The following is a 57,671-nucleotide window of genomic DNA, read 5'->3' on the forward strand; positions in this document are numbered from 1 at the left end:
GGTGCGCACGCTGAACGAAGACACCCGCGACCTTGCCGAAAACCGCATCCGCCAGATCGTCGAAGGCTTGGCAAGCGCCCACGGCGCCGGCTGGTCGATCGACTACGAGCGCAAATGCCCTGTCACCACTAACCACGACAGCGAAACCGACCACGCGATCGGCGTCGCCTCATCGATCGTCGGCACCGCCAATGTGGATGCCAACGTCGAACCGACCATGGCCGGCGAAGACTTCGCCTTCATGCTCAAACGCCGCCCCGGCGCCTTCATCTTCATCGGCAACGGCGATACGGCAGCCCTTCACAACCCCAACTACGACTTCGACGACGAAGCCCTCGCCTACGGCATCTCCTACTGGGTCAAGCTCACGGAGCAGCGCCTGTCACCATAACCCGCAGAAAAACACTTGGCTAAACCCATCACCTTTTGTATGGGTTTTGCCGAGTGGTCCCATAGCTCAGCAGGATAGAGCGCAAGATTCCTAATCTTGAGGCCATTGGTTCGAATCCAATTGGGATCACCATTATTTGCAGGACTTATGGGACGTCCGCGTTCCCGCGTTCCCACAAACTGATCATTCGCTGGCTGATTACGTCCGAGTTCGCTCAGCCGTTACCCGCGACGTGATGCGTTGCTGCACAGTAAAAACAGCTCAGCACCACAACCATCCGCTACCGTCGAAATACGCAAACTCAGAACCGTGGCGAGAACTCGTAGTTGCAAAGGATTTGCTTCGACCCAAGCCATCGTAACTGCTTTGCTGCGGCCATGCTCAACGTCTCAATTTTGGCCAGGCTTGAATTTTCGCATGGCTCTTTCAACACACAATAGAGCGCCTGCAAAATTCATCAAACAGCGGATCAACTAAATCCCGACCTCGACGAAATTTATACTGTTTAGCTCGAATTTATTTAACGTTGCCTCGAGACAAGATTGAAGATCGGTGTCCAAGGCCATTCTGATTGCGCTGATCATCTCTGCCTCGAAAGCATCGATGCTGTCGTAAGCGATCAGGTTGGACGACGAAGCCGCCTTACACAGCACTTCGACAACGCGTATTTCGTTCGTGAGGCCCCTCAATGCTCCGGCGCAGGCGACCACGGCATCATGGTAAGCTGCGTCCCGGGAACCCGGCCACGCTTCGATCAAATACTTCGCCGCCTCCTTCGTGCTTTTGATACGCACAAAGGTCTTGGTTTCCCCCCGCAACTCGATGGTGACGACGTTGTCCCATTCAGCCATGGCTATGCTCGCCCAATCCGCAAGTAGAGCTAATTTAGCGGGAAATACTTGAGCGGGGCTGGTGACTGTCGTGTGGAAAAGAGGACCTGGCGATGTAGTAGATCGGCGCCAATGTACGAGATCGACTTGAGGTCGATACCTATAGAAAGCGGGTAATGGGCCAACGTGTAGCGCCAGCAGGCCAAACTCTTATACCAGTGCACGATGTCTACATACTGCGCCACGCCTTTCACTTCCAGAAGGCCACTCCCGTAGCTGAGAACGCGCGCTTTCGGAAGGATGTCACGTTTCTCCCTACGAATATTCCCTGTTCCCGGGATTACGTTCTCGGAGATTTCGCCGTCCATTCGGGATCACCAATTCCGCACCCTCCTCGTCTATACTTGCGGCGTGGCCTGCTTCCTGCCGCGATTTGTGCGCAATGGGCGGGTCGCCCCCTTGAGCACGAAACCGAGAATGCCGGCGGCGACCCAGCCGGCGAAGAAGCCACCGCCGGCCCAGGTGAGGCCTGCGGCGTCGATCGGCACGGCCGGCACATAGTCGCGCCATGTGTTGGTTAAGGTCATGGGGTCGGCGTTGCGCATCACCACGAACGGCTTGATCGGCAGCGAGGCCTTGATCAGTTCATCCTGCTGCGTCAGCAAGGTCTCGTAACGGTGAAAGATGCCGCGCATCGTGTCGCCTTGGTCGCGCAGGAAGGTCTCCGGCGAGCTCGAATAGACGTTGAGCGCTTCTTGCCGGCCAAGACCGTGGTGGTTGGCCTGGGTGTCGAACTGGGTAATCATCACCTTCAGCTCATCGAGCGCGCCGCCGATGCGCTGGCGGTATTGCTGGGCAAACTCGGGCGCCTGAGAGAAAAACAGCCCGCCCAGTATCGCTGCAGCCATCGTCAGCATTCGTCCGAACATCAGCATCGCATCACCCCGTTCGTGGAACCCTTTCACAACGGGAGATACCTGGAAAGGTTGCGGACAGGAATACTGGTGGCATTTTGAGGCGCCTCAAAGTTGCGCTTTACCCGCTGCGCCGACCTCGTCGATCTGAAAACCCACGGCAAACGGTTCAGGTCTTGCGGACATGCTCCATACGGAAGCCGAGGCCCATCAGTCGTCCCGAGAGATGGGCGAGAAGCGGAAATCGGGCGATGCCGCGGATAAAAGCTGGCGGGCCTTTGCGTTTTTGCGCATCGACCTCATCGCTGCGGCGGCTCGAGCGCATCATCAGCTGCAGTTTCTGCGTGGCGCGCGTCGGAAAGCTGCGGCGCTTTTCCACGGCCGCGAGATCCGCATCCGAGAGCCTGTTTTCGCGCAGCGGCTTTGCCAGAATGTTTGCCGTCGCCACCGCATCCTGGATGGCAAGGTTGACGCCAACGCCGCCGATCGGCGACATCGCATGCGCCGCATCGCCGATGCAGATCAGGCCGCTGCGCCACCATTGTGTCAGCCGGTCGATCCGTACGGTCAAAAGGCTGACGTCGTCGAAGGAGGAGATCTCCGCCATCCGCGCGGCCGGAAGCGGCGAAACGTCCACCACTCGCTGACGAAAAGCCTCGATGCCTTTTTCGCGGATGTCTGCATAGGTCGTGCGACGGACCACATAGCCGCATTGCCAGTAGTCACCCCGGTCGATCAGCACCAGACCCTGGCTTGGACCGGCATGCCCCATCACCTCGTTCGGGTCATCCTTCTGCTTGGAAAGCTTCATCCACAGGACTTCGCTCGGCTCTCCAAAGCTTTCGACAGTGAGGCCGGCCTTTTCCCGGATGATGGAATTGCGGCCATCGGCCCCGACGACGAGTTGCGAGCGGATGGTCAGCGGACCATCCGGCGTTTCGACGCAGAGGCCGGCAATTGCGTCCTTCTCCTCGATGAGCCCGGTTACCTTGGCATCCATGATCAGCTTAAAATTGGGATAGCTTTGCGCCTGCCTTGCCATGAAATTCAAAAAATCCCATTGCGGCATGAAGGCGATGAAACGGTTCTTGACCGGGAGACGGGAGAAATCCGCCATGGTGATCGTCTCGCCGCCCATCTGCGCGGAAAGCTTTGGCGCCCTTGTATGCGGCAGTGCCAGAAAGTCATTGATCAGGCCGAGCTCTGTGATCACTTCCAGCGTCGAGGGATGGATGGTATCGCCACGGAAATCGCGCAGGAAATCCGCGTGCTTTTCGAGCACGACCACATCGACGCCGGCCCGCGCCAGAAGAAAGCCCAGCATCAGGCCCGCCGGCCCTGCCCCGGCGATGACACAATGGGTTTCGATCTTCTGGGTTTCGATCGTCTGGGTCTCGATCGTCTGCATATCCGTCATGACCTACCGGGCTCTTCGAAAGTTCGGAGTTGAGCGCTTACACTTGTGAGCCGCCGCTTTCTCTTTTAGACCAGCGGTCACCGTAAAGACAGGACATACCATGGCCGAAACCAACAAGCGTCGCATCAGCATTCTTGGTTCCACCGGCTCGATCGGCGTCAACACGCTCGATGTCGTGAGCCAGCTTGGCGGGCGCGACGCATTCGATGTCGTGGCAATTACCGGCAACGCCAATGTCACATTGCTGGCCGAGCAGGCGATAGCCTGCGGTGCAGCGCTGGCCGTAACCGCCGATGATGCCCATTACGACGCGCTGAAATCGGCACTGTCAGGCACCGGGATCGAGGTCGCGGCGGGACGCGCGGCGCTGATCGAAGCGGGTGCACGACCGTCCGACCTGGTGATGGCGGCAATCGTCGGGACTGCCGGCCTTGCGCCGACGCTTGCTGCTGCGGAGCGCGGAGCAGACATCGCCCTTGCCAACAAGGAGTGCCTGGTTTCCGCCGGCGAACTCTTCGTTCGGGCGGTGGCCGAGGGCGGCGGTCGGCTGATCCCGGTCGACAGTGAGCACAGCGCGATCTTCCAGTCGCTGGAAGACGACCAGCACCATGCGGTGGAACGCATCGTTCTGACCGCGTCCGGCGGACCGTTCCGGACATGGAGCCGCGAGGAGATGGCCGGCGTCACGGCAGAGGTTGCCCGCGCCCATCCCAACTGGTCCATGGGACTGAAGATCTCGATCGGCAGCGCCTCGATGTTCAACAAGGCGCTTGAAATCATCGAGGCGAAGCACCTGTTCGATATCAGGCCCGACCAGATCGAGGTGATCGTGCATCCGCAATCCATCATTCATTCCATGGTGGGTTACCAGGATGGATCAGTCATTGCACAGCTCGGCAGTCCGGATATGCGCACCGCCATCGGCTATGCGCTGACCTATCCCGAACGGCCGAAGCTGAATGTAGAGAGGCTCGATTTCGCCAAGCTCGCACGGCTGGATTTCGAGGCGCCGGACGAGGTTCGGTTTCCGGCACTCAGGCTCGCCCGCACTGCGCTGGAGCGCGGCGGCGCGCAGGGCGCGATCATGAATGCCGCGGAAGAGATGGCATTTCATGCCTTCTGCGCCGGCAGGATCGGCTTCCTCACCATGGCGGATGTGGTCGAAGACGTGATGGACGCGATGATGGGTCACGCTGCCACAACGATGGATGCCGTGTTTGCAGCAGACGCTGAAGCACGCCGCCGTGCCGACGAAATCATCGACAAACGGGAAATGGCCGCCTAAGCGCCCAAAGCCATCGGCTACGGCGGGACGGCAGCGTGATCAGACAAGTTCATTGCGTGATGTGAAGACGGGGCGACTTGGAGCGCCCGGCATCCCCGTGACACGCACGGGGATGAGGCAGACGTCGTGTCAGGCGACCTGGCGTGCCAATGCGCAGCGGGACCACAGCTGATGCAGCGAGCTGACCAGATGTTCCAGATCCGCATCCGTATGCAGCGGCGTCGGTGTGATGCGCAGGCGCTCGGTCTTTTTCGCAACCGTCGGATAGTTGATCGGCTGGACATAGACGTCGCAGGTGTCGAGCAGGATATCGGAGATCCACTTGCACTTGGCCGCATCGCCGACCATGACAGGCACGATATGGCTTGGGTTGTGCATATGCGGGATGCCCTGCTGATCAAGCATCATCCGCAGCTTCTTGACGCGGTCCTGGTGACGCACGCGCTCAAACGGACTTGCCTTGAGGTGGCGAATGGAGGCGATCGCGCCGGCCGCAAGTGTCGGTGGCAAAGCCGTGGTGAAGATGAAACCGGATGCGAACGAACGGATGAAGTCGCACAGCGCCGTCGATGCCGCGATATAGCCGCCCATGACGCCGAAAGCCTTGCCAAGCGTACCTTCGATGATCGTCAGACGGTCCATGAGGCCTTCGCGTTCGGCAATGCCGCCGCCGCGCGGGCCGTACATGCCGACCGCATGAACTTCGTCGAGATAGGTCATCGCACCGTATTTGTCGGCGAGATCGCAGATCTCCTTGATCGGCGAGATATCGCCGTCCATCGAGTAGACGCTCTCGAACGCAATCATCTTGGGCGCCTTCGGATCGGCTGCCGCAAGCTTTGCTTCCAAATCGTTCAGATCGTTATGCTTCCAGATCACCCGGTCGCATTTGGCATAGCGGATGCCCTCGATCATCGAGGCATGGTTCAACGCGTCGGAAAAAATGATCAGACCAGGGATCTTCTGGCCGAGCGTACCCAGCGTCGCCCAGTTGGAGATATAGCCGGACGTGAACACGAGCGAGGATTCCTTGCCGTGAAGGTCCGCGAGCTCCTGCTCCAGAAGAACATGGTAGTGGGTGGTGCCAGAAATATTCCGGGTGCCTCCCGCACCCGCGCCACAGTGATCAATGGCCTCGTGCATGGCCTCGATCACGGCCGGGTTCTGGCCCATGCCGAGATAATCGTTGGAACACCAGACGGTAACCTCCCTCGGTCCCTCGGGCGTATGACGCGTCGCGCGCGGAAAACTTCCGCGATGCCGCTCGAGATCGGCGAACACGCGGTAGCGGCCTTCCGAATGAAGTCCGTCCAGTTCGCTTTTGAAAAATGCCTCGAAATCCATGTCACACTCCAGAACCTACCCCGGTTTTGGGTCCGGTTTCGCCATGCGTCAAGCCCGAATAGGTCAATTTGCCCCGACCTGCGGCGAAAAGTCCGATTTTTTGGAACAATTCCAATGAAGCGAAACTACCATTGAAATCTGCCAAAATCGTTACGAGTCAGGCGACCCCGAAAAGACGAAAGACTTTCCGAACAATCGGCTCGATCTGGCGTGATGCGACTTCCCCCACCTTCTCATCATTCCCCAAGTCGGCCAGCCGATCAATCCCCATTTCATACCGGCGAAACCTGACTGAAAGCGGATTTTTGCCACAGCCATCGAAGAATGAGATCAGAATGTGTCTTGCTTATATGGACTATTTGAAGAGCCGGCCTATTGTTCATCGGATGCACAAAAGCCCGGCGTGCGCACCTGCAAGGGTTTCGCCGGACACAATCAATCGGCAGGAACTACTCAGGAGGAATTCATGAAAAAGGCTTTGATGCTTCTCGTGCTCGGCGCATCTCTCGCGAGCTGCACCGCGACTGAAAAGGGTGCCGGTATCGGCGCTGCATCCGGCGCCATCATTGGCGGCGCAGTTACCGGTAACGTCCGCGGCGCAGCAGTCGGCGCAGCCATCGGCGGCGTTTCCGGTGCGGTCATCGGCAACGTGTCGGAACAGCCGGGCCAGTGCTATTATCGCGATCGCTACGGCCGTCGCTACATCGACGATTGCCCGCGCCGTTACTAATCGGAGCGGCGCTCGACGAGCACCGCAAGACTGTGGCCCTGGAGCATGCTCCAGGGCTTTTTCATTTATGAAGACATACTTATCGACGAGACGGGGGTACCCCGTTAAACAATTTGCGGCTACACAAGACCAGGAGCTGGTCATGATGGCCGGGGCGGTGATAAGTCGGCAATAAGTTAGCGTATGCAGAACGTAAGCAGCGGGCGGAAGAAGATGAATTACCGGAGGACCGGTTCCGTCGCAGCGATTGCGGCCGCCCTTCTTTGTTCGCCTGCGCTCATCGAGAGCGCCTACGCTTTCAAGCTTTTCGGCATTACGCTGTTTGGCGACGACGAGGACAAGGTCGAGGTGATCGACCCGGTCCGCTACGACGCGACTCTGGAAGCCGGTGATGCGGACAAGAAACTCAAGGATCGCCTGGAAACCGCGGCATCGCTGATCGCCGACAAGGACGAGCCTGTATCCGGTGATCTTGGCATCGTCATCAAGGCCCGCGAAGACCGGGACCGCCTGGTTGCTGTTCTCTACGAAGAAGCCCGGTATGGCGGGGTGGTCCGTATCTCTGTTGCCGGAACGGATATCGACGCGCTGCCACCCAACCCCACCTTCGACCACTCATTACCCGTTCCCGTGACGGTTCAGATCGAACCCGGACCGGTTTTCAAACTTGGCTCGGTGCGGTTCGACAAGGATGCGGCCGGTCGCAACCCCGCGGACTACGATCTGGAGCCTGGCGGCGAAGCTGGTTCGCGCGTGATTCTGAAGGCCGGCGAAAAACTGCTGGTTGACGTCAAGGCAGAAGGTCGTCCGCTTGCCAAGCTGACCGAACGGCAGGTAACCGCCGACCATCGCACCAACACGGTCGATGTCGTGCTTGGCGCCATCTCGGGCCCTATCGCACCGTTTGGCATGGTCACGGTCAAAGGCTCGCGCACGGTCGACCCAGCCTTCATCAAACGCTATTCCCGCCTCGACAAGGGCGGCCGCTATTCACCGGTGCAGCTGAAAAAGGCCAATGACCGGCTGCGCGAGCTCGGCGTGTTTTCTAGCGTCACGATTCAGGAATCCGATGCCCTTGCGCCGGATGGATCGCTGCCGCTGATGATCGAGGTTTCGGACGGCAAGCAGCGGTATTTCGGCTTTGGTGCCGAATACTCTTCGCTCGATGGAGCGGGTCTCTCGGGTTACTGGGGGCATCGCAATCTGTTTGGCCAGGCCGAATCGCTGCGCGTGGAAGGCAAGGTCTCCGGCATCGGCGCAACGACCGACGTCACCACATTCGACTATTCCGCCGGTATCGTCTTTACCAAGCCGGGCTTTCCCGTGCCTGAGGCAACGTTCGAATCGCGCCTGGAAGCCAAAAGCGAAAATCCAGACGATATCTACGACGCGCAGTCGATCGCCTATTCGGCCGGCTTTTCCTACGAACTCAACGACACCGACAAGCTCACCGCCGGCGGTGAAGTCGCGTATATTCTCGCCGACGATGCCTTCGGAAAGAATGAGTACCTGACGTTCAGCGTGCCTGTCGGCTTCGAACGCGACGCGCGTGACAACAAACTGGACCCAACCGAAGGTTACCGCGCAACGCTTTCCGCCAAGCCTAGTTATGAGTTCTTCAATCAAAGCATTTTCTCGTCTTTCGAGGGCTCGATTTCCGGGTATCTCGGATTGGGTGCAGAGGATCGGGTCGTGTTTGCAGGCAAGCTGAGTGCGGGGACGCTGGTCGGCGCCGACGAGCTGCAGGACATCCCAGCCACCAGGCGCTTTTATGCCGGCGGCGGCGGATCGGTGCGCGGCTATTCCTATCGCGAAATTTCGCCTTATAACGGCGATGACGAAGCGCTGGGCGGACGATCCTACACTGTGGCCTCTTTTGAAATGCGCGTAAAAGTGTCAGATAGCATCGGCATCGTACCGTTTCTCGACGTCGGTACGGTTTCGACCGAAATCGTGCCTGATTTTTCTGATATAAGAGCTGGAGCGGGGATCGGGTTGCGTTACGCCACTCCTTTCGGGCCGATCAGGCTGGACGTCGCGCTTCCGTTGCGACGCTATGACGACGGTAGCCAGTATGGAATTTATGCCGGCATTGGCCAGGCATTCTGAAAGGTAAAGTTGCCAGCATGACGCTTTTCGTTCGCCTGCTGAGATGGGTCTTCAAGGCCGCGATTGCCGCGGTCGGGGTCCTTTTCGTCATGGCGCTCGGCGTCGTCCTGTTCGTTGCATTGACGCCGTTCGGCGGAAACATTGCGGCAGAACGGATCTCGGCGCTGGTGTCCACCCCGGACCGCAAGGTCAGTTTCTCTCGACCGGAAGGTCTGCTGTCGGGTGATCTGCGCATCGACAGCCTGACGCTGTCGGACAAGGACGGTGCCTATGCCGAAATCGGCGGCATCGAGGTCGACTGGTCGCCATCGGCGCTGGTCTCCGGCGTCTTCCGCGCAGACCGGGTTTCCGCAACGACCGTGAACTTCATTCGTCCGCCGCAGCCGGATGCGACCATAACGACGCAGAGCACGACAAAGTCGTCCGGCTCGCCGCTGCCGGTCGGCATTCGGGTCGCGCAGATAGATCTGCCGGATATCAACCTGTCGCAGGCCCTCTCCGGACGCGATTTTGCGCTGTCGGTGAAGGGCTCGATCGATGCGACCGGCCCCAACATCTCGCTCAAGCTGGAAGCAACCCGCAAGGACGAGATGGATGCGAAGGCATCCGCAGATATCGTCTACGCACCGTCAGAAAACCGCCTGCAGCTGAAGGCCTCGGTCTCCGAACCGCAGGGCGGACTGCTCGCCCGACTGTTGCGCCTTCCCGGCGCTCCTGCCGTCGCATTGGGGCTGGATGGCGAAGGACCTCTCTCGAACTGGGCCGGCCGTCTTGTCGGCAATGTCGATGGCGCACCTGTCATCTCCGTGGACGGCAAACATGTCCTGGTCGACAACGGCGCCCACCGCGTGGAAATCATCGGTGGTGGCCAGCTTGCAACGCTGATGCCGCCAGCCTTCCGGTCGCTGGTCGAAGGTACAACGGACATCAATGTCGCCGCCATCTACGCGCCTTCGGGTCGCGTCGACATCCAGCGCGGCGACCTAACCTCCGGCGCCGTTAAGATTACCGCCAAGGGCGCATGGGACCCGAACGGCGACAACAGCCTGACGGCCGGCGTTTCCGGCACCAAGGGCCCGGTCTCGATCGCGTGGCCGATCAACGGCCAGGAGAGCCGCTTCTCCATTGATACGATCAATTTCACCCTGACCGGCGCCGCAGCCTCTGCTCGTTTCAATGCGACGGCAGCGCTGAATTCCGCAGAGCTTCCGCAAGGCCGGTTCGGCCAGGTGCGGCTACAGGCTGAAAGCGAGGATCTCGACCTCATCCAACGGGCCGGCAGCATCCGCAGCCGCCTCACGATTGGTCAGATGAGCTTCGTCAATCCCGACCTCAACCGTGTGATCCGCGGGCCGCTGACGCTCGACGCACCACTTCGGCTGGCACCACCGGCCATCGGCCTGGATGCAGCGACGCTCGAAAGCGCCGGCATCAGCGGTACGGTCAGCGGCGCATTCGATACGTCGAAGCAGACAGTCACCGGCAATTTCCGCATTTCGACCAATGCCTCGGTCCTGCCGCCGTCGCTGGCACCGAAGTTCGAAGGCGCAATTGCCGCCGAAGGCTATGTCGACGCCTCCTCGGCAAACCGCATCAGCCTGGAAAACGTCACGCTGAAATCGAACGCACTCGAAGCCCGCGGCAACGTGCTCTATGAAAACGGCACGCTGGTCAGCCACCTTGCCGGACGCCTTCCGGACATCAAGCGCTGGCTGCCGGATGCCGAAGGCGCCGCAGGCTTTGACATCACCACCAGCGGCCCCACCACGGCACTGGCCGTCAAGGCCGTCGTCAACTCCGCCGAGGCAAGGCTCGTCGGCCGCAAGCTCGAAGATCTGAGCTTCACGATCAATGGCACCGCCAATCCACAGGCGCCGCAGGGCACGATCGTCGCCAAGGGCACTCTGGACAGCCAGCCGATCCGCATCAATGCCGATGTGCAGTCGGCGAACGGCCAGACGTCTGCCCCCAACATCGTCGCCGAAATCGGCCCGAACCGCCTGAACGGCGCACTGACCTTCTCGCCGGAATTCCTTCCCACCGGGGAAGTCACATTCAACTTCCCCGATGTGGCACTTCTTGCCGCACTCGCAGCCCAGCAGGCGCAAGGCGACCTTCGCGGTTCGGCGACCTTTGCCAATGTCGACGGCAAGGCGAGCGCTGTCGTGAAGGCCGAAGGTTCCTTGCTGAAGCGAGGTGCTATCGAGATCGCCCAACCCAAGGTCGACCTGACGATACCGGACCTAAAGGCGATTGCGGCTGCCGGTTCGATCAGTGCGGCGCGCATCGGCAGCGGCACCAACGTCATCGATAACATGCAGTTGGGTATCACCCACGGTGGTACGACGACGGACTTCAAGCTGTCCGCGACCTACGACAATGCGCCACTCGAGGGTGCCGGCGCGATCCAGACCGCGGACGGGCTTGCTGTCGAGATCAACAGCTTCAATGCGACTCCGCGCAAGATCCCCGTACGCCTCGCTGCCCCAACCCGGATCGTTGTCGAGAACGGCAACGCGCGGTTTACCGACTTTACCATTGCCACCGGCAACGGCCGTCTGTCTCTGAACGGGATCGCCGGCACGGCGCTTGATCTTTCCGCCAAGATCACGTCCCTGCCGGCCAGCCTGATCAACACGTTCGTACCCTCGATCAATGCAGCCGGCGTCATTTCCGGCACGATCAATGCAACGGGCACGACCTCTGCCCCGGCGATCAAATATGATTTGGAATGGAGTGATGCACAGCTTCGCCAGATGCGCGACGCTGGCATCGCACCCTTTCGACTCCAGGCTGCCGGAAGCTTCGCCGACCGTACAGTCACACTAGACCGCACCCGTCTCACGGGATCCGATGGTCTCGAATTGACCGCCGACGGACGCGTGATCCTCAACGCCGACGGCGCGCCGGCGCTCGACATCAATGCCAGGGCCAGATCTGTCCCGGCCAGTCTCGCAAATGCCTTCGTACCGGGCCTCGGCGCAAAAGGCGCGATCTCCGGGACCGTGGTGGCAACCGGAAGTCCCCAGGCGCCGGCCGTTCGTTACGATCTGCGTTGGGCGAACGCCTCCGTCAGCCAGTCGACATCCGCAGGCGTTGCTTCGGTGGATGTGACTGCCAAGGGTACCTATGAGGGTACGCGCGTAACCGTCGACCTCGGTCTCACCGGCGGCGGCGGTATTTCGCTCACCGGTGGCGGCGCTGTCTCGCTCGAAGGCGACAAGGCGCTGAACCTCAAATTCGATGGGCGCTTTCCGTTTTCCATACTCGCGGGCCAACTTGCCGCTCAGGGCTTCGTGCTGACAGGCACCGGCAATGTCGATCTCGGCATTCGCGGAACGGCCAAGGCACCGCTTCTCTCGGGCAGCGTCACCTCCTCAGGGGCGAAGCTCGTCGATGCCAGGCGCAATCTCGCCATCAACAATCTCGCTCTCAACGTTCGGCTCGACGGCACCCGCGCCACGATCGAGCGGCTGGGCGGAACGCTTGCAAGCGGCGGCACCGTCGCCGTGACAGGCTCTGTAGAGACGACCGAGGGCTTTCCGGCCGATCTGCGCATCGTCCTCAACAAGGCGAGCTATGCGGACGGAAACCTGTTTGCGGTCACCGCTGACGGAGATCTCACGATCAACGGCCCGCTGCTGTCGGGCCCGGCGCTGAAGGGCAAGGTGTCGCTGACCAAGGCTGCAATCACCGTGCCGGCCCGGCTTCCGTCATCACTGTCATCGATCGATATCCGCCACCGCAACGCCCCACGCGACGTTGTGCGCCAGATGGAGAAAATCCGGCCGAAAAGCGCAAAGGGTGCCAGCGAGCCGATTGCACTCGACCTGCAGATCCTGGCACCGAACGGTATCTTCGTGCGAGGCCGCGGTATCGACGCCGAGCTCGGCGGCGACCTGACGATCAGGGGCGACGCAGTCACCCCTGTCATTTCCGGTGGCTTCGACATGCGTAGAGGCCGTATTGTCATCCTGTCAAAGCGGCTGGACTTTACCGAAGGCAAGATCACCTTCGGCGGCGGTCTGGTACCGATCCTCGACATGGAAGCAAACACGAGCTCCGGCCAGACGACGATCACGGTGAACATTACCGGCGTTGCCAACGATCCGACGATTTCCTTCTCCTCCGCCCCTGCCCTGCCGCAGGACGAGGTTCTGGCACGACTGATCTTCAACCAGTCGATGTCGCGTCTGTCGCCGCTGCAGATTGCACAGCTGGCCGATGCCGTGACCCAGCTTGCCGGCGGGGGCTCGACGTCGCTGCTCGAAAAGCTGCGCAGCAACCTCGGCGTCGATGACCTCGACATCAGCACAGACGATACGGGCCAGACGACGGTATCGGTGGGGCGCTACATCAACAAGCGCACCTACTTCCAGGTCGAGCAGGGCGGCCAGAACGGCGCTCAGGCCACCATCAATCTGGATGTCGGGCGTGGCGTCAAGCTGAAGGCCGGCGCCGGCAGCGAAGGCGGCACCGCAGGCGTATTCTACGAAAAAGAATACTGACCAGGTGACGTAGAGCCACCCACAGCCCACCAGACGGGAAACATCCGACTGCCCCGAACGTGGCCGGCAACCGGGCGCAGCAAGAGCTGCCCTGCCTGCGGAGACATGCCAGAACATTAGCGAACTGGTGAGCAAGTTTAGAATTGCGAAATACTCTTCGCATACAGTTAGCGAATTGAAACTTGCCATACGGTTTGCAGCACCGTTGCGGAAAGGTCAGCAGCGCCAGCTGAAAGCCTTGAACCGGACCTGCCGCTGTCGCCGTAACGGCCTGCACGAACCGGGAAGAACTTTGATGTCCGCGACGATCAACTCGAAGACTTACAGTGGCGATACGCTTGAGATCATCGCCTTCCGCCTTCACGATCAGGAGTTCTGCGTGAAGACCACCACCATCCGCGAAATTCGCGGTTGGGCCCCGTCGACACCGCTCCCGCATGCACCGGCCGACGTCATCGGCGTCATGAACCTGCGTGGATCCGTCATCCCGATCATCGATCTGGCCTTCAAGCTGGGCATGAAGAGCACTGTCGCCAACGAGCGGAGCGCGATCGTCGTCGCCGAGGTGCATAACATGGTCATCGGCATGCTGGTCGATCGCGTGTCCGACATCCTGACCATTCCCGCAAACACGGTTCAGCCGGTTCCGGAAGTCTCCGCTTCGTTCGACAAGTCATTCTCTGAAGGCATCATCGCCAACGAAAACGGCATGATCTGCTTCCTCAACCTGTCAAAGATGTTCAAGGGCACCGAAGTAGAAGAACTCGCTGCCTAAACCATCCCCGCGATTTGAACAAAGGCCGCATGACTAAGTCATGCGGCCTTTGTCGTTTGCTTCGTAATACTTGCTCACAATCCGTTTTCATCCATCACTTTTTAATATTTATGCTTTCTAATATTATCCCGGGGCGACGACCATCCCGCTGTTGGGAAAAGGCGTCAAAAGTACGCAGCCAAGTGTCCGACGCGGCGCGGCAAGGGGATCATCATGCTGGGATTGGGTAAAGCCGGGGATGTGGCGCGGATCTTCGACGCCATATCGCGTTCGCAGGCCGTTATTGAATTTGATCTGACCGGCACCATCCTGGATGCCAACGAGAATTTCTGCCAGGCGCTGGGGTACACGCTCGCAGAAATAAAAGGCAAGCATCACCGCATGTTCTGCGAGCCCGCTTTCGTTGCGTCCGACGAATACCGCTCTTTCTGGAAAGACCTCGCTGCCGGCAAGTTCGAGGCGCGGGAGTACAAGCGTATCACCAAATCAGGCGGGGAAATCTGGATCCAGGCCTCCTACAACCCGGTCATGCGCAACGGCAAACCATACAAGGTCATCAAGTTCGCGACCGACATCACGGCCACGAAGCTGAAGGCAGCCGACGACGCGAGCAAGCTTTCGGCAATCAGCCGGTCGCAGGCCGTCATCGAATTCACACCACAGGGCGAAATCCTCGACGCCAACGAAAACCTCTGCAACGCTGTCGGCTACGATCTGGCCGAGATCAAGGGACGCCACCACCGGATGTTCTGCGAGCCTGGCTATGCGGCGTCACCTGCCTATGCGGAATTCTGGAAGAAGCTGTCGGAAGGCGAGTTCATTGCCGACGAGTTTGTCCGCTACGGAAGGGGTGGCCGCGAGATCTGGATCCAGGCCGCCTATAACCCGATCCGCGATCTCAACGGCAAGGTCACGAAGGTCGTCAAGTTTGCAACCGACGTGACGCCGCGCATGAATGCAATCGGCATGCTGAGCAAAGGCCTGCGCAATCTCGCGGACGGCAAGCTTGACCAGTCGCTCGATACGCCCTTCGTGCCGAGCATGGAAACCACCCGAAGCGACTTCAACGAGGTCGCCGCCAAGCTGACCGATGCCATGCGTACCGTGGCGCAGAATGCAGCCGGTATTGCCGCGGCTTCAACCGAAGTCCGTGACGCATCTGGAGAGCTCGCAAAGCGCACCGAGCAGGCGGCAGCCGCACTTGAGCAGGCCGCAGCAGCCCTTGAGGAAGTGACGCGCACCGTCACCGATTCCAGCAGCCGCGCCGACGAGGCCGGCAAGCAGGTCAGGGCCACCAAGGAAAATGCCGAGCAATCCGGCCTTGTCGTGCGCAGTGCCATTTCGGCGATGGACGAGATCGCCGCATCGTCGAACGAGATCAACAACATTATCGGTGTGATCGACGACATCGCCTTCCAGACCAACCTCCTAGCCCTGAACGCCGGTGTCGAGGCGGCGCGCGCGGGTGAAGCGGGCAAGGGATTTGCAGTGGTTGCTCAGGAAGTGCGCGAACTCGCTCAGCGTTCGGCCAAGGCCGCCAAGGAAATCAAGACTCTCATCAACACCTCGGCACATCAGGTCTCCAGCGGTGTCGAACTGGTCGGGCGTACCGGCCGATCACTGCAGGAAATCCTCGTGCAGGTGGCAAGCATCCATGAAAATGTCGGCGCGATCGTCGAGGCATCCCGCGAACAGGCAACCAGCCTGCGAGAGATCAGCAGCGCGGTCAATCACATGGACCAGGCGACCCAGAAGAACGCCGCGATGGTGGAAGAAACCACCGCCGCCAGCTATTCACTGGCCAACGAGGCCGATAGCCTGAAGGCTCTGCTCAGCCAATTCGATATCGGCTCAGTCACCTCCCAGGTCCGCAGGCCGGAGTCGAACTATATGCCGGCAGCAGCCAACGTGGCGGCGCTGCGCATGGTGCAAGGCAATCTGAAAACCGCCGGTGGCTGGGAAGATTTCTGAGACACACTCAAGAGCAGCCGGGGCGGCGTTCAGGCAACCTCGGCTGGCTCGAAACGGATCCGGTGCGGATGCGTGAAGATCTCGAAATCCTCGCCGCGTGAGAGTGCGACAAGGGTCATGCCTGCGGCGTCCGCCGTGCGGATGGCCAGTGCGGTCGGCGCCGATATGGCGATCAAGACTGGGGCACCGAGAATGGCGGCCTTCTGCACCATTTCTACCGAGATGCGGCTGGTAACGACGACGACGCCTTCGGCGCCCGTACGGCCTGCGCGCATCACGGCGCCCGCAAGCTTGTCGAGCGCATTGTGCCGACCGACATCCTCGCGCACCGCAACCAGTCCCTCGCCGAGGACGTAGAAACCGGCTCCGTGAACCGCGCGAGTCTGGGCATGCAACGGCTGGGCGGAGTTGAGTGCGTTGCTGGCACGCGCAATGTCGGCGGCTGACAGAAGCATGTCGACACCGGAGACATCAGGCACCGGACGCATCGCCTGCTCGATCGATTCGATGCCGCAAAGGCCGCAGCCGACGGGTCCTGCCATATGGCGTCGTCTGGCGCGCAGAGCATCTTCCTTGTCTTCGGCAAGCGTGACCTGAACATCGAGACCGTCGCCCTCCTGGAGCACCTCGATCCCTTGAATCTCGGCGATGGAGGCAATGATGCCTTCCGTCAGCGTGAAACCGGCCGCGAAGTCCTCGAGATCGGCAGGCGTGCCCATCATCACCGCCTGGGTTGAGCCACCGTAGGAAAAGGCGATCGGCACCTCCTCGGGTACGAACCGGCTTGTTTCCTTGACGAGCCCATCGCGATAGGACGTTTCAGCCAGCGAAACGGTCGGCGCGATGCCGCCCTTGTGTTCATCATTCAACGTGGACATCAGGACTTTCCGAGCAGGCGCGCCTCGTGGAGCAGCGCTGAAACCAGTGGCGTATTGGGTTCGCGATGCGGAGCGACAAGACCAACCGTATGGCTGACATGCGGCTCCACGATCGGAATGGTGCGGATATTCTGCGAGAAGCCGAAGGACTCGGCCACGTTCTGCGGCATGATGCTGGCCCAGCGACCGGTACCGACATGCGCCAGCAGCGTGACCATCGAATTGGATTCAAGCATCGGCCTCGCCGTCACGCCGGCTTCCGCGAGGTGCTGGCTTATAATCCGGCGGTTCTGCATATCCGGCGTCAAAAGGCAGAGCTGCAACCCGGCCATTTCGGTCCAGGTCACCTGTTTACGGTCGGAAAGAGGCGTGCCGTCGGCCGTGACGAGATTGTAGCTTTCCGAATAGAGCGGAATGCTGACGACACGACCGAGCGGCTCGTTGTCGAGATAGGTAATGCCCGCATCGATCTCGAAGTTGTCGAGCTGTGTCAGGATCTGCAGCGATGTGCGGGACACGACCGAAAACGTTACATCCGGATACCGGGTCTGGAAGGGTCCAGTCAGGCTGGGCACCATGGCAAGCGCCGTCGGGATGACGGCAAGACGGATGTGGCCCGCAAGGCCCTTGCGGGCAGCGCGCATTTCCTCGCGCATCGTGCGTGCGTCGCCCACGATGCGTTTTGCCCATTCCAGCACGCGCTGTCCCTCGGGCGTAAGGCCCTGATAGCGCGACCCGCGCACCACGAGCTGGACGCCGAGACTGTCTTCGAGGTGCCGGATCGCCGCCGACAGGGAAGGTTGGGCAATGCCGCATTCCTCGGCCGCGCGACCGAAATGGCCTTCCCGTGCCAGCGCAATGAAGAATTCCAGCTTGTCGATCAAAGCCCGCTCCCACACGATATGGCTCTGAACTGCCGGAACTTCCGGCGCCACATCCTATCAAATCACTCTGCCGGCAACTTATAGCGGCAAAAGAAATCGAATGCGCAGGAGATTTCGGCGTCGTCAATCACCTCTTCGTTGGTCGACACTGGTAGACCGCAGGCTCTGCGAACTCAGGGTGCAGACGGCCTGGGATCAGGCGATCCGGGTTGACGCGAGACGATCCTCGTCCAGCACGATGCCGAGACCCGGTGCATCGCCGAGTTCCAGCCAGCCGTGACTGTGCTTCAGCGGCGAAGCCATCGGATAATCCCGCCGCGCCCCGCTCCATTCCGGATTGTCGTAAGGGTATTCGAGGAAAGGCGCATCCCCCACGCCGGCAGTCAGATGCGCGTTGGCGAGCACGCCGATTCCGTTGGTCCAGCTGTGCGGCGTAAACGTCACCCCCGCCTCCCGCGCCTGATAGACGAGCCGCCGGCAACCGGTAATGCCGCCCACCAGCGCAACATCCGGCTGGATCACGTCAAGCGCACGCTCCTCGATGATATCGCGGAATTCCGAGAGCTCGCGGGTCATCTCGCCGCCCGCGATCCTCACCGACGTCGCCTCCTTCAACGCTCGCATGCCCTTGCGGTCGGACCGGAACAGCGGTTCTTCCATCCAGTAGATGTCGAGCCTTTCCAGTTCCTTCGCAACCGCAAGTGCATCCTTGAACGTCCATGGCAGTGTCGTATCCCAGGGCATGCGCCAGCCCTGATTGCAGTCGACCATCAGTTCCAGGCGATCGCCGACGCGGGCACGGATCGCTCCCAGCGCCTTGATGTCATCCCGCCAGCTCGACCGTCCGCCGGCAGAGGACGAGAAGCGCACCTTCATGGCCGGAAACCCCTCCTCGACGTAACGCTCCGCCTGATCCGCCATCGCCTGTGGATCGCGCAGCACGCCCGAGGATGCGTAGAGGCGCACCTTGTCCGACCGCCCTCCGAGCATGCGCCAGACGGGCTCGCCGGTGATTTTGCCCGACAGATCCCACAGCGCCAGATCCATCGGCCAGCAGCGGCCGTAATGGAAGTTGATATGGGAGAGCACCTCGTAATGCCGTTCCAGATGGCGTGGATCCTGGCCGACAAACAGGTCCTCGTGCCCCTCGAAACCCTTCATCAGGTCGCCCGAACCGATCCCCTCCCGGCCCTCGTCGTCCCTGACGCGCACGATGGTGGCATCGAAATGCCGGCGCGGCCTGCCATCCCAGCTCGCCTTGAACGGCGGATCGAGCGGCAGCCGGTGGTGGGTGATCTCGATCGATACGATACGGCTCATGGCTTTCCTCCGCTTATGGTGCCGGACTGACGAAGACCCCTCCCCACCCTCGCCACAAGGGGGAGGGCTTTAAACCCGCGGCACCCCCGAGGATCAATTCCGGACGAGCGCTCGCCACGAGTCTTCTCCCCCTTGTGGGGGAGATGGCCGGCAGGCCAGAGGGGGTTCTTCGTCAAAATGAACACCCCTCCGCCGTCATCCTCGGGCTTGACCCGAGGATCGACCTACCCAAACTGCTGCCAGATGGTTTTGTAGTCGCAGTATTTGTCGATCGCATGCACCGACCGGTCACGTCCGAACCCGGATTGTTTGAACCCGCCAAAGGGCGTCGAGAAATTCGCCATGTCGTAGGTGTTGATCCACACGGTGCCCGCATGGATCGCTTCCGAAACGCGGTGAGCGCGGTCCATGTCTTTGGTGAAGACCGCGCCGGCCAGGCCATAGATCGTATCGTTGGCGAGCCGCAGCGCCTCCTCCTCCGTATCGAACGGGATGACGGCAAGCACCGGGCCGAAGATTTCCTGCCGTGCCAGGCTCATGTCGTTGGTCATGTCGACGAAGACGCCGGGCGAGATGTAGAAGCCGCCCGTCTCGGAAAGCACCTGCTCGGCGCCGAAGACGCGTTTGGCACCCTCCGTCTCTCCAGCAGCGATCATGCTGAGTACCTTTTCCATATGCGCTTCGTCGATCAGCGCGCCGATCTGGGACGACGGTTCGAACGGATGTGCGAGCGCGATGTCGCTCGCCGTCACCGCCTCGATTTTCGCGATCAGCCTCTCCTGAACCGAGCGCTGCACCAGAAGCCGGGTCGAGGCATGGCAGGTTTCCCCGGCATTGTAGAAGCAGCCCCAGGCGGCGGCCGAGGCGGCGGCATCAAGGTCTGCATCCTCGAACACGACGATGGGCGACTTGCCGCCAAGCTCAAGCGCCACGCGCTTCACGTTGGACTGGGCTGCATAGCCCATGATCAGCTTGCCGACTTCGGTCGAACCGGTAAAGGCAATCATGTCCACATCCATATGCAGCGCCAGCGGCTTGCCGGCCTCTTCGCCATAACCGGTGACGACATTGAACACGCCAGCCGGAAGACCTGCTTCCACCGCCAGTGCCGCAAGCCGGAGCGCCGAGAGAGACGACTGTTCGGCCGGTTTGAGGACGACGCTATTGCCGGCCGCGATCGCCGGGCCGAGTTTCCAGGCATCGATGATCATCGGGTAGTTCCAGGGCGTGATGACCCCGATCACGCCGAGCGGCACTTTTCGCACCAGGGCCCGGGCGTTCGGGCCGGTCGGTGCTATCTCGTCATATTGCTTGTCGATCATTTCGCCGTAATACTGGATGCCATCGGCGCAGAGGCGGACATCGACATTGAGCGAAGCCAGAACCGGCTTGCCGACATCGAGCGTTTCGAGCACCGCAAGCTCTTCCGCATGGGCGCGGATGAGTTCGGCCCATCGGAGCATGACCTTCTTTTTCTCGAGCGGCTCCTGTTTTCGCCAGACGCCGCTTTCGAAGGCGGCGCGGGCCGAACCGACCGCCGTATCGATATCGGCGCCGACGCCGCGCGCGAGCGGCGTCCCCGGCTTGCCGTCCATCGGGCGCGGACGGGTAAACGTCTCGCCTGATAGTGCCGGGCGATAGTCGCCCCCGATGAAGAGGCGGCCTTCAAGCTTGAGCGTGGAAAGCGCGCTTTCCCAGTAGTCGCGGGTATAGGTCGTGGTCATCGGAGTGTCCCTATTCCTAAAGCGTCTTCGGCAGCGTCATGATCGTGTTCGCGAAGGCATGGATATCGGCGTCGGAAATTTCGCGGACCGTCGAGCGCCGCATCGGCTGGTTTTCCGCCGCCCGCATTTCGGCGGCGAGGTCTGACGCTGAAAAGGCGACGAATGCCTTCGGCAGCGCTCGCTCCACCCCGCAGCGATCCATGAGATCGGTAACGATCCCGGGCAGCGCCTGCGCATCGGCAAGACCCAGCACATGGGCCGCCTCGTTCAGGTCCGGTGTATCGGCATCGCACAGCCACGAGAGCGTCGCCTCGAAGCCGAGCGCCGTTGCAAGCCCGTGATGAACCGGCGCAAGCCCGGCCAGCGCATGGCTGATATTGTGGGCGACAGCCGTGCCGCAGTTGTCGATCGCGATACCGGCATAGCAGGAGCCGAGCAGCACCTTTCCGCGGGCATCGAGATTGCCTGGAGCCTTGACGGCCGTTTCCAGCGAACCTTCCACCAGCCGCATGGCCTCATGGGCATAGAGTTTCGCGCCGGCATGGGTGTTGCGGTTCGTTGCCGCCTCGAAAGCGTGAATAAAGGCATCCATGCCGCACCACGCCGTCAGGTGCGGCGGAAGCGAAATGGTGAGCTCCGGGTCGAGGATGACGAGATCCGCCTTGGTCTCCCCTCCCCAGATCCACAGCTTCTTGCCTTCCGGCCCGGCAAAGATATTGGTCGCTGATGTTTCCGAGCCGGTTCCCGCCGTCGTCGGCACCATGATTTTCTTCAGAGGGTTGCTTGGAAGCGGATTAGCCGCCAGCGCATAATGCATCGGGTCCTCGCCGGACGCGGCGCAGCAGGCCGCGATCTTAGCGATATCCAGCGCCGATCCACCACCGATGCCGATGACGAGATCGGAACCGCGGGCGAGTTCGCTTGCAGCGCGAAGATGCGTGAGTTTGGGCTCGCCCGAGAAATCACAATAAAGTCGCGGCTCGATCCCGGCGGTGACCAACTCATCCGCAAGTGCTGCGGCGAGCCCGCTCGATGCCAGGAACCCGTCCATGACAACGGTTGCGATCGCCACGTCCTCGAATCCTCTGACAGCGGAGGCGAGATCGCGGAATAGCCCCGTGCCGAAGCGGATGTCTGGAACTGACGAAGTCGAGAACTGCATGATGGAGACACCCCGGACAAGATCACGTGGCGACAGTGTGCATCACAATTTGAACTCTTCAAATCCATCGGTTTTTCGGGCTTATTGATGATGTGAAATCATGGAGCGTGAAATGCTGGACAGAATTCCGCTGGAAGCCTTCCGCGTCTTCGATGCCGCGTGCCGGTTAATGAATTTCTCGCGCGCGGGCCGTGAGCTTCACATCACCCAGGCTGCCGTCAGCCGCCGCATCCAGGGGCTGGAAGACCAGCTCGGCGCTAAGCTTTTCACCCGCCGCGGACGCAATCTAGAGCTGACGCCAGAGGGAGACCGGCTTGCCCAGAGGGTGCGCGCTACGTTGGAATATCTGGAGGAAAGTCTAGAGCCGTTCCGGGGCGGTGGCCGCGAAACCATCTCGATCGCCGCCAGCAGCTCGGTGTCGCATCTGTGGCTCGGCAAGCGCCTGAAGGATTTCGACAATGAAAGCCCCTCTGTCTCCGTGCGTTTGCTGACGACCGACGTGCCCTCAGAACTGGCATCGGAAGCCAACGACCTCGTCATCCTCTATGCCGCCGGCGAACACCCGAGGTGGAACCTGACATTGCTGATCCGGGAAAGCCTCGTCCCCGTCGCCTCCCCCGCCTATGTGGAAAGACGTGGGCTGGATGCAGCCTCGCTCACCGCAGACGCCATGACCCAGCTCGACCTGATCGATTACGAGCGAGCCAACGCCCACTGGATCACGCTCAGGCAATGGTTCGCGCGCCTGCCGAAGCCACCGAAGGCGGCGATCAAGCCGCGGCTTTCCTTCTCGACCTATTCACTGGCGATCGATGCCGCGCTCCGCGGCGAGGGCGTGACGCTTGGCAGCAGAGGATTGATTGCCGAGGAGCTGGCATCAGGAACACTGGTGGAACTTGGCACGGCCCAGCTCGATACGGGCTACGGCTACTATCTCGGCATGCCGCGCTACCGCTCGCTCACCCCCGGCGCCGCACGTCTCCACCAGCACCTGCTCGGAAACCCATAGGCACCGACAGCGCAAAAACGAAAAAGGCGGCCCGATGGACCGCCCTTTGTAAATTATATCGGACTCTGAAAAATCAGGCCGGAACGACGATGCCGTTCAGATGTGTCAGTTCGGACAGGAACTGTTCGAGCTTCGTCTTGTGCTCGTCGCTGTTAGCGTTGTCGATGGCAGCCTGCGTGGCATCGATGCGCTTCTGCAGCGTGTCCTGGTTCAGTTCGGTCACCGGCACAGCGGATTCGGCGAGCAGCGTGCAGCTGTCCTGAACGATATCGGCAAAACCACCGAAAACCACGTATTTGGTGACCTGACCCGAGGCAAGCTTCACGGACACAACGCCCGGCTTGATCGTCGTCATCGTCGGCGCATGGTTGGCAAGCACCGTCATTTCGCCAAGCGTTGCCGGAATCACCACTTCGGAGACATTCTCCGACACGAGCAGGCGCTCGGGCGATACCAGTTCAAATTTGAAAGCGTCGGCCATCAAGGTCCACTTCCCTCGAGTGTTTCAAGCAGGAATGGCGCGCCGGATCATGTCCCGCGCGCCGTCTTATAGAATCAAGCAGCTTCGGAAAGCTTCTTGGCCTTTTCAATCGCTTCTTCGATCGAGCCGACCATGTAGAAGGCAGCTTCCGGCAGGTGATCGTATTCGCCGGCAACGAGGCCCTTGAAGCCCTTGATCGTGTCTTCGAGAGCAACCAGCTTGCCCGGTGCACCGGTGAAGACTTCGGCCACGAAGAATGGCTGCGACAGGAAGCGCTCGATCTTGCGGGCGCGCTGAACGGTCATCTTGTCCTCTTCGGACAGTTCGTCCATGCCGAGGATGGCGATGATGTCCTGCAGAGCCTTGTAGCGCTGAAGCGTCGTCTGAACCTTACGAGCGATCTCGTAATGCTCTTCGCCGACAACCAGCGGGTCAAGCATGCGCGAGGTCGAGTCGAGCGGATCCACAGCCGGGTAGATACCCTTTTCGGCGATCGAGCGCGACAGAACCGTCGTTGCGTCCAAGTGGGCGAACGAGGTCGCAGGAGCCGGGTCGGTCAAGTCGTCGGCGGGAACGTAGATGGCCTGAACCGAGGTGATCGAACCCTTGGTCGTGGTGGTGATGCGTTCCTGCATCTGACCCATGTCGGTCGCAAGCGTCGGCTGATAACCAACGGCCGAAGGAATACGGCCGAGAAGAGCCGACACTTCGGAACCTGCCTGGGTAAAGCGGAAGATGTTGTCCACGAAGAACAGAACGTCCTGGCCCTTGTCGCGGAAGTCTTCAGCGATGGTCAGACCCGTCAGAGCGACGCGAGCGCGCGCACCCGGAGGTTCGTTCATCTGGCCGTAAACGAGGGCTGCCTTCGAGCCTTCGCCGCCGCCGTGCTTGTTCACGCCGGATTCGATCATTTCGTGGTAAAGGTCGTTGCCTTCGCGGGTACGTTCACCCACGCCAGCAAATACCGAGTAACCACCGTGCGCCTTAGCGACGTTGTTGATCAGTTCCATGATCAGAACGGTCTTGCCAACGCCGGCGCCGCCGAACAGGCCAACCTTACCGCCCTTGGAATAAGGAGCCAGCAGATCGACGACCTTGATGCCGGTTACCAGGATCTGGCCTTCAGTCGACTGCTCGACGTAGGACGGTGCTTCCTGGTGGATCGAGCGCTTGCCCGATGTGATCAGCGGACCAGCTTCGTCGACCGGCTCGCCGATGACGTTCATGATGCGGCCGAGCGTCTCAGGACCAACCGGAACGGTGATCGGAGCGCCGGTATCGGTAACGCGCTGACCGCGAACAAGACCTTCGGTCGAGTCCATGGCGATGGTGCGAACCTGGTTTTCACCAAGATGCTGCGCGACTTCGAGAACGAGGCGGTTGCCGTTGTTCTCTGTTTCAAGCGCGTTGAGGATCGCCGGCAGTTCGCCGTCGAACGCCACGTCGACGACAGCGCCGATAACCTGGGTCACTTTGCCGAGGGACGTGCCCGTTGCGGTAGCCATGATTATTACCCTCTTTCTTTACCTCAGAGCGCTTCCGCGCCCGAAATGATTTCGATGAGTTCCTTGGTGATCTGTGCCTGGCGCTGACGATTGTAGGACAGCGTCAGCTTGTTGATCATGTCACCGGCATTGCGCGTCGCGTTGTCCATTGCAGACATCTGCGCGCCATAGAAGGAAGCGTTGTTTTCAAGAAGTGCACGGAAGATCTGCACTGCGATGTTCTTCGGCAGCAGGTCTTCCAGGATTTCCTGTTCGCTCGGCTCGTATTCGTAGAGTGCGGCAGAACCGGCATCCGGCTGTGCTGCATCCCTGACGTCGAACTTTGCGGGGATTATCTGCTGGGCAGTTGCCACCTGTGCGATAACCGACTGGAAGCGCGCAAAGAAAAGCGTCGCAACGTCGAATTCACCGGCGTTGAACAGCTCGAGCACCTTGTGGGCCACTTCGTCGGCCTGGACGAAACCAAGCTGCTTGACTTCGCGGAAGGTCACGTAGTGGACGATGTTGTCCTTGAACGTACGGCGAAGCACGTCGTTGCCCTTGCGGCCGACGGTCAGGATCTTGACCGTCTTGCCCTGTGCAATCAGCTTCAGTGCATGCTCGCGTGCCAGACGGACGATCGAGGAGTTGAAGCCCCCCGCCAGACCACGCTCGCCGGTCGCAACGATCAGGAGATGAACCTGATCCTTGCCTGTCCCGGACAAGAGAAGCGGTGCTTCGGCATTGCCGGCATTGGCAGCCGTGAGGCTGGCCAATACCTTGGTCATACGCTCCGCATAAGGACGGGCAGCCTCGGCCGCCTCCTGTGCACGGCGCAGTTTCGCAGCGGCGACCATTTTCATCGCCCTGGTGATCTTCTGCGTCGCCTTGACGGAGGCGATCCGGTTTTTCAGATCCTTAAGTGAAGGCATCCGTTATCGGTCCTCGATCTAGATCCGTTTTAGGCGAAAGACTTGGCGTAGCTGTCGAGAGCTGCCTTGAGCTTTGCCTTCGTGTCGTCGGAAACCTGCTTCTCGCTGCGGATCGTTTCGAGAACCGCCTTGCCTTCGGAACGAAGGTAGGAAAGCAGACCCTGCTCGAACTTGCCGACATCGGAAACCGCGATCTTGTCGAGGTAGCCGTTGACGCCCGCAAAGATCACCGCAACCTGTTCTTCGGTCTTCAGCGGCGAGAACTGCGGCTGCTTCAGAAGTTCGGTCAGGCGTGCACCGCGGTTGAGCAGGCGCTGGGTCGAGGCGTCGAGGTCGGAGCCGAACTGCGCGAACGCAGCCATTTCACGATACTGGGCAAGCTCGCCCTTGATCGAGCCGGCAACCTGCTTCATCGCCTTGATCTGCGCGGCCGAGCCAACGCGGGACACCGACAGACCGACGTTCACGGCCGGACGGATACCCTGGTAGAACAGGTCGGTTTCAAGGAAGATCTGACCGTCGGTGATCGAGATCACGTTGGTCGGAATAAACGCCGAAACGTCGTTACCCTGGGTTTCGATGACAGGCAGAGCCGTCAGCGAACCGGCGCCACGCTCGTCGGAGAGCTTGGCAGCGCGCTCGAGAAGACGCGAGTGCAGATAGAAGACGTCGCCCGGGTAAGCTTCGCGGCCCGGAGGACGACGCAGCAGCAGGGACATCTGACGATATGCAACGGCCTGCTTGGAAAGGTCGTCATAAGCGATCAGCGCGTGCTGACCGTTGTCGCGGAAGTACTCGCCCATCGCGCAACCGGCGAACGGAGCAAGATACTGCATCGGTGCAGCGTCGGATGCAGTCGCAGCGACGATGATCGAGTAAGGCAGTGCGCCGCGTTCTTCGAGAACCTTGACGAACTGGGCAACCGTCGAGCGCTTCTGGCCGATAGCCACGTACACGCAGAACAGCTTGTCGTTTTCCGGGCCGTTCTCGTGAATGGCCTTCTGGTTCAGGAACGCGTCGAGAATGATCGCGGTCTTGCCGGTCTGACGGTCGCCGATGACGAGCTCGCGCTGGCCGCGGCCAACCGGGATCAGAGCATCGATGGCCTTGAGGCCGGTCGACATCGGCTCATGAACCGACTTGCGCGGAATGATACCAGGAGCCTTCACGTCGACGCGCGAACGGCGGGTCGCGTTGATCGGGCCCTTGCCGTCGATCGGGTTGCCGAGCGCGTCAACGACGCGGCCGAGCAGTTCCGGACCGACAGGAACGTCAACGATGGCGCCGGTCCGCTTGACGGTGTCGCCTTCCTTGATGTTACGGTCGGAGCCGAAGATAACCACGCCGACATTGTCGGATTCGAGGTTCAGCGCCATACCGCGGACACCGCCCGGGAACTCGACCATTTCACCAGCCTGGACATTGTCGAGGCCGTAAACGCGAGCGATACCGTCACCGACGGACAGAACCTGGCCGACTTCAGAAACTTCGGCTTCCTGGCCGAAGTTCTTGATCTGGTCCTTGAGAATTGCGGAAATTTCCGCTGCACGGATATCCATCAGCCGACCTCTTTCAATGCAAGCTTAAGGGTGGAAAGTTTGGTGCGAAGGGACGTATCGATCTGACGCGACCCGACCTTGACGATCAGGCCACCGAGGATCGACGGATCGATCGTAACGGCGATTGTCACATCCTTGCCGGTGACGCCCTTCAGCGCCGACTTAAGTTCAGTTTCCTGCGCTGGGGTGAGCGCGTGGGCAGACGTTACCTCTGCGGTAACCTCGCCACGATGCTCGGCAGCGATTTGACGGAAGCTACGGATCATGCCCGGCAGAGCAAACAGACGGCGGTTGCCGGCAACGACCTTGATGAAGTTGAGAACGGCACCGGTGATGCCAGCCTTCTCGGCAACGGCTGTCACCGCGTTCTGCTGATCATGGGCGGAAAACACCGGGCTTGCAACCAGACGCCGAAGGTCTTCGCTCTCATCCAGCAACGCCTGAAACCGATCGAGATCGGCGCTGACTTTATCGATGGAACCGGTTTCGAGCGCGAGCTCAAAAAGCGAAGAAGCGTAACGCTCTGCGACACCGGAAATAAGCGGGGACGTGTCAGCCACGGGCACAGTTTCCCTGAATTGCCATCCAAGCGCTGCGACCTTTTTTAGAGGATCAGCAAGACCTTGAAAATATTTGATTTTTAATCAGAACCAGCGGGGCCTCCACCCCACCCTTTCCGACTTTCGCGGTCCGTCTAGCATAGGATGTAGGGACTCGCAACACGGGAGAGGCGGGAAAACGCTCCTGGGACTAGAGCTTGAGTCGTTTTTATGTCGGACTCCGCTGGAATTGACCGCGTCTGAGATGAACGCTCTTGATTGGATAGCTCAGAGATAGCCGAAGACATAGGCGAGCGGGCCGGCTGAAAGGACAACTTGTAGTAGGAAAATCAGCGTGTTTTTCACAGTTGCGCCACGATCGAAAGCAAACGAGACCAGCCTTCCGAATGCCCCCAGACCAAGCACGATGCCGAGCACCATATAGAACCAGTCCTGGGCAAAGATGATCGGCACGACGCCGAGGCCGACATACTGAGCGCCGGCGGCCCGCACCGATCCGTAACCCTCCGGCCGGACATCGCCGACACGGAACGCCGAAAGCCGCAGGCAGGGGCCGGGAAACAGGAGGATGAGGAGCCCGATGAGAGCCGTCGCGGCAGCGCAGACAAACGCCAGCTGCTCGCCGGTCTCGGTGGGGAAATACAGTTCCATGGAATCCTCGAATCGTTCTTGTGCGGCGATTTTATCGAAAGCGGTAAACAACTCGCAAAGATAGGATCAGAGAAAACTCTGAGGATCGATATCGAGCTGGATCTGCACCGTACCACGGACCTTCGGGCCGGCAGACATCATCGCCTTCAGGAAAGCCTGCATGTCGGAATTGCGCCGTCCGTGCACCAAAAGCCGGAATCGATGGCGGCCGCGTACCAGCGCGAGCGGCGCTTCAGCTGGACCAAGCACGGAAATCCCGGTCACCCTTGGTGCGGCCGCGCGCAATCCCCGTGCATGGGTTTCCGCATCGGCGCGCGTATCGGCCGAGACGATCAGCGACGCAAGCCGCCCGAACGGCGGCAGGATCGCCTTTTCGCGCTCTGCGATCTCACGCTCGTAGAACGCGCCCGCATCGCCTGAGACGATTGCCTGCATGACGGGATGCTGCGGCTGGAACGTCTGGATCAGGCCATGGCTCTTCAACCCTGTTCGCCCGGCGCGGCCCGTTACCTGGCTGAGCAACTGGAACGTCCTCTCGGCCGCCCGCGGGTCGCCGTTCGACAGGCCGAGATCCGCATCTACGATGCCGACCAGCGTCATCAGCGGAAAGTTGTGGCCCTTCGCCACCAGCTGCGTGCCGATCACGATATCCACATCGCCCTTGGCGATCGCGTCGAGCTCCATCCGCAACCGCTTCACGCCGCCGAGCAGGTCCGACGACATGACGATGGTGCGCGCTTCCGGGAAATGCTTCTCCACCTCTTCCGCGATCCGCTCCACGCCCGGCCCGCAGGCGACGAGGTGGTCGAACGTCCCGCATTCCGGGCAGGCTTCCGGCGTATGTTCGTGATAGCCGCACTGATGGCACTGGATCTGGTTTCTGAAGCGATGCTCCACCAGCCAGCTCGAACATTGCGGGCACTGGAAGCGATGGCCACAGACGCGGCAGAGCGTCAGCGGCGCATAGCCGCGACGGTTGAGGAACAGCAGCGACTGCTCGCCACGCTCCAGCGCCTTCTTCATGCCGCGCAGGAGAATGGGCGAGAGGAACCCACCGCGTTCCGGCGGATGGCGGCGCATGTCGACGAGATGCAGGTCCGGCAGTGCTGCATCACCAAAGCGGGTCGGCAGGTGGACGGTGGTATAGCGCCCGGAGAGCCCGTTGACCTGGCTTTCCACGGAAGGCGTTGCCGACACCAGCACGATCGGGAAATCGCCGATGCGGGCCCGCACCACCGCCATGTCGCGGGCATTGTAGAAGACGCGGTCCTCCTGCTTGTAGGCAGGGTCGTGTTCTTCGTCGATGACGATCAGCCCCAGATCCTCGAACGGCAGGAACAGAGCCGAACGGGCCCCGGCAACCACCCTCACCTCGCCCGTCACGACGCCGCGCCAGACCTTTTCGCGGATACGGGGGAAAGATCCGAATGCCATTCGGCAGGCTTTGCCCCGAACCGCTGCTCGAACCGATCGAGAAAACTCGACGTGAGTGCGATTTCCGGCAACAGGATCAGAACCTGCTTGTCTTGTCGGAGCGCCTGGGCGATCGCCTCAAAATACACTTCCGTCTTGCCTGACCCGGTGACGCCATCGATCAGCGAGGCGGCAAATCCGCCAGCGCGGACAGAAGCGACGATCTCTTCGGCCGCGCCTTTCTGAGGTCCCTCGATCCGGGGTGCCGTGTAATCCGGGTCTGGCCGTGCCACGACCGGCGGCGGCGGCAGGAAAATCGTGTCGAACACACCCTGCTTGATCAATCCGTCGACGACGCTCAGGGACACGCCGGCCGCATGCGCAAGGCCGCTGCGGGTCCAGGGCGCTTCCTGCTCCTTCGCAAGGTCGAGCACCCGGGTTCTAGCCGGTGTCAGTCGCGCCGGCTCGCCGCCGATAAAGCGCAGCCCCTCCACCATCGGTTCCGGATCGAGCGCAGCCGGAGCCCGGATCGCCATGCGGGCCACGAAACCCGGCGGCGACAGCGTGTAGGCCGAGACCCAGTCGACGAAATCGCGCATCTCCTTGGAAAGCGGCGGGCAATCGAAAGCGAGCGTGATCGGCCGCAGCTTCTTCGGGTCGAGCGTGCTGTCGTCTGCGCCATCCCAAACGACGCCGATCATCTGGCGCGGACCGACCGGCACCTGCACCACCGAACCGGGCACAACAGTCAGTCCCTCGGGCACGGCATAGCTATACGGACCCGGCACCGGCAAAGGCACCAGGACCGGCACGACGGCCGCGACGGGCTTATCGAGGAGCGAACCGAACAGGTCGGACGAATCTGTGTCCATGGCGGGACCATGCCCAAAACCGGAACGAAAGGGAACCGCTGTTTGGCGCTCCCCGCCGTTGACGACACACATCGCGGCGTGAAATTTAGGTTGTATCGTAAATAAATATTAACTATAGGTAGAGTCCTAACCGGAGTGGGGGCTACGGATGTTCTGCAAGTCGATGACGACGCTTGTCGTGCCTGCTATTCTGCTGGCCAGCTGCAATATTCATCCTCTGCCAGAGAATTTCTCCAAGCCGGATACGACCTACCAGATTGTCGCCAAGGTGCGCTGCGAGGCGCGCGATGCCATCCGCGAGATCGCCACGGGGCTACTGCGCGAATACGGATCCCCGGCGGAGAAGCAGCTCTCCGCAGAGCTTCTAGCCGGGACGGTAACCTATGCCGATGCTTTCACACGCCGCTACAGCCCGGACATCAGTCTCTATTTTGACCGCTATGCCAAGTCGTTCATCGCGTACGACTTTCAGCTCAACATGACGGAAATGGACAGCCACGGGTTTTCGTTGGGCCTGCTCAACCCGTTCTCGAACGGCACCCGCAGTCTCGGACTGGGCAGCAGCGTCGATCTGTCCCGCCAGAACAACCGCAGCTTTCGCGTTACGGATGAATTCGCGAAGCTGGCGACTGAGGTCAACGACCTATACTGTGCCCCGAAAGCGAGAGGCGGCAACCTCATCTACCCGATCGTCGGACGGATCGGCTTGAAGGAAACGCTCGAAACATTCGTGTGGCTCAACGAGAAAGGCAATCTCAAAGCCCCGAGCGGCACCGACGTGATCACCATGGCCGATACGCTGGAATTCTCGACCACGCTGAAGGGAAATATCGATCCGAAGATCGAGCTCAACCCGGTGACCTCAGGTGTCACGATATCGAGCCTCGGCATGACGAATTCCGCGTCGCGCATCCACAAGCACCGGCTGCTGTTTGCACTCTCCATGCCGACGCTGACGGAAGAGAAAGAGAAAGAGAAACTGAGACAAAAACCGAAGCCGCAGAAGATGACGCCGACGGCGCCCGCGCGGCCGAGGCAACAGCCTGCGACATCGGCAGTGTCTGCGACCGAAGAGCGGGCGATCAAAGAGCTGGATCGCCAGCAGTATCTACGCCTGAACCGGGGCCTGGAGCGCTTCCTCGAGGACTACTGATTGTGGCGCAAACTGCGCATCGCCGTCGGCTGCGAGAGCGAATACCGTATGCCGCTCCAGCGCCTTGGTGACCTCGACGACGTCACCCTCCAGCTGGTCCGGTTGGATCATGTGTCCGATGGTGAAATCGAACTGGTTGCCCTTCTTGTTGAGGAGTTCATGGAACACCGTCATGTCGCGCAGCTCGGTCGACCATTTGGCAAGCCAGTAGAACAGCCCGGAATTGCGCGCCGTCATGTGGACAGGCAGGATCGGCAGATTGTATTTGCGAGCAAGTCCGACGGCCGAGGTCTTCCACGGACGCTCGTTCAGCCGACCATTTTCCCAATAGGCGATGCGCCCGGATGGGAACAGGATCATCACCTTGCCCTCCTCGACCGCCTTGTTGGTGAGAACCAGCGTCTCGCGGGTCTTGAGCTTGCTCTTGTGATCGTCGCGCCATTCGACGGGAATGATCATTTCGGCAAAACGCGGATTGACCCGCACCGCATCGCGGTTGGCAAACACCATCAGGTCCGGACGGCGCGACTTCAACAGGTCGAACACGGCGACGCCGTCGGCAATGCCGGTCGGATGGTTGCTGACGAGGATGAAACCGCCCTTTTCGGGGATCCGCTCCTCGTTTTTGACCGAAAGCTTCAGCTTCAGATGCGCGCTCAGATATTCGAAACACTGGTAGCCGGACTTCGGCGCAATGTCGTCGGCGAACTCGATCGCCCGGCCGTAGCGCAGCAGCGTGTAGAGAAACGGACGCATGACCGGCCAGAACGGACTGCCGACGATCCGCTTGCCCCGCTCGGCGATGAGCGTATCGACGATGTGGCCCGGACGCCCTTGAGATACGCGTGCGATGGCTTCGGCGACCTGGCCGAAGCTCGTCATGGAATCACGGCGGTCCATTAAAACTCCTTGAAGCGGGTCCCCACTGAAGCAGGCCCGCATGATATTACAATGGCAGAGTTACTGCGCCTTTAGGGATTCCGTAACGTTGCTGGGAGCAATCTGGGGCGGCATGCCACGGAAATCAACGTCGCCCTCATGAACGAACTGCTCATTATCGCTGCCCCCGATCTCCTCGAGAGGCGCCGCGAATGGCTGGAAAGCCTGAGTGGCGAGCGCCGGCTCTCGCCCAACACGCTCGACGCCTATGAGCGCGACACGCGGCAATTCCTGACTTTTCTGACCACGCACCTCGCCGGACCGCCGACGATTGCCGATATCCATACGCTGCGTCCGGCAGACTTGAGAAGTTTTCTGGCTGCACGGCGCCGCGAAGGCTCCGGTGCGCGTTCGCTCGGCCGTCATCTGGCAGGGCTGCGCTCGTTCCTGCGGTATCTGGAGCGCAAGGGACTGGTGAATGCCGCCGCAGCCGGTGCTATCCGTGCCCCGCGTCAGCCGAAATCACTGCCGAAGCCGCTGACCGACACCCAGGCGCTCAACATCGTCACCTCAGAGGCGCAACTGCACGAGGAGCCGTGGATCGCGGCGCGGGATGCCGCCATCCTGACGCTGCTTTATGGCTGCGGCCTGCGCATTTCGGAAGCGCTGGGCCTGACGCCCGCCGATGTCGATGCAGGCGCAACCTCGCTTCGCATTCTCGGCAAAGGTGGCAAGATGCGGATTGTGCCGCTTCTTCCGGTCATCCTCGAAGCTGTCGAAACCTATCGGAAACTCTGCCCCTACCATCTGGACGCCGATGCGCCGATGTTCCGCGGTGCGCGCGGCAAGACACTGCAGCCGGCGATCATCCAGCGCGAGATGCAGAAGCTCAGAAGCGCGTTCAACCTGCCGGACAGCGCCACGCCGCATGCGCTGCGCCATTCGTTTGCGACCCATCTTCTCGCCGGAGGCGGCGATCTGCGCACGATCCAGGAACTGCTGGGACATGCCAGCCTTTCCACCACGCAGGTCTATACGGGCGTCGATACGTCGAGACTGCTCGAAGTCTACGACCGCGCCCACCCAAGGGCATGAACCCATCCTTAACCACATCGGTTAAGCAGCTGTTCGAGCCGTGCCGCTAGGGTGATCCCAACAATTGGGACTGATGACATGATCCGCAGCATTTTCGCCGTCACAATCCTTCAACGCGCCCAGACGGCGGCGCTTTGGTTGCTTGCCGCCCTGCACGTTCTGCTGCTGGCCTCGGTCTGTCTCGTGATCACATCGCTTGCCGCCCGCGCAGAAACGGCGGCCTGCACCGGGCGGGACCTGATCGCGGAGATGAAGGCCAACGATCCGGCCGCCTATCGGCAGGTTGTCGCAGAGGGCGAAAAAATCCCCAACGGCCGCGGCATCTTCTGGAAAATCGAGAAAGCCGGCCTCCCCCCGTCCTACCTTCTCGGCACCATGCATGTGACCGATCCACGCGTTCTGAAAATGCCTGAGGGCGCCGATGCCGCGCGCGCGGAAGCAAAGACCATCGTGGTCGAATCGGACGAAGTGCTCGACGAGCAGAAGGCGATGGCGGGCATGCTGTCCAAGCCTGAGCTGACGATGTTTACCGATGGCAGCTCGATCGAGAGCCTGCTGACGAAGGACGATCTCGCACTTCTCAGCGATGCCCTGAAACAGCGCGGCGTACCGCTGGCCGCCGTTTCACGCATGAAGCCCTGGCTACTGATGGGCCTCGTCTCGATGCCCGCCTGCGAGATGGCCCGCAAGACCCAGAACACCCCTTTCCTCGACAAGCAGCTGGCGCTGGATGCGGCGAAAGCCGGCAAGTCGGTGAAGGGGCTCGAAACCTTTGCCGAGCAGCTTTCGACGTTGGCTGCCATTCCGGTCGATATCCACATGAAATCGCTGATCGAAGCGATCAAACTCGGTCCCAAGCTGGACGACGTGTTCGAGACGATGACCGGGCTCTATCTCTCCGGCGACATGGGCATGACCATCCCCTTCCTGAAGACCGTCGTGCCTGAGGGCGAGGACGATGATAGCGGCTATGCCGAATTCGAGGAACTGGTGGTGCGCAAGCGCAACCTGCTGATGGCCGAACGCGCAGCACCCATCCTCAACGAAGGCAGCACCTTCATCGCCGTCGGCGCACTGCACCTGCCGGGCGTTGACGGTCTCGTCGAGCTGTTGCGCAAGCAGGGTTTTACAGTCACCGCTGTGAACTGAGCCCTCTGGCGAGGGACGTACACCCGTCAACCGGACACAAAAAAACCGGCCCTGTTACGGGGCCGGTTTTCCGATGCGATATTGTCGCCGATCACATATGGATCGGCTTGGCAAAGGTCGCGAGTGCGGCTTCCTTCACGGCTTCCGACAGGGTCGGGTGAGCGTGGCAGGTGCGGCCGAGATCTTCGGACGAACCGCTGAATTCCATCAGTACGGCAATCTCGTGGATCATGTCGCCGGCGCCGAAGCTGACGATGTGGCCGCCGAGAACGCGATCGGTTTCCTTGTCGGCGAGGATCTTGACGAAGCCGTCGGTGGCGAGCATCGCGCGGGCGCGACCGTTCGCCGTGAACGGGAACTTGCCGACCTTGTAGGCGATGCCTGCAGCCTTCAGCTCTTCTTCCGTACGGCCGACCGATGCCACTTCCGGCTGGGTGTAAACGACAGACGGGATGACGTCGTAGTTCACGTGTCCGTGCTGGCCGGAGAGGATTTCTGCGAGAGCGACACCCTCGTCTTCGGCCTTGTGGGCCAGCATCGGGCCCTTGACCACGTCGCCGATCGCGTAGATGCCTGCAACATTGGTTTTGTAGCCGCCGTCGATTTCGACACGACCGCGATTGTCGAGCGCAACGCCTGCTTCTTCAAGGCCAAGGCCTGCGGTGAAGGGCTTGCGGCCCGTGGAGATCAGCACGACATCGGCCTCCAGGCTGACGGCATCGCCACCCTTGACCGGCTCATAGGTAACCTTGGCGCCGGCTTCCGTCTTCTCGACGCCTGTGACCTTGGCTTCGGTGCGGATGTCCATGCCCTGCTTGGCCATCATGCGCTGGAACTGCTTGGAAACGTCCGCATCCATCGAGCCGAGCAGCTTGTCGAGATATTCGATGACGGTGACCTTGGCGCCGAGACGCGACCAGACCGAACCGAGTTCCATGCCGATCACACCGCCGCCGACGACGATCATGTTGGCCGGGACCTTGTCTAGCGTGAGACCGCCCGTCGAGGAGACGATGACCTTCTCGTCGATCTCGACATTGACGCCCGGAATGCCGGCGATGTCGGAGCCGGTGGCGATGACGATGTTCTTCGTCTCGATTTCCTGGACCTTGCCGTCGTCACCGGTGACCGAAACCTTGCCGGCCGAAACGATCTTGCCGGTGCCGATGAAACCGTCGATCTTGTTCTTCTTAAACAGGAAGGCGACGCCATCGGTGTTCGACTTTACCGTCGCATCCTTGTGGGCCATCATCTTCGAAAGGTTCAGCGTCGGTGCCGGAACCTCGACGCCGAGTTCTTCCACGCCATGCGCCACATGCGCAAACATTTCCGAAGCATGCAGCAGCGCCTTGGAGGGAATGCAGCCGATGTTAAGGCAGGTACCGCCATAGGTGGACCGCTTTTCGACGACAGCGACCTTGAGGCCGAGCTGGGCCGCCTTGATTGCGCAGACATAGCCGCCCGGGCCGGATCCGATTACGACAACATCATAAGCCATCAGACTATCCTTTTGATTGAGCAGGAGGCGGTCACACGAACAGTGCGATCATCATCAGCGCGAGGCCGACGAGGCTGACCAGCCATACAAGCGAGCGGACATAGGGAATGCCCTTGAGATAAAGTGGAATGTAGACGATCCGCGCCACCAGCCAGACCGCAGCTCCGAACAGGCCAAAGCCCGACGAATCCCCGGTAAGGATCATCGCCAGCAGAAGGCCGATAAAGGCGGGATAGGTTTCCTGGTAGTTTCGCGAAGCACGGGCCGCACGACCGGCCATCACGCTCTGGGGTTCGTTGTCGCCGTCCCGCGGACCGGCATTCCATGCCGTGCCGCGATCCTTGGTGGCGAAATTCCCCTGCAGCAGAATATGCACGAGAAGCAGGACGACGCTCAGGCACAGAAGTACCAGAAGATAGGTCGCATTGGCTGAAGCGGCGTCCATTTTGCTCTCCGCAAATTACAGATCGAGAACCAGACGTTCCGGATCTTCGAGGCTTTCCTTGACGCGCACGAGGAAGGTGACCGCCTCCTTGCCGTCAACGATGCGGTGATCGTAGGACAGCGCCAGATACATCATCGGACGGATCACGACCTGACCGCCGATCGCGACCGGACGCTCCTGGATCTTGTGCATGCCGAGGATACCCGACTGCGGCGCGTTGAGGATCGGCGACGACATCAGCGAACCGTAGACGCCACCATTGGTGATGGTGAACGTGCCGCCCTGCATGTCTGCCATCGACAGCGTACCGTCGCGGGCAGCCTTGGCGAGACGACCGAGTTCCTTTTCGACGCCGGCGATCGAGCGCTGGTCGGCATCGCGGATGACAGGAACGACGAGGCCCTTGTCGGTACCGACGGCCATGCCGACGTGGCAGTAGTTCTTGTAGATGAGGTCAGTGCCGTCGATCTCGGCGTTGACGGCCGGCAGTTCCTTCAGCGCGTGCGTGACCGCCTTGGTGAAGAAGCCCATGAAGCCCAGCTTCACGCCGTGCTTCTTCTCGAACACGTCCTTGTAGCGGTTGCGAAGATCCATCACGGCCTTCATGTCCACCTCGTTATAGGTGGTGAGCATGGCGGCGGTGTTCTGGGCATCCTTGAGGCGCTTGGCGATGGTCTGGCGCAGACGCGTCATCTTCACGCGCTCTTCGCGCGATGCATCGTCAGCCGACGAGACCGGGCGGGGAGCAGCCGGAACCGAAGCCGGTGCGGCAGGAGCCGCCGGGCCCTTGGAAATGGCAGCGATCACATCGCCCTTGAGCACCTGACCGCGCTTGCCGGAACCGTCGACATCCGAAGTGGAGATGTTGTTGTCGGCAGCAACCTTGGCGGCAGCCGGTGCTGGCGGCATGGACGATCCGCCGGCAGGCGCTGCAGCAGGTGCCGGGGCAGCAGCTGCGGGTTCGGCAGCCTTCGCCGGAGCAGCTTCGGCCGGCTGTGCAGCAGGAGCGGCAGTGCCGGCAGCAGCACCGCCAGCCGAGATCTGGCCGAGCAGTGCGTCGAGGCCGACGGTCTCGCCGTTCTGGGCGACGATCTCTGTCAGAACGCCGGAGGCTGGGGCTGGGACTTCGACGGTAACCTTGTCGGTTTCCAGTTCGACCAGCGGCTCATCGGCCTTGACCGTGTCGCCAACCTTCTTGAACCAGGTGCCGACGGTTGCCTCGCTAACGGACTCGCCGAGGGTAGGGACGCGGATTTCGGTGGCCATGATCTATTTTCCGTGTTTGTCAGATATCGTTTCGGAGCAATTGGTGGAGACGGCTGAAAATCAGCCGCCGAGAGCGTCTTCGAGGAAGGCTTCCAGCTGTGCCAGATGCTTCGACATCAGGCCGGTTGCAGGCGATGCTGCCGCCGGACGGCCAGTATACCGGACGCGCTGATACTTGGCATCGATATGCGCCAGAACCCATTCCAGATACGGATCGATAAACGACCACGAACCCATGTTCTTCGGCTCTTCCTGGCACCAGACCATTTCCGCATTGCGGAAGCGGCTGAGCTCGTTGATGAGCGCCTTGGCAGGGAACGGATAGAGCTGTTCGATGCGCAGCAGGTAGATGTCGTCGATGCCGCGCTTTTCGCGCTCTTCCAGCAGATCGTAATAGACCTTGCCCGAGCACATCACGACGCGACGGATCTTCGCATCCTTCTGCAGCTTGATCGGACCGTCCTTGATCATCTCCGCGTCGTCCCACAGCAGACGGTGGAACGAGCTTTCGCCCGCCATTTCCGCCAGCGTCGAGGTCGCGCGCTTGTGGCGCAGCAGCGACTTCGGCGTCATCAGGATCAGCGGCTTGCGGAAGTCGCGCTTCACCTGACGGCGCAGGATGTGGAAGTAGTTTGATGGCGTCGTGACGTTTGCGACCTGCATGTTGTCTTCGGCGCACATCTGGAGCCAGCGTTCCAGGCGGGCGGAGGAGTGCTCCGGACCCTGCCCTTCGTAGCCGTGCGGCAGAAGGCAGACGAGACCCGACATGCGAAGCCATTTGCGTTCACCCGACGAGATGAACTGGTCGAACACGACCTGCGCGCCGTTGGCGAAGTCGCCGAACTGGGCTTCCCAGAGCGTCAGCGCGTTTGGACGCGCCAGCGAGTAGCCGTATTCGAACCCGAGCACTGCCTCTTCCGACAGCATCGAGTTGATGACTTCGTACTTGCCCTGGCCAGCCTGAAGATTGGAAAGCGGGATGTAGCGCTCTTCGGTTTCCTGATCGTAGAGAACCGAGTGACGCTGCGAGAACGTGCCGCGTTCGCAATCCTGACCCGAGAGACGGATCTTCGTGCCTTCGACGGTCAGCGAGCCGAACGCCAGCGCTTCCGCCATGGCCCAGTCGATACCTTCACCGGTCTCGATCATCTGCGCACGGTTATCCATGAAACGCTTGATCGTGCGGTGGGCGTTGAAACCTTCCGGAATGGTCGAAAGCTTGCGACCGATCTCTCTCAGATCCTTGATCGGCATCGCGGTCTTGCCACGACGCTGCTCGTCGGCATTGTCGGCGGAACGCAGGCCGGACCACTGGCCGTCAAGCCAGTCGGCCTTGTTCGGCTTGTAGCTCTGGCCGGCCTCGAACTCTGTTTCGAGATTGGCGCGCCAGTCGGCCTTCATCTTCTCGAATTCGCCTTCGGTGATGACACCTTCGCCGATCAGACGTTCGGCATAGATCTCCGCCACGGCCTTGTGCGCGCGGATGACCTTGTACATTTTCGGCTGCGTGAACGCAGGCTCGTCGCCTTCGTTATGGCCGAACCGGCGGTAGCAGAACATATCAACCACGACCGGCTTGTGGAACTTCATACGGTATTCGATGGCGATCTTGGCCGCGTAGACGACCGCTTCCGGATCGTCGCCGTTGACGTGGAAGATCGGTGCCTCGATCATCTTGGCAACATCAGACGGATAAGGCGACGAACGCGAGAAGCCAGGATTGGTGGTAAAGCCGATCTGGTTGTTGATGATGACATGCATCGTGCCGGCCACGCGGTGGCCGCGCAGACCCGACAGGCCGAGAATTTCAGCCGTCACGCCCTGGCCAGCAAAGGCCGCATCGCCGTGCAGAAGCAGCGGCAGAACCTTGGCGCGCTCGGACAGCGGAATGATGTTGTCCTTGTCCCAGACCTTGGTCAACATGTCCTGCTTGGCGCGGGCCTTGCCCATGACGACAGGGTTGACGATTTCGAGGTGAGACGGGTTGGCAGTCAGCGACAGGTGAACCTTGTTGCCGTCAAATTCACGGTCCGACGAGGCACCCAGATGGTACTTCACGTCGCCCGAACCCTCGACTTCGTCGGGCTTGAACGAACCGCCCTTGAACTCGTGGAACACGGCGCGATGCGGCTTGCCGAGGACGTTGGTCAAGACGTTCAGACGACCGCGGTGGGCCATGCCGAGGATGACTTCCTCAAGGCCTTCCTGACCGCCGCGCTTGATGATCTGCTCCAGCGCCGGGATGAGCGACTCGCCGCCATCCAAGCCGAAACGCTTGGTGCCCTTGAAGCGCACGTCGAGGAACTGCTCGTAGCCTTCGGCTTCGACCAGCTTCGAAAGGATCGCCTTCTTGCCTTCAGGCGTGAACGTGACGCCCTTGGCAGGACCTTCGATACGCTCCTGGATCCAGCCCTTTTCCTCGGGGTTGGACATGTGCATGAATTCGACACCGATGGTCGAGCAATAGGTGCGCTCGAGGATCTCGATCATTTCGCGAACGGACGCGTATTCAAGGCCGAGAACGTTGTCGATGAAGATCTTGCGGTCGTAATCGCTCTCTTCGAAGCCGTAGGACTTCGGCGACAGCTCGTTGTAATCGTCGACCGGGCTCGCGATCCCGAGCGGATCGAGCTTGGCATGAAGGTGGCCGCGCATGCGGTAGGCACGGATCATCATGATGGCGCGCACGCTGTCGCGGGTCGCCTGCAGAACGTCGGTCTGCTGGACCGGCTGGCCGGTCGCCGCGGCGGATGCTTCCGCCTTCGCCTTGACCTTGGTCTCGATCGCCTTTTCGACGATCGGCCAGTTGCCGTCGAGTGCCGAGATCAGATCGCCATTGGCGGGGATCGGCCAGTTCGAACGTTTCCAGGAGGCGCCCTGCGCGGCCTTCTTTACATCTTCGGGGCTGTCTGCCAGCGCCTTGAAGAAGGCCTGCCATTCCTCGGAAAGCGACGTTGGATCACTTTCGTAGCGCCCATAGAGCTGCTCGATATAGGCAGCGTTCGCACCATCGAGGAAAGACGTGATGAGGAACTGTTCGTTGGCTTCTTGCTGTGCCATTGCTTCCCGCGGGCGCCGCGCCCGCCTCCTGACCTGATCGGCACCGGATGAATTGACCGGAAACCGCATTCTCTGACGTATGGCTCGATACCGCTGCGAGCGGCGCCGCTCTTTAATAGACCTACCTGGGGTAGACCTACCCTGGAGCGACTTACCCGCAGGTCGCATGCAGCAACCCGCGGGTCATCTGATGTCTGGTCCATCGCCGTCTATCTATCGGCGATGGGTGACCTTTATGTGGCGTTAGCCCTTGAGGACTTCAACCAGCGTCGTGCCGAGACGTGCCGGCGAAGGCGAAACCTTGATACCGGCTGCTTCCATGGCAGCGATCTTGGATTCCGCATCGCCCTTGCCGCCGGAAACGACAGCACCGGCATGGCCCATGGTGCGGCCCTTCGGAGCGGTCCGGCCGGCGATGAAGCCTGCCATCGGCTTCTTGCGGCCCTTCTTGGCTTCGTCGATCAGGAACTGTGCCGCTTCTTCTTCAGCCGAGCCGCCGATTTCGCCGATCATGATGATCGACTGCGTGGCTTCGTCTGCGAGGAACATTTCCAGGATGTCGATGAACTCGGTGCCCTTGACCGGATCGCCGCCGATGCCGACAGCCGTCGTCTGGCCGAGGCCTTCGTTGGACGTCTGGAACACGGCTTCATAGGTCAGCGTGCCGGAGCGCGACACGATACCGACCGAACCCTTGCGGAAGATCGAGCCCGGCATGATGCCGATCTTGCATTCTTCCGGCGTCAGAACGCCCGGGCAGTTCGGGCCGAGCAGGCGCGAGTTGGAACGGTCGAGGCGAGCCTTGACGCGAACCATGTCCATGACCGGAATGCCTTCGGTGATGCAGGTGATGAACGGGATCTCGGCTTCGATCGCCTCGATGATCGCGTCAGCTGCACCGGCCGGCGGAACGTAGATCACGGACGCATCGGCGCCGGTCTTTTCCTTGGCTTCGGCGACGGTCGCATAGATCGGCAGGCTTTCGCCCTTCGAACCGGTCCAGGTTTCGCCACCCTTCTTCGGATGGATACCGCCGACCATCTGCGTGCCGTAGTAGGCAAGCGCCTGTTCGGTGTGGAACGTTCCGGTCTTGCCGGTCAGGCCCTGAACCAGGACCTTGGTATTCTTGTTAACGAGAATAGACATTATCAGGTCCCCAAATTAGGCTTTGATCGCCGCGACGATCTTCTTGGCAGCATCGTCGAGATCGTCAGCAGCCGTGATCGCAAGACCCGATTCGTTGAGGATCTTCTTGCCCAGCTCGACATTGGTGCCTTCGAGGCGCACGACGAGCGGAACCTTGAGGCCGACTTCCTGAACCGCTGCGACAACGCCTTCGGCGATGACGTCGCACTTCATGATGCCGCCGAAGATGTTGACGAGGATGCCCTCGACCTTCGGGTCAGCCGTGATGATCTTGAAGGCTGCAGCGACCTTCTCCTTGCCGGCGCCACCGCCGACGTCGCAGAAGTTTGCAGGCTCTTTGCCGTACAGCTTGATGATGTCCATCGTCGCCATCGCGAGACCGGCACCGTTGACCATGCAGCCGATGTTGCCGTCGAGCGCCACGTAAGCGAGGTCCCACTTGGACGCTTCGATTTCCTTGGCGTCTTCTTCCGACTCGTCGCGCAGCGCCTTGACGTCGTCATGGCGGAAGATCGCGTTGCCGTCGAACGACATCTTGGCATCGAGAACGCGCAGATGATCGTCCTTCATGACGATCAGCGGGTTGATCTCGAGGAGCGCCATGTCCTTCTCGTTGAAGGCCTTGTAGAGCAGCGGGAACAGCGACTTTGCATCTTCCGCAGCAGCACCCGACAGTTCAAGCGCCGAAGAGATCGCAGCGATGTCTGCTTCAGTCACGCCGGCTTCCGGATCGATCGCGATCGTGTGGATCTTCTCGGGCGTGTCGTGAGCGACAGCTTCGATGTCCATGCCGCCTTCGGTCGAAACGACGAAGGCAACGCGGCCGACCGAGCGGTCGACGAGCAGCGAGCAATAGAGTTCGCGGGCAATGTCGGCGCCATCTTCGATATAGAGGCGGTTGACCTGCTTGCCGGCGTCGCCGGTCTGCGCGGTTACCAGCGTGTTGCCGAACATTTCCTTGGCGTGGCTCTTGGCTTCATCGATCGAGAAAGCCAGGCGAACGCCGCCCTTGGCGTCCGGTCCGAGTTCCTTGAACTTGCCCTTGCCGCGGCCACCAGCGTGGATCTGGCTCTTGACCACGTAAAGCGGACCCGGCAGCTGCTTTGCAGCAGCTTCGGCTTCTTCTGCGGAGAAGATTGCAACACCTTCCGCAACCGGTGCGCCATAACCCTTCAGGAGGGCTTTGGCCTGATATTCATGAATGTTCATCGAGGTATCCTTAAATCCGTGCGCCCGAAGGCGATTACTTCAGCGCAGGCGCGATATTGATGCAGGCTTCGCAGAGAGCCGAAACAGCGCCGACCGACTTCTGGAAGGCAGCTTCTTCGTCCTTGTTGAATTCAACTTCGATGATCCGCTCGATACCACCGGCACCGATGATCGTGGGAACGCCGACATACATGTCCTTCACGCCGTACTGGCCGGACAGGTAAGCAGCGGCAGGCAGAACGCGCTTCTTGTCCTTGAGGAAGGATTCGGCCATCTCGATCGCCGAAGCAGCCGGAGCGTAGTAGGCAGAACCGGTCTTCAACAGGCCGACGATTTCCGCGCCACCGTCACGGGTGCGCTGGATGATTTCTTCGAGACGCTCGGCAGTGACCCAGCCCATCTTGACGAGATCGGTCAGCGGAACGCCGCCGACAGTCGAGTAGCGGGCGAGCGGCACCATCGTGTCGCCATGGCCGCCAAGAACGAAGGCCGTGACGTCCTGGACGGAAACGTTGAACTCTTCCGACAGGAACAGGCGGAAGCGAGCCGAGTCGAGCACGCCGGCCATGCCGACGACCATGTTCTTCGGCAGGCCGGAGAACTTCTGCAGCGCCCAGACCATCGCGTCGAGCGGGTTGGTGATGCAGATGACGAATGCGTTCGGGGCATATTTCTTGATACCGGCGCCGACCTGTTCCATCACCTTCAGGTTGATGCCGAGCAGATCGTCGCGGCTCATGCCGGGCTTGCGGGCAACACCGGCGGTGACGATGCAGACATCAGCGCCTTCGATGGCGGAATAGTCGCTGGCACCGGAAAGCTTGGCGTTGAAGCCTTCGACGGGACCGGACTGGGCAATATCGAGGCCCTTGCCCTGCGGGATGCCGTCAGCAATGTCGAAGAGGACGATGTCGCCCAGCTCCTTCAGGCTGGCAAGATGCGCCAGCGTGCCACCGATCATGCCCGAACCAATAAGTGCAATTTTCTTGCGCGCCATCGAAAAGCTTCCTCTCAAGACTTTACCTGCGTCAAGTCATAGCAGGTTCACGTGCGGCGCCACCGATAGCGCCATATCGGAAAAATCGCAATCGATTATTTCGGAGTGATATTTTTCAATCGGTTAGATATCAATTACCTTACGTAAACGTAAGAACTTCTGTCATGAAAGTGTCAGGCTTCTTGACGCTTTGCGTTGTGCAGAGCGAGGTAATCGGCGCTCCGCATCTCCCAGAGACGGGAGATTGTTCGATCGAACTCGAACCCCTCGGTGCCGCGCTTCTCCAACAAAAGCTGATCCGGTTCGCTGGCGGCGGAGACGTAGAGTCTGACCGAATGGTCGTAGAACGCATCGACGAGATTGATGAAGCGCTTGGTTGCGTTGCGCTTTTCGGGTCCGAGCTGCGGGACGTGCTCAATGAAGACAGCGTCAAAGCGATCGGCGATCGCCAGATAGTCCGACGCGCCTAGCGGTTTTTCACACAAGTCCGAAAAGCTGAACCGTGCAGCCCGGCCGGACGCCAGCGGCACTTTGATGGTGCGACCTTTCATCGGCAACTCGACAGGGCTCGCCTTCTCGCCGTCGATCACCTGATGCCAGGTGTTTTCGATCGCGAGATCCGCTTGGGGGCTGAGAGGCGTCACATAGACGGGAAGGCTCGCCAGCTTCTGCATCCGGTAGTCTGTTGGCGAGTCCAGCGTGACGACATCCACGTAGCGGCCGAGCAACGCGATGAACGGCGTGAACAGACCGCGGTTGAGGCCATCCCTGTAAAGATCGTCGGGGGCTACGTTCGAGGTCGCGACGAGAACGCATCCAAGGCCGAACAATTCCGTGAACAGACGTGCAAGGATCATGGCATCGGTGATATCGGTCACCGAGAATTCGTCGAAGCAGAGAAGTTCCGCTTCTGCGAACAGGGCCGCAGCGATCGGCGGCACCGGATCTGCCTGTTTCGTCTCTCCGCGTTTCAGCTTTTGACGGTGCTCGTGGATACGTCCATGCACGTCGGCCATGAATTCGTGAAAGTGCAGACGCCGCTTTTTTGCGATGGATGCCTTCTTGAAGAACATGTCCATCAGCATGGTCTTGCCGCGACCGACGCTGCCATGCACATAAAGTCCGCGGATTTCCCGCGGCTTGCCGCCACCGCGGGCAAACAGCCAGCCGAGTGCACTCGTCTTCTTGGCTGGCTTCGTGTCTCTGAAGCATTTGAGAATGTGGTCGAGCTTGGCGGCCACCTGCATCTGCGCAGTGTCCGGAGTCAGCACCCCGGACGCCGCCAGTGCCTTCAGCTCTTCACCGACGCTCGATGTGTAGTCCGGGATCGGCTCCACCCTGCCGCCTCCGCAGACCGTTTACCGGCTGAGACCGAGAGGCTGGCCCGAATTGGTGGTGCCGTCGAAACGGGTATCGCCGCTCTTGTAGACGCGGCCGATGACGTCGCCGGCGCGGTTCTTGAACTGAACCATCTTGCCCGACACTTCCCACGAACCCATCGTCGTCAGTTCGCCGGAGCAGCCACGAGTGCCGCCGCGCGATCCGCTGCCGAGATTGGTGAGCGTCAGGAACATGTCGCAGGACGAGCCGCCATTGGCAACGCGCCAGTTGCCGACCATCTGCTGCTTGGTAATATCGAGAGCATTGGCAGGCGCCGCAGCATTCGGATCGACTGATGCCATCTGCTGGCCTCCCTGAGGCGCCGTCGGATATTGGGCTGCACCACCCGGAGGTGGAAGCTGGCCGCCCTGCACACCCTGAACAGGCTGTGCCTGAAGCGGCGCGGGCCGGGAGGGCTGTGCTGGCAGATCAGCATAAGGGGAGGTATTGGACGTCCTCTGGCAACCGGCAAGAGCCAGCGCAAGAACAACGCCTGTCGCCACATATCTGAACTGCATCACAAAACTCCTGCTTTCAGCCGCATCTCTGCATGGAACTGATCCATTCAATTGAGACGGAATTACCGTAAAAGGACTTAGTTAATCAAGTCATACCGGCGCTATTTGGCGAAGGCACGACAACTGTCACGATTACGCGAGCTGTTTTAATCGAAAAATCCCGACCGTGCGTCTGCAGGGTCGGGATACTGTAAGGTTTTACTAGACGCGGCGCTCGACCATCATCTTCTTGATTTCGGCAATCGCCTTGGCAGGGTTCAGACCCTTCGGGCAGGTCTGCGCGCAGTTCATGATCGTGTGGCAGCGATAGAGCCGGAACGGATCCTCGAGATTGTCGAGGCGTTCGCCCTTGGCTTCGTCTCTGGAGTCGATCAGCCAGCGATAGGCCTGAAGCAGAACAGCTGGACCGAGATAGCGGTCGCCGTTCCACCAGTAGCTGGGACAGGATGCCGAGCAGCAGGCGCAGAGGATGCACTCGTAGAGACCGTCGAGTTTCTGGCGGTCGTCGTGGCTCTGCTTCCATTCCTTGGCAGGTGTCGGCGAGACGGTCTTCAGCCAGGGCTCGATCGAGCGGTGCTGGGCGTAGAAGTTCGTGAGATCCGGAACCAGGTCCTTGACCACAGGCATATGCGGCAGCGGATAGACTTTGACCGTTCCCTTCACGTCGTCCATGCCCTTGGTGCAGGCAAGCGTGTTGGTGCCGTCGATGTTCATGGCGCAGGAACCGCAAATGCCTTCGCGGCACGAACGGCGCAGTGTCAGCGTCGGGTCGATATTGTTCTTGATGTAGAGAAGACCATCGAGAACCATCGGCCCGCAATCGTCGATATCGATGTAGAACGTATCGATGCGCGGGTTCTGGCCGTCATCCGGGCTCCAGCGGTAGACGCGGTATTCCCGAACGTTCGTGGCACCGTCCGGCTTTGGCCAGACCTTGCCTTCGGTCATCTGGGAATTCTTGGGCAGAGCGAGTTCAACCATGTTCCAGTTTCCTCAGATCAATACACGCGCGCTTTCGGCTCGATCTTGTAAGGATCGATGCCGTCGGCGATCAGGTCCGTGTGGACCGGGCGATAGTCGAGCTTCACGTCGCCCGCGTCGTTGACCCAGGCAAGCGTGTGCTTGCGCCAGGTCACATCGTCGCGGCCGGAAAACGCGCCGTCCGTATAGTCCTCGCGTGCATGAGAGCCGCGGCTCTCCTTGCGCGCTTCGGCACCGTAGACCGTGGTGATCGCGTTCGCCATCAGGTTATGCAGTTCGAGCGTCTCGACGAGATCCGAGTTCCAGATCATCGAATGGTCGGTGACCTTCACGTCGCGCATTTCGCCCCAGATCGCCGACATGCGCTTGCAACCGGATTCCAGCGATTCCTGCGTGCGGAACACGGCGGCATCGTCCTGCATGGTGCGCTGCATCTTGTCCCGCAGGATAGCTGTCGGCGTCGAGCCGCTGGCGTGGCGCAGGCTGTCGAAGCGGTCCATGATCTTGTCGCAGGCGGCCGTATTCAGTGCCGGGATCGGTCCTTCGCGGTCGATCACCTGGCCGGCGCGGATGGCGGCGGCACGGCCGAACACGACGAGATCGATCAGCGAGTTGGAGCCGAGACGGTTGGCACCGTGCACCGAGGCGCAACCCGCTTCACCCACGGCCATAAGGCCAGGCAGGATGCGTTCGGGGTTGTTGGAGTCTGCATTCAGCACTTCGCCCCAGTAATTGGTGGGAATGCCGCCCATGTTGTAATGCACCGTCGGCAGAACCGGGATAGGCTCGCGCGTCACGTCGACGCCCGCAAAGATCTTGGCGCTTTCGGAAATGCCAGGAAGGCGTTCGTGCAGGACGGCCGGATCGAGATGGTCGAGATGCAGGAAGATGTGGTCCTTGTTCTTGCCGACGCCGCGGCCTTCGCGGATTTCGAGCGTCATGCAACGAGAGACCACGTCACGCGAGGCGAGGTCCTTCGCGGAAGGCGCGTAGCGCTCCATGAAGCGTTCGCCCTCGGAATTCACGAGGTAGCCGCCTTCGCCGCGTGCACCCTCGGTGATGAGACAGCCCGAACCATAGATGCCGGTCGGGTGGAACTGGACGAATTCCATGTCCTGAAGAGGCATGCCGGCACGTGCCACCATGCCGCCACCGTCGCCGGTGCAGGTATGGGCAGAGGTTGCCGAGAAATAGGCGCGGCCGTAACCGCCGGTCGCCAGAACCACCATCTTGGCGGTAAAGCGATGGATCGTGCCGTCGTCGAGGTTCCAGGCAACGACGCCGGTGCAACGACCGTCATCCGACATGATCAGGTCGAGCGCGAAATACTCGATGAAGAATTCCGCATTGTGCTTCAGCGACTGGCCGTAGAGCGTGTGGAGGATGGCGTGGCCGGTACGGTCGGCGGCAGCGCAGGTGCGCTGCACCGGCGGGCCGGCACCGAAGTTCTGCATGTGGCCGCCGAACGGGCGCTGGTAGATCTTGCCTTCTTCGTTGCGCGAGAAAGGCACGCCGTAGTGCTCGAGTTCATAGACGGCCTTGGGCGCTTCCATGACCATGTACTGCATGGCGTCGACGTCGCCGAGCCAGTCGGAACCCTTGACGGTATCATAGAGATGCCACTGCCACGAATCGGGTGTCATGTTCTGCAGCGAGGCGGCAATACCGCCCTGTGCGGCGACGGTGTGCGAACGGGTCGGGAAGACCTTGGTGATGCAGGCCGTCTTGAAGCCCTGTTCGGCCATGCCGAGCGTGGCGCGCAATCCTGCACCGCCGGCACCCACGACGATCACGTCGTAGGAATGGTCGACATAGGTATAGGCCTTGCCGGTCTGAGAGGCGCCTGAAGCGATGGGGGTGACGGATGCCATGACGGATTATCCTACGAAAGCGATCTTCAGAACGGCGAACAGACAAAGCCCGGCGATCAGGATCGAGAAGAATGTGTTGAGCATGACGAACAGGACCTTCGCGAACTCGCTGTGCACGTAGTCCTCGATGATGACCTGCATGCCGAGCTTCATGTGGATGATGCCCGAGATCACGACAAGGCCCATGACAACAGCGACGAACGGGTTCGACAGCGCCTCGACCACTTCGGCAAACGGCTTGCCGGCATAGATGATCATGAAGATCACGAAAAAGGTCATCAACGGCACGTTGGCGACGGCGGTCATCCGCTGACGCCAGAAATGTTCCGTGCCGTCTTTGGCGGAGCCCAGTCCGCGGACCTTACCGAGCGGGGTGCGCATATCCATGGAAGCTGTTCCTTAGCGAACGATGAAGCCGACCACCCAGACCAGCACGGTCAGACAGAGCGATGCGATGATGTTGGCGATGGCGAGCTTGGTCGAAAATTCCTTCTCGAAGCCACGGCCCAAGTCCCACATGAAGTGGCGGAAGCCGCCGAGCATGTGGTGGATCAGCGCCCATGTATAGCCGAGAAGAACCAGCTTGCCGGGAATGCTGCCGAGCGCCCAGTTGGCCCAGTCGTAGTAAGCCGGGCCGCTTGCTGCAGCGATCAGCCACCACGCGACAAGGATCGTGCCGAAATACAGAGCGCCACCGGTGATACGGTGAACGATCGACATGACCATTGTGGGGATTGGCTTGTAGATTGAGAGATGCGGCGACAGAGGCCGGTTGTTAGTCACATTCGCCATCAGAACCTCGCGGCGTCGTAATGCGTCAAAGAGCGGGAGCCCTTGGCAATGCACGCTGCCGAGAAAATGTGCATTGCATCATTCGCGTGGTTTAATCTTGGAATTCCCCAACGACAAGAACAATTCTAAACGATCGAGAATTTAATCGATTGTGTTTTTCTCAAGGTCTCGGGTTTTCCAAATCGCGGCACGATATCTGGCAAACCCGAACAATTGGTTTCTTGCCAGAAACCCGCTTTCGCTCCATGTTAATGTTTCGTTAACCTGTGTGTCGCGGAGTTCGTCATGATCAGTCACCGGATCAAGCCCCTTGTCATCGCCGCAGCAGCGCTCGTAGCCTTCGCATCGGTCGCTTCTGCGGCAGATCGCAGGCATCACCATCAGGGCTATGCCGACCGTGGATACGACAGAGGCCATCGCCACCAGTTCGTCGAAAACAATCGCTGGGATCGCCAGGGTGACGGACGACGCAACCGTCCTGCCGAGATCAACCGGATGACCCGTACTTATGCATCGGGTCGCTTTGATCGGGGCTCGTCATCCTTCACGCGCGGGATTGATACCTATACAGGTTCGATCCAGGCCTACTCGGTCCCTGGCAATGGGACCTATCTTGTGCGCGACGATATCTACTGGCCGCAGCAGGAACGCCGCAGTCTGGCACTCGCCCCCAAAGCCAAGGTGATCGATGTGGCGCAGGAGATGGGTGGCAACGCGGTGGCCTCGAACAAATCCTGCTCGTTTGAAGCCGGCGTCTGCGTCATTCGCGGCGGCCGATAGTCGTCTCAGGCGAACTGCCACACGGTCGTCTTTTTGACCTCGCTGTCTTCAAGTGCCCGGGTGACGGGTACCTGGTAGACGGCCATCTCGGTAAGCCGATCCTTGGGGCAGTAGCTCCTGCCGGGATCACCGACCAGAACGACCTTTCCCGCTTCCGATAACCGGGTAAACCACGGTATCAACAGATCGGCCATGACGCGATCGTAGAATACGTCGCCGGCGAGCAGCACCTCCGCCTCGATCTCTCGCCCGATCAGATCTTGCGACGTGAAGGATATCTGTACGTCGTTCTCCGCGGCGTTGAGCCGCACCGCAGTTTCCGTCCAGGGATCGATATCGGCGGCGAGCACTTGGGCTGCAGCAGCCTGTTTTGCCGCGATCGCCACCAGCCCGGATCCCGATGCGAAATCCAGCACCCGCTTGCCGGCTACTGTACCCGGATGATCGAGGATATAGCGGGCGAGCCCCTGCCCGCCGGCCCAGGCGAAGGCCCAGAACGGCGGCGGCAGACCGATCGCCTGCAACTCTTCCTCCGTCTTCAGCCAGAGGTCATGCGCCTCGGTCGCCAGATGAAGCCGGATCTCCGGAACATGCGGCGGCGCGGTGACATCCGTGTTGGCGAGGATGAAGGTCGCAGGGTCGGTTTTCAAGGACGCGTCAGTCCGGCGAGCGGGGCGGGTTCTTGACACCACCCAAGCGGCAGATCTCGAGATATTCCTCTTCCGTCACCGGCTGTACGGAAAGCCGCATCGAGGTGACCAGCGCCATCTTTTCGAACTGCGGATTGGCCTTGATGTCCTTCAGCGTGATCGGCTTCGGCACATCCTCGACGGCGCGAATATCGACGCAGTCCCACTTCGGATCGCCCTTGGCCGAGGAATCCGGATGCGACAGCGCGCAGACCTCGACGATGCCGACGATCTCCAGCCCCTCGTTGGAGTGGTAGAAGAACCCCTTGTCGCCGATCTTCATGGCCCGCATGTTGTTGCGGGCCTGATAGTTGCGCACGCCGGTCCATTCCTCGCCGGCTTTTCCCTTGGCCTTCTGCTGCTCCCAGGACCAGACATCCGGTTCGGATTTATAGAGCCAATAGGCCATGGTTATCTCACTCCGCAGGCTTGTTGATCGTCCAGTTCCACGGCTTCACATCGACCTTTTCGAACAGGCCGGCGAGGTAATAGGGATCGGCCTCGGCAAGCGTGCGGGCAGCCGCCATATCGGCAGCCTCGACCACGACCAGGCTGCCGTTCGGCTTGCCTTCATCGTCAAGGAAAGGCCCGGCAAACTTCAGCGTGCCGTCGGCATTCAGCTTGTTGAGATGTTCGAGATGGACCGGACGGGTTTCCATCCGGACGTTGAGATGGCCGGGCTTGTCGGTGCAGAGGAAGGCAAACAGCATCGTTCTCTCCTTGGGTTGATCTATTCCGTCGTGATCGGGCGGGTCATCAGGCGTTCCATCGCGTCAGCCACGCCAAGCCGTCCGTCGATGATCGCGGCAACGGCCTCCGTCACCGGCAGATCGACGGAGTGGGTCTGCGCGAGCTGGGCAGCGACCGACGCGGCAAAGGCGCCTTCGACCAGCGGTCCGCTGGACGCCGATGCCGGCTGCCCCTGCCCGAGCGAAATGCCGAAGCGCAGATTGCGGGACTGGTGGCTGGTACCGGTAAGCACCAGATCGCCGAGACCGGACAGGCCCCGCACCGTATCCGCCTTGCCGCCCATCGCCTCGACCAGACGCGACATTTCCGCAAGTCCGCGCGAAATGAGCGCGGCACGGGCCGAATCACCAAGGCCTGCGCCCTCGACGATGCCGCAGGCAATCGCCAGCACGTTCTTCATCGCACCGCCGAGCTGCACGCCGATCCGGTCGGACGAGGCGTAAAGCCGGAAGGTCCGGCTGGACAGCACGGTCGCCAGACGCTCAGCGAGCAGTTGGTCCTCCGCCGCAAGCGCCATCGCCGTCGGAAGCCCGCGCGCCATGTCGAATGCAAAACCGGGGCCGGAGAGAACCGCAATCGCGTGGCTCGGAAGCGATGCCTCCAGAACGTCCGTCAGCAAACGCCCTGACACACGGTCTATGCCTTTGGCACAGGTAACGACCGCCGCATCCTTTGCGAGATATGGACCGTAATACCGCGCCGCATCGCTCTGCGCCTGCGAAGGCATGGCAAACAGCACGATGCTCGCATCCGAGATGGCGTCTGGTTCAGCGGAGAATTCGAGCGCATCCGGCAATGTCACGCCGGGAAGTGCTGCGTCATGGACGCGGTCGTTTCTGAGATCGGCCATCAGGCCGGTATTGCGACCGATCAGCTTAACCGGGTGACGGCCTTCGAGCGCGATGACGGCTGCGAGTGCCGTACCGAAGGCCCCGGCCCCGATCACGACGATCCGTTCTTGCGCCGTCCCTGCCGCGTTCATGCCTTGGCACCCCGTTTGCCGGAACCAAGCAGCGTCTGCGCATTGGCATCCAGCGGCCAGCGCGAGCGCGGCGCAACATCCATGCCGTCGAACGGCATGTCTTCGGCGAGACGTTCAAGCCCTGCCCATGCAATCATCGCGGCATTGTCGGTGCAAAGCTTCATCGGCGGCGCAATAAAGCGAAATCCGTGTTCGATGCAGAGCGCCTGCAGCGTCCGGCGTATCTCCTGGTTGGCGGCAACGCCGCCCGCAACCACCAGCGCAGGATCGACATCCAGATGGCCGAATTCCTTGGCAAAGCGTGCAAGCCCGCGCCCAATCCGGTCCCGCAGCGTTCGCGAAATCGCCTTCTGGAACGAGGCGCAAATATCGGCGATATCCTGCTCGGACAGCGGCGCGATGTCGGTCGCAGCCTGACGCACGGCGGTCTTTAGGCCGGAGAAGGAAAAGTCCAGCCGGGCTTCGCCGACCAGTGGCCGGGGTAGTTGGAAACGATCGGGATTGCCGGTCAGCGCCGCCTTCTCGACGGCCGGGCCGCCCGGGTATGGCAGGCCGAGCAGTTTCGCCGTCTTGTCGAAGGCTTCGCCCAAAGCATCGTCGATCGTGGTGCCCCAGCGCTCATAATCGCCGACGCCGCGCACCAGAACCAACTGCGTATGGCCGCCGGAGACCAGCAGCATGAGATAGGGGAACGACAATCCATCCGTCAGCCGCGCCGTCAGCGCATGTCCCTCGAGATGATTGATCGCCATCAGCGGCTTGCCGGTGGCGCGCGCAATCGCCTTCGCCGTCATCAGCCCGACGATCAATCCGCCGATCAGGCCGGGGCCGGAGGTCGCCGCCACCGCATCGATCTCATTGAGCGAGACGTCGGCGCGCGAAAGCGCCTCCTCGATCAGGCCGTCCAGCGCCTCCACATGGGCGCGCGCCGCAATCTCGGGCACGACCCCGCCATAGGCGCTGTGCTCGTCGAGCTGCGAGAAGACGACATCGGAGAGAATCTCGCCACGACCGTCCTCATGACGCACGACGATTGCGGCCGCGGTTTCGTCGCAGCTTGTTTCAATGCCGAGGATGCGAAGAAATGCCGCCATGACCTATCGTTGATTGAAGAGGAAAACAGGTTTACGAGGGCTTCCGGTAACAATGGAATGACGCGGATGCAAACAAAACCTTTCCGGATAGGAACGCGGGGCAGCCCGCTGGCGCTCGCCCAGGCGGCCGAAACCCGTGCACGGTTGATGGCAGCCCATGCCCTTCCGGAGGAAATGTTCGAAATCGTCGTCCTGTCCACGACCGGCGACCGCATCACCGACCGCGCGCTGAGCGAGATAGGCGGCAAGGGCATGTTCACGCTGGAGCTCGAAGAAAAGCTCTCCTCGGGAGATCTCGACTTCGCGGTGCATTCCTCCAAGGACATGCCGACCAAGCTTCCGGAAGACCTTTACATCTCCGCCTACCTGCCCCGCGAGGATATCCGCGACGCTGTCATCGGCCGCACGGCGCCGAGCCTCAAGGCTCTGCCTGACGGTGCGACCGTCGGAACCGCATCGCTTCGGCGTCAGGCGCTGGTGCGCCGTCTCCGTCCCGACATCCAGGTTGCGATTTTTCGCGGATCGGTCGGCACGCGCCTTCGCAAGCTCAATGAAGGCCATGTGGACGCGACGCTTTTGGCGTATGCCGGGCTGAAGCGGCTGGCCCGCGAGGAAGTTGCGACCGAACTGCTCGACCCCGTCGATTTTCCGCCAGCGCCTGCACAGGGCGCGATCTGCCTCGAGAGCCGCATCGGCGACACGGCCATCGATGACCTGCTGAAAGCAGTCAACGACTGTCCCACCTATGACGCGGTCAGTTGCGAGCGCGCATTTCTGGCAGCCCTCGATGGCTCATGTCGGACACCGATCGGCGGGTACGCGATCTGCGACGGAGATCACCTGAAATTTTCAGGCCTGATCCTGACGCCGGACGGATCGACCGAACATGCGGTCGACATCAGCGGCCGACGGGCGGATGCTGAAACGCTTGGTCGCCAGGCCGGAGAAACCGTCCGCGCCGCTGCCGGACCGGGCTTCTTCGAAGGCTGGGTCTGACGCCATGCGGGTCATCGTTACCCGCCCTGACCATTCCGCCCGGCGAACCGCAGCACGGCTCGAAACCCTCGGCCATCAGCCTGTCTTCCTGCCGCTCACCCGCGCCGAGCATCACCTGGAGATCGCCCGAGAAGCGCTGTCCGAACCCCATTCCGCACTTGTCGTGACCAGCGCCGAAGCCGTTCGCGTGCTTGGCGAACTTGGACACGAACTCCGGCATCGCCTGTCCACGCAGATATACGCCGTCGGCGAAGCGACCGGCGAGGCAGCACGCACCCTCGGCTTTACCGATATCCGCTGCGGCGATGGCACCGGGCATGATCTGGTGGAGAGGATCGCCCAGGATGTCGGCGAAACATCCAGTCTCCTCTATCTTGCCGGCAATCCGCGTTCGCCGGATTTGGAGGACGGGTTACACGCCCGCGACATCGCCTGCAAAACGATCGAGATCTACCGGATGGTCAAGGTCATCCACCGGACCGAGATCATCGAACCGCTTCTGACCCGCCCGGCGGCCGACGCAGTCCTTCTCTATTCGCGCCACAACGCCGCGCTGTTCTTCGAACTCGTGCAGCCGTTTGCAGCCTCGATCGAACATTTGCAGGTCATCTGCCTCAGCAAAAACGTCGCTACCGCGGTGCCTGAAAAATTTCATCCTGCTATCTTCGTCGCTGAAACACCCGACGAAGACGCACTTTTCGCGTTTCTTTCACCATAGTGCCAAGCCAAATTCTCTCGCTCCCCTTTCCTTACCCTGCCCCACCAACTACTTTCCCTGAGCAGATGCGAAAAGAGGTCGAGATGGTAACGGAAAAACCACCCCGCCGATCGATGGCGGAGAAAGAACCGGTCACGATCGACCTGACGGCCGATGGCGCTGGCGTGGTGGCCGAGCCTGTGCGCAGCAATGACAGCGACATCCCGGAAACCGCTTCGGAAAAAGTCGAAGCTTCTGAGACGACGGATGCCATCCCGCTGGCCGGCGAGCCGTTGACATCGACCGTGCCTGAAGAGACCGACACGTCCCACGTGATCGGCCAGCCGGATAGCTCCCATGGGCGAGACGAGCCAGGTGTGACGGGAACAGCCGGTCCGGTTGTGACCGAGCCGGACGCGCCGATTGCGACAGACGCTGCTCGTGACGCTGCCCCCTCGCCGACCGAGGAATTCACCCCGTCGCCCACGCCCGGTTTTGACGAACCTGCCGCTAAGCATGAAACCTTTGACAAGGCATCGGACGCCCAGCCAGCCACCCGCTCCGGTGGGACCTCGGCGTCCACGCTGATTGCTGCCGGCATTTTCGGCGGCATCGTCGCGCTTCTGCTGGCGGGCAGCATGCAGTATGCCGGTTATCTTCCATCATCGACCCCCGCAGCATCCGGCTCGACCGAACTGTCGGACGAAATCGAAGCTCTTCGCCAGGATATCCAGACGCTGCGCAGCCAGCCGGCGTCTCCCGATACGGAACTCGCAAGCCGCGTTCAGGCGCTGGAAAGTTCTGTCGCGCAGAATTCCGGCGGTCCGACCGAAGAAAGCTTGAATGCCCTCCAGCAGCAGCTGGCAGATACCAAGGCTGCGGCAGCCACGCAGACGGCCGAGCTTTCCCGTCGGCTGGAAGCGGCCGAGGCCCAGATCAACGATCGCGGCCCGGAACAGCAGGTTGCCCGCGCCGTCGCTGCTGCCGGATTGAAGGCCGCCATCGATCGTGGCGGCTCGTTCGAGGCAGAGCTTCAGGCCT

50 protein-coding genes, 1 tRNA gene and 1 pseudogene (2 of these 52 only partly in view) are annotated in these 57,671 nt (G+C 61.0%); 16 read left to right on the top strand and 36 right to left on the bottom strand.

Features of this window, described 5'->3' with window-relative positions; translation table 11 throughout:
* Both ACQY1P_RS20605 and ACQY1P_RS20610 read left to right on the top strand, forming a co-directional pair.
* Nucleotides 1-391, top strand: partial view of a M20 aminoacylase family protein gene (locus ACQY1P_RS20605; protein ID WP_430255235.1) — the 3' end only. Its footprint begins 800 nt before the window's first position; 391 of the gene's 1,191 nt are visible here — the last part of the coding sequence; its start codon lies beyond the left edge, outside the window; the stop codon is at nt 389-391.
* Nucleotides 392-446: 55 nt separating this feature from the next.
* A tRNA-Arg gene (locus ACQY1P_RS20610) sits at nt 447-523 on the top strand.
* Between the two features lie 341 nt (nt 524-864).
* Here ACQY1P_RS20610 and ACQY1P_RS20615 read toward each other — a convergent pair.
* The 4 genes from ACQY1P_RS20615 to ACQY1P_RS20630 form a co-directional block, all read right to left on the bottom strand.
* Nucleotides 865-1,242: a DUF982 domain-containing protein gene (locus tag ACQY1P_RS20615; RefSeq protein WP_430255237.1), complete on the bottom strand. Its 378-nt coding sequence runs from the start codon at nt 1,240-1,242 to the stop codon at nt 865-867.
* Between the two features lie 29 nt (nt 1,243-1,271).
* Entirely contained in the window at nt 1,272-1,589 is a 318-nt protein-coding gene (locus tag ACQY1P_RS20620; protein WP_430255239.1) for a hypothetical protein, read from the bottom strand.
* A gap of 30 nt (nt 1,590-1,619) precedes the next feature.
* Nucleotides 1,620-2,156 (bottom strand): DUF2937 family protein, encoded by a 537-nt coding sequence (locus ACQY1P_RS20625; RefSeq protein ID WP_430255241.1) that lies wholly within the window; start codon nt 2,154-2,156, stop codon nt 1,620-1,622.
* Between the two features lie 148 nt (nt 2,157-2,304).
* Complete coding sequence (locus tag ACQY1P_RS20630; protein ID WP_430255243.1) at nt 2,305-3,552, bottom strand: FAD-dependent oxidoreductase; 1,248 nt, start codon at nt 3,550-3,552, stop codon at nt 2,305-2,307.
* Between the two features lie 100 nt (nt 3,553-3,652).
* Here ACQY1P_RS20630 and dxr point away from each other — a divergent pair, with 100 nt between their 5' ends.
* Nucleotides 3,653-4,837: a 1-deoxy-D-xylulose-5-phosphate reductoisomerase gene (gene dxr / locus ACQY1P_RS20635; RefSeq protein ID WP_430255245.1), complete on the top strand. Its 1,185-nt coding sequence runs from the start codon at nt 3,653-3,655 to the stop codon at nt 4,835-4,837.
* Between the two features lie 129 nt (nt 4,838-4,966).
* Here the strand turns inward: dxr and hemA are convergent, their stop codons facing one another.
* Nucleotides 4,967-6,181, bottom strand: a complete 1,215-nt coding sequence (hemA, locus tag ACQY1P_RS20640; RefSeq protein WP_062581729.1) for a 5-aminolevulinate synthase — start codon at nt 6,179-6,181, stop codon at nt 4,967-4,969.
* Nucleotides 6,182-6,647: 466 nt separating this feature from the next.
* On the opposite strand from hemA, the gene ACQY1P_RS20645 reads away from it, so the two are divergent.
* The 5 genes from ACQY1P_RS20645 to ACQY1P_RS20665 all read left to right on the top strand — a co-directional run bounded on the left by ACQY1P_RS20645 (nt 6,648) and on the right by ACQY1P_RS20665 (nt 16,274).
* Nucleotides 6,648-6,911, top strand: a complete 264-nt coding sequence (locus tag ACQY1P_RS20645) for a glycine zipper domain-containing protein (RefSeq protein ID WP_062462576.1) — start codon at nt 6,648-6,650, stop codon at nt 6,909-6,911.
* Between the two features lie 183 nt (nt 6,912-7,094).
* Nucleotides 7,095-9,020, top strand: coding sequence for an autotransporter assembly complex protein TamA (locus tag ACQY1P_RS20650; RefSeq protein WP_430255247.1), 1,926 nt, complete (start codon nt 7,095-7,097; stop codon nt 9,018-9,020).
* A gap of 17 nt (nt 9,021-9,037) precedes the next feature.
* The gene (locus ACQY1P_RS20655; protein ID WP_430255249.1) at nt 9,038-13,528 is read left to right on the top strand and encodes a translocation/assembly module TamB domain-containing protein; all 4,491 of its coding nucleotides are present in this window, start codon (nt 9,038-9,040) and stop codon (nt 13,526-13,528) included.
* A gap of 295 nt (nt 13,529-13,823) precedes the next feature.
* The gene (locus ACQY1P_RS20660; RefSeq protein WP_062462566.1) at nt 13,824-14,303 is read left to right on the top strand and encodes a chemotaxis protein CheW; all 480 of its coding nucleotides are present in this window, start codon (nt 13,824-13,826) and stop codon (nt 14,301-14,303) included.
* Between the two features lie 213 nt (nt 14,304-14,516).
* Nucleotides 14,517-16,274, top strand: a complete 1,758-nt coding sequence (locus tag ACQY1P_RS20665) for a methyl-accepting chemotaxis protein (RefSeq protein WP_430255251.1) — start codon at nt 14,517-14,519, stop codon at nt 16,272-16,274.
* 29 nt (nt 16,275-16,303) lie between these two features.
* Here ACQY1P_RS20665 and fdhD read toward each other — a convergent pair whose 3' ends face one another.
* The 5 genes from fdhD to ACQY1P_RS20690 form a co-directional block, all read right to left on the bottom strand.
* Nucleotides 16,304-17,152, bottom strand: a complete 849-nt coding sequence (gene fdhD, locus ACQY1P_RS20670) for a formate dehydrogenase accessory sulfurtransferase FdhD (protein WP_430255253.1) — start codon at nt 17,150-17,152, stop codon at nt 16,304-16,306.
* Nucleotides 17,152-18,036, bottom strand: a complete 885-nt coding sequence (locus ACQY1P_RS20675; protein WP_062462554.1) for a LysR family transcriptional regulator — start codon at nt 18,034-18,036, stop codon at nt 17,152-17,154. Before ACQY1P_RS20675 ends, fdhD begins: the two co-directional genes overlap by 1 nt.
* Nucleotides 18,037-18,231: 195 nt before the next feature.
* Nucleotides 18,232-19,356, bottom strand: coding sequence for a mandelate racemase/muconate lactonizing enzyme family protein (locus ACQY1P_RS20680; RefSeq protein WP_430255255.1), 1,125 nt, complete (start codon nt 19,354-19,356; stop codon nt 18,232-18,234).
* A gap of 224 nt (nt 19,357-19,580) precedes the next feature.
* Nucleotides 19,581-21,080: an aldehyde dehydrogenase family protein gene (locus ACQY1P_RS20685; RefSeq protein WP_430255257.1), complete on the bottom strand. Its 1,500-nt coding sequence runs from the start codon at nt 21,078-21,080 to the stop codon at nt 19,581-19,583.
* A 16-nt stretch (nt 21,081-21,096) separates the two neighbouring features.
* Entirely contained in the window at nt 21,097-22,242 is a 1,146-nt protein-coding gene (locus tag ACQY1P_RS20690; protein WP_430255259.1) for an iron-containing alcohol dehydrogenase, read from the bottom strand.
* Nucleotides 22,243-22,354: 112 nt separating this feature from the next.
* Here ACQY1P_RS20690 and ACQY1P_RS20695 point away from each other — a divergent pair, with 112 nt between their 5' ends.
* Nucleotides 22,355-23,251: a LysR substrate-binding domain-containing protein gene (locus ACQY1P_RS20695; RefSeq protein ID WP_430255261.1), complete on the top strand. Its 897-nt coding sequence runs from the start codon at nt 22,355-22,357 to the stop codon at nt 23,249-23,251.
* Between the two features lie 73 nt (nt 23,252-23,324).
* On the opposite strand, the gene ACQY1P_RS20700 is transcribed toward ACQY1P_RS20695, so the two are convergent.
* From ACQY1P_RS20700 to ACQY1P_RS20730, 7 genes and pseudogenes are all read right to left on the bottom strand, one after another.
* Nucleotides 23,325-23,732, bottom strand: coding sequence for a F0F1 ATP synthase subunit epsilon (locus ACQY1P_RS20700; RefSeq protein WP_062462547.1), 408 nt, complete (start codon nt 23,730-23,732; stop codon nt 23,325-23,327).
* 74 nt (nt 23,733-23,806) lie between these two features.
* Nucleotides 23,807-25,237 carry a F0F1 ATP synthase subunit beta gene (gene atpD, locus ACQY1P_RS20705; RefSeq protein WP_062581713.1) on the bottom strand — a complete coding sequence of 477 codons (1,431 nt, stop codon included), beginning with the start codon at nt 25,235-25,237 and terminating at the stop codon, nt 23,807-23,809.
* 23 nt (nt 25,238-25,260) lie between these two features.
* Entirely contained in the window at nt 25,261-26,148 is an 888-nt protein-coding gene (locus ACQY1P_RS20710) for a F0F1 ATP synthase subunit gamma (protein ID WP_062581712.1), read from the bottom strand.
* Between the two features lie 29 nt (nt 26,149-26,177).
* Nucleotides 26,178-27,707 carry a F0F1 ATP synthase subunit alpha gene (gene atpA, locus ACQY1P_RS20715; protein WP_174197129.1) on the bottom strand — a complete coding sequence of 510 codons (1,530 nt, stop codon included), beginning with the start codon at nt 27,705-27,707 and terminating at the stop codon, nt 26,178-26,180.
* Nucleotides 27,707-28,273: a F0F1 ATP synthase subunit delta gene (locus tag ACQY1P_RS20720; protein ID WP_062581709.1), complete on the bottom strand. Its 567-nt coding sequence runs from the start codon at nt 28,271-28,273 to the stop codon at nt 27,707-27,709. Before ACQY1P_RS20720 ends, atpA begins: the two co-directional genes overlap by 1 nt.
* Nucleotides 28,274-28,534: 261 nt before the next feature.
* Nucleotides 28,535-28,918 carry a hypothetical protein gene (locus tag ACQY1P_RS20725; protein WP_062462528.1) on the bottom strand — a complete coding sequence of 128 codons (384 nt, stop codon included), beginning with the start codon at nt 28,916-28,918 and terminating at the stop codon, nt 28,535-28,537.
* A 66-nt stretch (nt 28,919-28,984) separates the two neighbouring features.
* Nucleotides 28,985-31,203 (bottom strand): annotated as a pseudogene (locus ACQY1P_RS20730) (primosomal protein N').
* Between the two features lie 148 nt (nt 31,204-31,351).
* On the opposite strand from ACQY1P_RS20730, the gene ACQY1P_RS20735 reads away from it, so the two are divergent.
* Nucleotides 31,352-32,356, top strand: a complete 1,005-nt coding sequence (locus ACQY1P_RS20735) for a hypothetical protein (protein ID WP_430255263.1) — start codon at nt 31,352-31,354, stop codon at nt 32,354-32,356.
* Here ACQY1P_RS20735 and ACQY1P_RS20740 read toward each other — a convergent pair.
* Nucleotides 32,312-33,256: a GNAT family N-acetyltransferase gene (locus ACQY1P_RS20740; protein ID WP_430255265.1), complete on the bottom strand. Its 945-nt coding sequence runs from the start codon at nt 33,254-33,256 to the stop codon at nt 32,312-32,314. The two genes, ACQY1P_RS20735 and ACQY1P_RS20740, sit on opposite strands and share 45 nt — an antisense overlap.
* A 138-nt stretch (nt 33,257-33,394) precedes the next feature.
* Here ACQY1P_RS20740 and ACQY1P_RS20745 point away from each other — a divergent pair, with 138 nt between their 5' ends.
* Nucleotides 33,395-34,330, top strand: a complete 936-nt coding sequence (locus ACQY1P_RS20745; RefSeq protein ID WP_325265516.1) for a tyrosine recombinase XerC — start codon at nt 33,395-33,397, stop codon at nt 34,328-34,330.
* 78 nt (nt 34,331-34,408) lie between these two features.
* The gene (locus tag ACQY1P_RS20750) at nt 34,409-35,479 is read left to right on the top strand and encodes a TraB/GumN family protein (protein ID WP_430255267.1); all 1,071 of its coding nucleotides are present in this window, start codon (nt 34,409-34,411) and stop codon (nt 35,477-35,479) included.
* 91 nt (nt 35,480-35,570) lie between these two features.
* Here the strand turns inward: ACQY1P_RS20750 and lpdA are convergent, their stop codons facing one another.
* From lpdA to sdhC, 13 genes are all read right to left on the bottom strand, one after another.
* On the bottom strand, nt 35,571-36,977 hold the full coding sequence (gene lpdA, locus ACQY1P_RS20755) for a dihydrolipoyl dehydrogenase (RefSeq protein WP_430255269.1): 1,407 nt from the start codon (nt 36,975-36,977) through the stop codon (nt 35,571-35,573).
* 31 nt (nt 36,978-37,008) lie between these two features.
* Nucleotides 37,009-37,422, bottom strand: a complete 414-nt coding sequence (locus ACQY1P_RS20760) for an MAPEG family protein (RefSeq protein WP_062581695.1) — start codon at nt 37,420-37,422, stop codon at nt 37,009-37,011.
* 15 nt (nt 37,423-37,437) lie between these two features.
* Nucleotides 37,438-38,688: a 2-oxoglutarate dehydrogenase complex dihydrolipoyllysine-residue succinyltransferase gene (gene odhB, locus ACQY1P_RS20765; RefSeq protein WP_092659326.1), complete on the bottom strand. Its 1,251-nt coding sequence runs from the start codon at nt 38,686-38,688 to the stop codon at nt 37,438-37,440.
* Nucleotides 38,689-38,748: 60 nt separating this feature from the next.
* Entirely contained in the window at nt 38,749-41,748 is a 3,000-nt protein-coding gene (locus ACQY1P_RS20770; RefSeq protein ID WP_430255271.1) for a 2-oxoglutarate dehydrogenase E1 component, read from the bottom strand.
* Between the two features lie 243 nt (nt 41,749-41,991).
* Nucleotides 41,992-42,894, bottom strand: coding sequence for a succinate--CoA ligase subunit alpha (gene sucD / locus ACQY1P_RS20775; protein WP_174197137.1), 903 nt, complete (start codon nt 42,892-42,894; stop codon nt 41,992-41,994).
* 15 nt (nt 42,895-42,909) lie between these two features.
* Nucleotides 42,910-44,103, bottom strand: a complete 1,194-nt coding sequence (sucC, locus tag ACQY1P_RS20780) for an ADP-forming succinate--CoA ligase subunit beta (protein WP_113111732.1) — start codon at nt 44,101-44,103, stop codon at nt 42,910-42,912.
* Nucleotides 44,104-44,137: 34 nt separating this feature from the next.
* Nucleotides 44,138-45,100 (bottom strand): malate dehydrogenase, encoded by a 963-nt coding sequence (gene mdh, locus ACQY1P_RS20785; RefSeq protein WP_062462492.1) that lies wholly within the window; start codon nt 45,098-45,100, stop codon nt 44,138-44,140.
* Nucleotides 45,101-45,273: 173 nt separating this feature from the next.
* On the bottom strand, nt 45,274-46,437 hold the full coding sequence (zapE, locus tag ACQY1P_RS20790; protein WP_062462489.1) for a cell division protein ZapE: 1,164 nt from the start codon (nt 46,435-46,437) through the stop codon (nt 45,274-45,276).
* Nucleotides 46,438-46,458: 21 nt separating this feature from the next.
* Entirely contained in the window at nt 46,459-46,998 is a 540-nt protein-coding gene (locus tag ACQY1P_RS20795; RefSeq protein WP_062462486.1) for a protease inhibitor Inh/omp19 family protein, read from the bottom strand.
* A gap of 201 nt (nt 46,999-47,199) precedes the next feature.
* Nucleotides 47,200-47,979, bottom strand: a complete 780-nt coding sequence (locus ACQY1P_RS20800; protein WP_062462483.1) for a succinate dehydrogenase iron-sulfur subunit — start codon at nt 47,977-47,979, stop codon at nt 47,200-47,202.
* Between the two features lie 17 nt (nt 47,980-47,996).
* Entirely contained in the window at nt 47,997-49,850 is a 1,854-nt protein-coding gene (gene sdhA / locus ACQY1P_RS20805; protein WP_430255273.1) for a succinate dehydrogenase flavoprotein subunit, read from the bottom strand.
* Nucleotides 49,851-49,856: 6 nt separating this feature from the next.
* Nucleotides 49,857-50,237 carry a succinate dehydrogenase, hydrophobic membrane anchor protein gene (gene sdhD, locus ACQY1P_RS20810; RefSeq protein ID WP_062462477.1) on the bottom strand — a complete coding sequence of 127 codons (381 nt, stop codon included), beginning with the start codon at nt 50,235-50,237 and terminating at the stop codon, nt 49,857-49,859.
* A 12-nt stretch (nt 50,238-50,249) separates the two neighbouring features.
* The gene (sdhC, locus tag ACQY1P_RS20815; protein ID WP_062462475.1) at nt 50,250-50,642 is read right to left on the bottom strand and encodes a succinate dehydrogenase, cytochrome b556 subunit; all 393 of its coding nucleotides are present in this window, start codon (nt 50,640-50,642) and stop codon (nt 50,250-50,252) included.
* 285 nt (nt 50,643-50,927) lie between these two features.
* Here sdhC and ACQY1P_RS20820 point away from each other — a divergent pair, with 285 nt between their 5' ends.
* Complete coding sequence (locus tag ACQY1P_RS20820; RefSeq protein ID WP_430255275.1) at nt 50,928-51,422, top strand: hypothetical protein; 495 nt, start codon at nt 50,928-50,930, stop codon at nt 51,420-51,422.
* Between the two features lie 5 nt (nt 51,423-51,427).
* Here the strand turns inward: ACQY1P_RS20820 and ACQY1P_RS20825 are convergent, their stop codons facing one another.
* From ACQY1P_RS20825 to tsaD, 5 genes are read right to left on the bottom strand one after another with little or no spacing between them, the layout of a single operon-like run.
* Nucleotides 51,428-52,072 carry a class I SAM-dependent methyltransferase gene (locus ACQY1P_RS20825; RefSeq protein WP_430255277.1) on the bottom strand — a complete coding sequence of 215 codons (645 nt, stop codon included), beginning with the start codon at nt 52,070-52,072 and terminating at the stop codon, nt 51,428-51,430.
* Nucleotides 52,073-52,079: 7 nt separating this feature from the next.
* Nucleotides 52,080-52,520 carry an EVE domain-containing protein gene (locus ACQY1P_RS20830; protein WP_062462467.1) on the bottom strand — a complete coding sequence of 147 codons (441 nt, stop codon included), beginning with the start codon at nt 52,518-52,520 and terminating at the stop codon, nt 52,080-52,082.
* A gap of 7 nt (nt 52,521-52,527) precedes the next feature.
* Complete coding sequence (locus ACQY1P_RS20835) at nt 52,528-52,821, bottom strand: YciI-like protein (RefSeq protein WP_062581670.1); 294 nt, start codon at nt 52,819-52,821, stop codon at nt 52,528-52,530.
* A 20-nt stretch (nt 52,822-52,841) separates the two neighbouring features.
* On the bottom strand, nt 52,842-53,843 hold the full coding sequence (locus ACQY1P_RS20840) for an NAD(P)H-dependent glycerol-3-phosphate dehydrogenase (protein WP_430255279.1): 1,002 nt from the start codon (nt 53,841-53,843) through the stop codon (nt 52,842-52,844).
* A complete protein-coding gene (gene tsaD, locus ACQY1P_RS20845) occupies nt 53,840-54,937 on the bottom strand; it encodes a tRNA (adenosine(37)-N6)-threonylcarbamoyltransferase complex transferase subunit TsaD (protein WP_430255281.1) in 1,098 nt (365 codons plus the stop codon). Before tsaD ends, ACQY1P_RS20840 begins: the two co-directional genes overlap by 4 nt.
* 66 nt (nt 54,938-55,003) lie before the next feature.
* On the opposite strand from tsaD, the gene hemC reads away from it, so the two are divergent.
* The 3 genes from hemC to ACQY1P_RS20860 form a co-directional block, all read left to right on the top strand.
* On the top strand, nt 55,004-55,933 hold the full coding sequence (hemC, locus tag ACQY1P_RS20850) for a hydroxymethylbilane synthase (RefSeq protein ID WP_430241850.1): 930 nt from the start codon (nt 55,004-55,006) through the stop codon (nt 55,931-55,933).
* 4 nt (nt 55,934-55,937) lie between these two features.
* A complete protein-coding gene (locus tag ACQY1P_RS20855) occupies nt 55,938-56,651 on the top strand; it encodes a uroporphyrinogen-III synthase (protein ID WP_430255283.1) in 714 nt (237 codons plus the stop codon).
* A gap of 83 nt (nt 56,652-56,734) precedes the next feature.
* Nucleotides 56,735-57,671, top strand: partial view of a COG4223 family protein gene (locus ACQY1P_RS20860; RefSeq protein WP_430255285.1) — the 5' portion only. 431 nt of this gene lie beyond the right edge of the window; 937 of the gene's 1,368 nt are visible here — the first part of the coding sequence; its start codon is at nt 56,735-56,737; its stop codon lies off the right edge, out of view.

The organism is Neorhizobium sp. DAR64872/K0K18 (assembly GCF_050500175.1).
In the GTDB taxonomy this organism is placed as follows: Bacteria; Pseudomonadota; Alphaproteobacteria; order Rhizobiales; family Rhizobiaceae; genus Neorhizobium; species Neorhizobium soli.

Bases quoted from the DNA above. Each gene is read 5' to 3' on its own strand.
- ACQY1P_RS20615 (WP_430255237.1), bottom strand. From the start codon at position 1,242: ATGGCTGAATGGGACAACGTCGTCACCATCGAGTTGCGGGGGGAAACC.
- ACQY1P_RS20620 (WP_430255239.1), bottom strand. From the start codon at position 1,589: ATGGACGGCGAAATCTCCGAGAACGTAATCCCGGGAACAGGGAATATT.
- ACQY1P_RS20625 (WP_430255241.1), bottom strand. From the start codon at position 2,156: ATGCTGATGTTCGGACGAATGCTGACGATGGCTGCAGCGATACTGGGC.
- ACQY1P_RS20630 (WP_430255243.1), bottom strand. From the start codon at position 3,552: ATGACGGATATGCAGACGATCGAGACCCAGACGATCGAAACCCAGAAG.
- dxr (WP_430255245.1), top strand. From the start codon at position 3,653: ATGGCCGAAACCAACAAGCGTCGCATCAGCATTCTTGGTTCCACCGGC.
- hemA (WP_062581729.1), bottom strand. From the start codon at position 6,181: ATGGATTTCGAGGCATTTTTCAAAAGCGAACTGGACGGACTTCATTCG.
- ACQY1P_RS20645 (WP_062462576.1), top strand. From the start codon at position 6,648: ATGAAAAAGGCTTTGATGCTTCTCGTGCTCGGCGCATCTCTCGCGAGC.
- ACQY1P_RS20650 (WP_430255247.1), top strand. From the start codon at position 7,095: ATGCAGAACGTAAGCAGCGGGCGGAAGAAGATGAATTACCGGAGGACC.
- ACQY1P_RS20655 (WP_430255249.1), top strand. From the start codon at position 9,038: ATGACGCTTTTCGTTCGCCTGCTGAGATGGGTCTTCAAGGCCGCGATT.
- ACQY1P_RS20660 (WP_062462566.1), top strand. From the start codon at position 13,824: ATGTCCGCGACGATCAACTCGAAGACTTACAGTGGCGATACGCTTGAG.
- ACQY1P_RS20665 (WP_430255251.1), top strand. From the start codon at position 14,517: ATGCTGGGATTGGGTAAAGCCGGGGATGTGGCGCGGATCTTCGACGCC.
- fdhD (WP_430255253.1), bottom strand. From the start codon at position 17,152: ATGTCCACGTTGAATGATGAACACAAGGGCGGCATCGCGCCGACCGTT.
- ACQY1P_RS20680 (WP_430255255.1), bottom strand. From the start codon at position 19,356: ATGAGCCGTATCGTATCGATCGAGATCACCCACCACCGGCTGCCGCTC.
- ACQY1P_RS20685 (WP_430255257.1), bottom strand. From the start codon at position 21,080: ATGACCACGACCTATACCCGCGACTACTGGGAAAGCGCGCTTTCCACG.
- ACQY1P_RS20690 (WP_430255259.1), bottom strand. From the start codon at position 22,242: ATGCAGTTCTCGACTTCGTCAGTTCCAGACATCCGCTTCGGCACGGGG.
- ACQY1P_RS20695 (WP_430255261.1), top strand. From the start codon at position 22,355: ATGCTGGACAGAATTCCGCTGGAAGCCTTCCGCGTCTTCGATGCCGCG.
- ACQY1P_RS20700 (WP_062462547.1), bottom strand. From the start codon at position 23,732: ATGGCCGACGCTTTCAAATTTGAACTGGTATCGCCCGAGCGCCTGCTC.
- atpD (WP_062581713.1), bottom strand. From the start codon at position 25,237: ATGGCTACCGCAACGGGCACGTCCCTCGGCAAAGTGACCCAGGTTATC.
- ACQY1P_RS20710 (WP_062581712.1), bottom strand. From the start codon at position 26,148: ATGCCTTCACTTAAGGATCTGAAAAACCGGATCGCCTCCGTCAAGGCG.
- atpA (WP_174197129.1), bottom strand. From the start codon at position 27,707: ATGGATATCCGTGCAGCGGAAATTTCCGCAATTCTCAAGGACCAGATC.
- ACQY1P_RS20725 (WP_062462528.1), bottom strand. From the start codon at position 28,918: ATGGAACTGTATTTCCCCACCGAGACCGGCGAGCAGCTGGCGTTTGTC.
- ACQY1P_RS20735 (WP_430255263.1), top strand. From the start codon at position 31,352: ATGTTCTGCAAGTCGATGACGACGCTTGTCGTGCCTGCTATTCTGCTG.
- ACQY1P_RS20740 (WP_430255265.1), bottom strand. From the start codon at position 33,256: ATGGACCGCCGTGATTCCATGACGAGCTTCGGCCAGGTCGCCGAAGCC.
- ACQY1P_RS20745 (WP_325265516.1), top strand. From the start codon at position 33,395: ATGAACGAACTGCTCATTATCGCTGCCCCCGATCTCCTCGAGAGGCGC.
- ACQY1P_RS20750 (WP_430255267.1), top strand. From the start codon at position 34,409: ATGATCCGCAGCATTTTCGCCGTCACAATCCTTCAACGCGCCCAGACG.
- lpdA (WP_430255269.1), bottom strand. From the start codon at position 36,977: ATGGCTTATGATGTTGTCGTAATCGGATCCGGCCCGGGCGGCTATGTC.
- ACQY1P_RS20760 (WP_062581695.1), bottom strand. From the start codon at position 37,422: ATGGACGCCGCTTCAGCCAATGCGACCTATCTTCTGGTACTTCTGTGC.
- odhB (WP_092659326.1), bottom strand. From the start codon at position 38,688: ATGGCCACCGAAATCCGCGTCCCTACCCTCGGCGAGTCCGTTAGCGAG.
- ACQY1P_RS20770 (WP_430255271.1), bottom strand. From the start codon at position 41,748: ATGGCACAGCAAGAAGCCAACGAACAGTTCCTCATCACGTCTTTCCTC.
- sucD (WP_174197137.1), bottom strand. From the start codon at position 42,894: ATGTCTATTCTCGTTAACAAGAATACCAAGGTCCTGGTTCAGGGCCTG.
- sucC (WP_113111732.1), bottom strand. From the start codon at position 44,103: ATGAACATTCATGAATATCAGGCCAAAGCCCTCCTGAAGGGTTATGGC.
- mdh (WP_062462492.1), bottom strand. From the start codon at position 45,100: ATGGCGCGCAAGAAAATTGCACTTATTGGTTCGGGCATGATCGGTGGC.
- ACQY1P_RS20795 (WP_062462486.1), bottom strand. From the start codon at position 46,998: ATGCAGTTCAGATATGTGGCGACAGGCGTTGTTCTTGCGCTGGCTCTT.
- ACQY1P_RS20800 (WP_062462483.1), bottom strand. From the start codon at position 47,979: ATGGTTGAACTCGCTCTGCCCAAGAATTCCCAGATGACCGAAGGCAAG.
- sdhA (WP_430255273.1), bottom strand. From the start codon at position 49,850: ATGGCATCCGTCACCCCCATCGCTTCAGGCGCCTCTCAGACCGGCAAG.
- sdhD (WP_062462477.1), bottom strand. From the start codon at position 50,237: ATGGATATGCGCACCCCGCTCGGTAAGGTCCGCGGACTGGGCTCCGCC.
- sdhC (WP_062462475.1), bottom strand. From the start codon at position 50,642: ATGGCGAATGTGACTAACAACCGGCCTCTGTCGCCGCATCTCTCAATC.
- ACQY1P_RS20820 (WP_430255275.1), top strand. From the start codon at position 50,928: ATGATCAGTCACCGGATCAAGCCCCTTGTCATCGCCGCAGCAGCGCTC.
- ACQY1P_RS20830 (WP_062462467.1), bottom strand. From the start codon at position 52,520: ATGGCCTATTGGCTCTATAAATCCGAACCGGATGTCTGGTCCTGGGAG.
- ACQY1P_RS20835 (WP_062581670.1), bottom strand. From the start codon at position 52,821: ATGCTGTTTGCCTTCCTCTGCACCGACAAGCCCGGCCATCTCAACGTC.
- ACQY1P_RS20840 (WP_430255279.1), bottom strand. From the start codon at position 53,843: ATGAACGCGGCAGGGACGGCGCAAGAACGGATCGTCGTGATCGGGGCC.
- tsaD (WP_430255281.1), bottom strand. From the start codon at position 54,937: ATGGCGGCATTTCTTCGCATCCTCGGCATTGAAACAAGCTGCGACGAA.
- hemC (WP_430241850.1), top strand. From the start codon at position 55,004: ATGCAAACAAAACCTTTCCGGATAGGAACGCGGGGCAGCCCGCTGGCG.
- ACQY1P_RS20855 (WP_430255283.1), top strand. From the start codon at position 55,938: ATGCGGGTCATCGTTACCCGCCCTGACCATTCCGCCCGGCGAACCGCA.